The following is a 57000-nucleotide window of genomic DNA, read 5'->3' on the forward strand; positions in this document are numbered from 1 at the left end:
GCCCGGCGACGCACTCGGCCGGCCACGAGGGTCTCTCCACCGACTTCTGAGAGGGGACCCGATGGCACGCGACCGCTTCGCTCCCGACTTCGACCCCGACTGCGGGGACGCCCCCCTGTCCTCCACCCGGCACGACATCGTCATCGGCCGCTGGCAGGGTCTGCGGGACCTGCTGCGCGCCACCGGCCCCGACTGGCTCTCCCGCGGTCACCGGGTGCGGCTGCTGGCGCAGGCCTGCGCGGGGAGTTCGACGGTGGAGACCTGGCTGGCCGCCGAGCCGCACAGCGCCGACGCGCTGGTGCTGCGGGCGGCCACGGAGACGGCCCGGGCGTTCAACGTGGCGATCACCGCGGGCCGTGGCGTGCCGATCGACCAGACCCGGGTCGACGGCGCGGTACTGGCGTGTCTGTCCGCCGCCGAGGCGTACCTGGACGACCCGACACCGTGGACCTCGCTGATCTCGGTCGCCCGCCTCTATCCGGCCGGGGTGCGCCGACAGGAACTGGCCCGCTGGTGGGACGAGTTGCACCAGCGGGATCCGTACAGCATGGAGGGGCACCTCCAGGTGCTGCACTACTACTCCGCCCGCTGGCACGGCTCGCACGGGCTGATGTACGACTTCGCCCGTGACGCGGCAGGCGCGGCCCCGCCGGGCTGTCCGCTGCCGGTGCTGGTGCAGTACGCCCGCGTCGAGGAGTTCCGCCACGCCCTCGACGCGCGCGAGGACCGCTCCACCGCGGTGGGCCTCGGCCAGCACTGGAACAACGACGGCGCTGTCAGCGACGTCCGCCGCACCTGGGAACGCTGGGTCATGGGCCGCGAGGAGGACGCCGTCGCCCCGGGCGAGCTGCGCGACTTCAACTACCTGGCGCACGCGGCGTGTTCGGCGGGCACCGCGGACGTGGCGACGCCGCTCCTGCGGATCCTCGGCCACCGGGTGACCCGCACGCCCTGGTCGTACACCGGCGATCCGGTCCAGCAGATCGCCCGACGGCGCAAGGAGTGGGGGGTACGCGACTGAGACCGGGAGCCGGGAAGACTTGTACACAGGCGGGTTGCCGGATTTTTCCTTGATCATGGCGGACCCGTGTGAAACCGTACGCGCACACCTGACGCGCTGCGCAATGCGGCACGACTGCGACTTCACCCAGGGCGGCCAGAAGGGCACGGCCTGAGACGCCGGTGAGCCTGTCCCGCGGGACAGGCTCACCGGGCGGCATGCCGAGGCACGTGCTCCAGCAGGCCGTGCCCGGCTCACCGGGTGCTGCCTGCTACGACGAGCGCGGCCCGGTGGCGGGCGGGCCGTCCGGCCCGGTGCGGCGCTGCCCGACCGCGAGCCGCCCGTCGTGTCCACTCTCCGCCATGCCGCTCCCCCTCGCCGCCGTCCGGGACACACCCGACCACCTACCAGCGCGCGGCGGCAGGGAAACACACCGCCGGACGCCGGGCCGGGTGTCAGCGGGTGTTCGGCCCCCGGTGCGGGGGCTGGCGCGGTACCGGTCGGGCCGGGACGGGCGGTACGGGGCGTACGACGGGGCCGTCGCCGTTCACCAGCACCTCGGCGCCGTGGTGACGGATCGTCAGCGGTGAGCCGGACAGCAGGGTGTACGTGGCCTTGTCCGGGCCGATCTCCACCCGCAGGCGGCGGCCGAGGAGTTGGACGCTGAAGGCGAGACGGCTGAACCTCTCCGGCAGCCGGGGTGCGAAACGCAGGCCCTCGCTGTCACCGCGCAGCCCGCCGAAGCCGGCGACCAGGGCCATCCAGGTGCCCGCGAGGGACGCGATGTGCAGTCCGTCGCGGGTGTTGTGCTCCAGGTCGGCGAGGTCCATCAGCGCGGCCTCGGTCGTGTAGTCGTAGGCCAGCCCCAGATGGCCGGCCTGCGCGGCGATCACCGCCTGGCAGCAGGCCGAGAGGGAGGAGTCGCGGACGGTCAGCGGCTCGTAGTAGGCGAAGTTGCGGGCGATCTGCTCCTCGTCGAAGTGGTCCGCGCAGGTGTACATCGCCAGCACCAGGTCGGCCTGCTTGACGACCTGTTTGCGGTAGAGGTCGAAGTAGGGGAAGTTGAGCAGCAGGGGGTACTGGTCGGGGCGGGTGCCCGCGAAGTCCCACTGCTGGTAGCGGGTGAAGCCCGCGTGCTGTTCGTGCACGCCGAGTTCGTGGTTGTAGGGCACGTGCACCGCTTCGGCCGCGTCCCGCCAGGCCGCGCTCTCCTCCTCGTCCACGCCGAGCCGGGCGGCCTCGCCCGGGTGCCGTGCGACGGCGTCGGCGGCGGCGAGCAGGTTCGCCCGGGCCATGAGGTTGGTGTAGGTGTTGTCGTCGGCGACCGCGCTGTACTCGTCGGGGCCTGTGACGCCGTCGATGTGGAAGGTGCCGTGCGCGTCGTGGTGGCCGAGCGAGCGCCACAACCGGGCGGTCTCCACCAGCAGTTCGACGCCGGTGGCCGCTTCGAAGTCCCGGTCCCCGGTCGCCGTGACGTACCGGACCACGGCGTCGGCGATGTCGGCGTTGACGTGGAAGGCGGCGGTTCCGGCCGGCCAGTACGCCGAGCCCTCCGAGCCCTCGATCGTCCGCCAGGGGAACGCGGCGCCGCGCAGGCCGAGTTGGACGGCCCGTTCGCGGGCGGCGGGCAGGGTGTTCTGCCGCCAGCGCAGGGCCTCGGCGACGGCGCCGGGCGCGGTGTAGGTGAGCAGGGGCAGCACGAAGGTCTCGGTGTCCCAGAAGGCGTGACCGTCGTAGCCGGACCCGGTCAGCCCCTTGGCGGGGATGGCGCGTTGTTCGGCGCGGGCACCGGCCTGGAGCACGTGGAAGAGGGCGAAGCGGACGGCCTGCTGGATCTCCTCGTCGCCGTCGACCTCGACGTCCGCGCGGGACCAGAAGTCGTCGAGGTAGGCGCGCTGGTCGTCCAGGAGGCCCGACCAGCCGCTGTGTCCGGCCGCCGCGAGGGCCGCCTCCACCTGGTCGCTCATCGCGGGCCGGGAGCGGGCGCCGGACCAGCCGTAGGCGACGAGTTTCTCCACCCGCAGCCGCTCGCCGGGCTCCAGCACGGAGGTGACGGTGAGCCGGGCGACGTCGACGTTGCTCTCGCTGCTGACCGTGGTCCGCTCGGGGCCGGTCACCTCGTGGTCGGCGGCCACGGCGACCCGCAGCCCGCTGCGTTTCGTGCGGTGGACGAGCCGCAGCCGCCGGCCGACGGCCACGTCCTCCTCCGGCTCCAGCGGCGACTTCAGGGCCCGGGCCGCGCGCGGGTCGCCGTTCGGGTCGGGCAGGCTCTCGTTGGTGACCAGCTCGGACTGGATCACCACCCGGGAGCTGCTGCCGACGGCCTCCACCTCGTAGGCGACGGCGGCCACGGCCCGCTGGGTGAGCGAGACCAGCCGGGTCGAGCGCACCCGGACCGTGGAACCGGCGGGCGAGGTCCACTCGCAGGTCCGCTCCAGGACGCCCCGGCGCAGGTCGAGCACCCGCTCGTGCGCGACGAGCCGCCCGTAGCGCAGGTCGAACGGCTCGTCGTCGACCAGCAGCCGCAGGATCTTGCCGTTGGTGACGTTGATGACGGTCTGCCCGGACTCCGGGTAGCCGTAGCCGGCCTCGGCGTACGGCAGCGGGTGCAGTTCGTGGACGCCGTTGAGGTAGGCGCCGGGCAGGCCGTGCGGCTCGCCCTCGTCCAGGTTGCCGCGCCAGCCGACGTGCCCGTTGGAGAGCGCGAACACGGACTCGCTCTGCGCCAGGACGTCGAGGTCGAGCCGCGTCTCGCGCACATGCCAGGGCTCGACGGCGTAGGACCGGTCGGTGATCACTCCCGCCCTCCCCCGTCGGCGCCGCCCGCGAGGTCCTTGAGGTCTTTGACCACGATGTCCGCGCCGTGCGTGTACAGCGCGTCGGCCTGGCCGACCCGGTCGACGCCGACGACGTACCCGAAGTTCCCGGCGCGGCCCGCGTCCATCCCGGCCAGCGCGTCCTCGAAGACGGCCGCCCTCGACGGCTCGACGCCGAGATCGTGGGCGGCGGCCAGGAACGTGTCGGGGCGCGGCTTGCCCGGCAGGTTCCGCTCGGCCGCCACGACGCCGTCGATCCGCACCTCGAAGAGGTGCTCGGCGTCGATCGAGCGCAGCACGTCGCGGGTGTTGGCGCTGGAGGAGACGATCGCCGTCCGCAGGCCGTGCGCGCGCGCCGCCGCTATGTAGCCCAGGGTGCCGTCGTACGGCTGGACGCCCTGGGTGCGGATCTTCTCCAGGAGCAGTTCGTTCTTGCGGTTGCCCAGCCCGTGGACGGTCCGCGCGTCGGGCGGGTCACCGGGTTCGCCCTCGGGCAGTTCGATGCCCCGGGAGGCGAGGAAGGTGCGGACGCCGTCGGCGCGCGGGCGGCCGTCGACGTACTCGGCGTAGTCGTGGGCCTCGTCGAACGGCCGGAAGTCCTTGTCTCCGCGGGCGTACAGGAACGCGTCGAAGGTTTCCTTCCAGGCGGCCGCGTGCACCACGGCCGTCCGGGTGACGACCCCGTCGAGGTCGAAGAGACAGGCCTGGATCGTTTCGGGGAGTCCGAGCGTCGACGTCATACAGGCCCGGTTCCCCCACATCGCGCCCCTCACCGCTGTGTCGCACGACACATTCCCACTCCGGCCCCGCAGGCCATGCCCGTACGGCGGCCGGGCGCGGTCAGTCGTGCGGGAAGGAGTGGTGCTCGTGGGCGATGAGCCAGCGGCCGTGCTCCTTGCGCAGGCCGAAGGTGAGCCGCAGCCGCAGGCTCGGACACTCGGCGAGCTCCTCGGGCGTGCCGCAGCGCAGCAGGGCGTGGGCATAGGCGACGTCGTGACCTGCGGTGACGTCGAGGGTGTCGATGTCGAAGCGGGCGCCCTGGGCCTGCCAGACGAAGAAGGGCGGCCAGGTCGCCCGGTAGGCGGCCAGGCCCCGGATGCCCTCGTGGGGCGCCGGCACGTCGTACATGACCAGGTCCTCGGCGTGCTGGTCGAGGACGGTATCGAGGTCGCCCCGATGGACGGCGTCGGCCCAGCGGGTGATCAGGGTGCGGATCTGCCACTCGTCGTCGGACATGGTCGTCCTCCTCTCCTTGCGACCTTGCGGGTCACCTCCCAGGAGACTGCGACACTCTGCTGTGTGCTCACTTTCGACGATCTGCTCGTACGCGCCCGTGGCCTCCTCGCCGGGGCCGGCGGCAGACGGGCGCTGCTCGGCATCGTGGGCAGCCCCGGCTCGGGCAAGACGACACTCGCCGAGCGTCTGGTGCGGGAGCTGAACGGCGCCGGGGACCCCTGGGTCGCGCATGTCCCGATGGACGGCTTCCATCTTGCCGACGTCGAACTGGACCGCCTCGGCCGGCGGGACCGCAAGGGGGCGCCCGACACCTTCGACGCGGCCGGGTACGCGGCCCTGCTGCGGCGGTTGCGGGAGGAGACGGACGGCGAGGACCCGGTGTACGCGCCGGGCTTCGAGCGGGAGCTGGAGCAGCCGGTCGCGGGGGCCGTGCCGGTGCCGCCGACGGCCCGGCTGGTCGTCACGGAGGGCAACTACCTCCTCGTCGGCACGGGCGCGTGGCCACGGGTACGGGCCGCCCTGGACGAGGTGTGGTTCCTCGAGATCGACGAGGACGAGCGGATCCGCCGGCTGGTCGCCCGGCACGAGGAGTTCGGCAAGCCGCACGAGGAGGCGGTGGCCTGGGTGCTGGGGACGGACCAGCGCAACGCCGAACTGGTGGCGACGACGCGGGCGCGGGCGGATCTGGTGGTGCGCACACCCCGGTGAACCGCCCGGCCGCCCGGCCGCCTGTCCGTGCGCCTCAGGCGTCGGTCCGCCGCAGGGTGAGCCGCGGCTCGCCGTGCGCGTCGTCGGCCCCGATGACCGCCGTGAAGACGTCCGTACGTACGGCGAGGCCCTCCTCGCGCCGCTCGACCGTCACGCCGAACGGTTCCTCGGTGCCGTGGCGCACCGCGAACACGTGCAGGTCGTCCGGCGCGTCCGGGAGCGGTCCCGCCTCCAGTGCCGTCGAGCTGACCAGGTGGCGCCAGCCCTCGTCGGGGTTGCCGTAGCCGCGCGGGTCGGCGGCGAGCGCGAAGGCGGCCTGCTCCTGGGTGAGTTCGGCGCGCGCGTCGAAGTGCTCGGCGCCCCGCGCGCCCGGGTGCGTGAGGCGCAGACCGCCCGGCGAGGAGACGGCGCCGTGTGCCGTTCGCCGGACCCGGTCGCCGTCGTCCTCGGCGTACGGCAGGCCCGCCAGCAGGTAGGGGGTCCCGTCGAGGCGCTCCACGGCGACCGTCGTCCACAGGGTGGTGCCGTCGGTGACGTACAGGGAGCGCACGCTGCGCAGGACGTGGTCACGGCCGACGACCGGCTTGGTGACCAGCTTGGCCGTCAGTCCGTCGGCGCGGACGTCGCGGACCCGGACCCGGCCCATGGGCCGGCACAGCAGGAAGCCGTCGGTGACGGGACCGAAGCCGTGCTGGCGGTTGACCGCGGCGGGCAGGTAGTAGGTCCCGGCCGCCTCGACGACCGCCGGGGTCATCCGGTCGTCGAAGGCCACCGAGACCGTGCCGGCGCGCAGTTGGTGCCGCGCGGATCCGGTGGACGGCTCGCGGTGCCAGCGCGTGGTGTCCTGGATCTGCCAGACCAGCATCCACGCGAAGTGGCCGTCGACGCCGCCGTCCGCCTTGACCGCGTGCCGCGCCCAGCGGCTGTCGCCCCGGTAGCGGCCCAGGTCGGCGCCGATGCGGGCGCCGAAGTAGCGCAGGCCGAGAACGGACTCGAAGGCGGAGTGCTGCTCGCTGTAGCGGGGGCCGCCGTTGTCGAAGCCGCCGCCGGTGAGGCGGGCGTCGAGGTAACGGGCCAGTGCCTCGCCGTCCTCGGCGAAGACCTCCTCGCCGCTGACCCGGTGGGCCTGGGCGAGGAAGGAGAGGGAGATCGGGCCGTAGTTGTTGTCGTAGGCGCCGCCGTGCTCGGGGGGCAGCAGGGCGCCCCGGTCGCGGACCCGGTGGGCGCGGATCTCGTCGGAGTACAGCGCGAGTGCCCGGGCGCGGACCGGCTCGCCGTCCTGCGGCGGAAGGTGGCGGGCCAGCATCAGGCCGCCGACCACGCAGCCGATGGCCTGGTTGCCCGCCTCCTGGGGGTTGAAGAAGGTCGCCTCGGTCAGCCAGCTCCAGTAGCCGCGGGCCACTTCCAGCAGTTCGGCGCGCTGCTCGTGCGCCACCAGGCCGTCGGCCGTGTCGAGGACGTTCACGGCCTGGAGCAGCGCCCACACCGTGCTCGGCCAGTCGCCGACGGGGTGCGCGCCGGCCGCCAGGGTGTAGCGCGCGTACGGGAGTCCGCAGCCGCGCACCCTCAGGTTCGGGTAGCCCGGGTTGTCGCCGCGGTAGACCCGCTCGCGGAGGTGGAAGGCGAGGCTGCGGCGGACCGCCTCCGGCAGCCGCGGGTCCTCGGTGCGCTGCCAGGCCAGTGCCAGCAGGGAGGTGATGCCGAGCGAGGTGTCGCCGATGTCGTCGACGCAGTGGGGGTGCTCCAGGTTGCCCTGCGGGGTCAGGCGGCGCAGCGCCTGTTCGGTGACGTCGGCGAGGACGGCGTCGTACGCCTGCGGGGTGTCGGGCAGGTCGTGCAGCGGTCCGCACTGGTGCGTGAGGTGCACGGGAGGGGACGTGAGGTGCACGGGGATCAGCCCTTCATACCTGAGATGGCCATGGCGTGGGTCGTCGGAGTCACCTGACAGGTGCGGGCCGGCGGGCGCGCAGTGCGACGGTCAGTGTGTGCGGGCCGTGTCCACCGATGTAGACGCGGTTCCCGGTCGTCGCATCGGTACCGCCCACCACGGTGTGGTCCTGCCCCGGGTCGTACCGCAGTACATCGCTCCGGTCCGGCCCGGCCAGCGGTTCGCCCGCCTCGACGTCGGCCTCGACGCGGATCTCGTCGTCGCCGACCCGGTAGGTCATCGGCCCGGTCGTCAGGCACCAGCGTCCGTCGCCGATCGGTGCGGCGCCCGCTGTCACGCCACCCGGGCGGAAGGTCAGTTCGAGGGCCCAGGGCACCCGTGGTCCGCTGAGGTCGATCCGCAGGTCGGCACCGTCCTCCCGCAGGTCGACCTCGACGCGGGTCGTGTGGGAGACCTCGTCCCGAGGCCGGTCCGGGAAGGCCATCGCGCCCGAGAAGCGTCCCTCGTCCGCCAGAAGGTAGGCGCCGTCGTCCCGTCGCCGGTCCGGCGGCAGCGGCTGGTAGTAGGCGGCCGTGAGGGTTTCGGTGAGCAGGTACCGGTGAGTGGCGGGCCGGCGCATGTCGGCGGCGCGGAACGGGCCCAGGTCGAAGAATCCCCGCGAGAGACGGACCGCGTCGAGGACGGCGTCGCCGGCGAACAGACGCAGGAAGGTCGGATTGCACGCTAGGCCCGAGCGGATGCGCCGGTGCTCGGGCACGTCGGAGCCGCCGTACACCACCGTGTGCGCGGTGGCCGAGGCGCGTGCGGCGAGGCCCGCGGTGGTGATGTACCGGTCGCGGGGCAGGGTCTCCGCGTCCGGTGTCGGCAGGACGCGGCACAGGTCCGGGGTGAGGAGGGTCTCGGCGAGCAGGTCGGGGTCGACGCCGTCGGCGGCCGCCAGCAGCGCCGCCCGGCCGAAGTCGCCCCGGCCGGTGCGGATCGCGAGCAGCCGGTAGTGCGGCAGGTAGGGCGCCAGCGGGAACGGGTGGTTCTGGTCCTGCCGTCGCGAGTGGACGGTCTCCACCGTGCCGTCCGGCCTGATGAGGTCCAGGGTGGTGGCGAGATTGCGTTCGACGGCGTCCAGCAGGTCGGCGCGGCCGAGCACATCGGCCAGCAGGAGCAGCGACGGGTTGGACACGTGGGCCGCGTAGTTGGCGCTCCGTTCCGAGTACAGGCCCTCCGCGTCGATGTCGACGCCCTCGGCGAGCCACTCCTCGACGCGGGCGAGCAGCCGGTCGTCCGGGAACGACCGGTGCAGCCGGGCCAGCGCCGCGCACAGCTCCCAGCGGTGGTTCGGGGTGTGCACCCCACCGGTCAGGAGAGCGCCGGAGGCGGCGCCGGCGATCTCCGCGAGCGCGGCGGTGACCTCGGTCAGTTCCGGCCCCGCGCCGGCGGCGAGGACGTGCGCGTCGCACACGTCGTTGACGGTGAACGCGGAGTCCGGGGGTGACTGCACGTTGTCGCCGCCGGCGAAGAGGCCGGTGCTGCTCTGCGCGGCCCGCAGGGCGCGGAGGTGGGTCGTCGCGGCGGTGACGGCCTGCTTGCTGCCGTGGAGTGCCGAGTCGGCGGAAAGGTACGCCGCGACCAGAGTCTTGACCCGGCGGGCCAGAGCCCGGTGGGTCACCCCGGCGGGTTCCTCGCCGGGGTCGGCCGCCAGCGGGGCGGCCAGCCGGTCGGCGGCGCCGGCCGCCGCGCGGACGAACTCGTGGTCGAGCGGGGTGGGCAAGGTCAGTCCTTCAGGCCGGCGTTGATGTCGGCGTTCATGACGTACTTCTGGAACACCAGGAAGACGACGATCAGCGGGATCATGGAGATGACCGAACCGCCGAGCAGCACCGACCAGTTGATGTTCTGCGCCCCTACGAGGCTCTGGATGCCGATCTGCACGGTGAACTTCTCGGGGTCGTTCAGCATCAGCAGCGGCCAGATGTAGTCGTTCCACCGCCACTGGAACGACAGGATGGCGAGCGTCAGCATGATGGGCCGGGCGAGCGGCACCATGATCCGCAGGAAGATCGACAGCTCCTTGGCGCCGTCGATGCGGGCAGCCTCGATGAGCTCGTCGGGGACCGTCAGGAAGAACTGGCGGAACATGAAGCACCCGGTCGCGGTGAGCAGGGCCGGGAGGATGATGCCGGCGAGCGAGTTGTAGAAGCCCAGGTCGCGGACCACCAGAAACAGCGGGGCGAGCATGACCTCGGCAGGGAGCATCGTGGTGGCCAGGATGCAGAGGAAGAAGGCCTTGAGCCATCTGTTGTCGTACTTGGCCAGCGCGTACCCGGTGCAGCAGCTGACTCCCACCGTGAGGATCGTCGCGATCACACAGACCAGGGTCGTGTTGATGAAGTACTGGGCGAAGTTGGCGCTTGCCCACGCTTCCTTGTAACCCGACACGGTGGGGTTCTGCGGGAGCACCGTCAGCGGGAGGGAGAACAGGTCTCCCGCCGGTTTGAAGGAGCTGAGGACGAACCACAGCACCGGGATCCCGTAGAGGCCCGCGAGGACCCACAGCAGAGTCGTCGGGGCAATCGCGCGCCGAAGCCCGCCGGTCGCCGACCCGCGGGACCTCTTCTTGGAGACGGCCCGTACGGAGTCGGCGTCGGCCTTGCGCGGCATGTCTGTGGTTGTCATCGGTTCTCCACCCGCCGGTTGACCATCATCTGGATGATCGCGACGCCCATCAGGATGAGCATGAGCACGAACGACGCGGCGCTCGCGTAGCCGATCTGGCCTGCCTTGAACCCCGTCTGGTAGATGTACTGGACCAGCAGGTTGTTCGACGTTCCGGGTCCGCCGCTGTTGAGGGAGGCGAACACCGCGTATTCCTTCATCGCGTGGATCGTGTTGAGCAGGATGACGATGAAGGAGGTGGGCGCGATGCTCGGCAGTGTGATGCTGATGAACTGGCGCCACGGACCGGCGCCGTCGAGCGCGGCCGCCTCGTAGTACGACGTCGGTACGTTCTTGATCGCCGCGATGAACAGCAGCATCGAGAAGCCCGTCCAGGCCCAGGCGGCCGCCACCACGACCACGATCAGTGACAGGTCCGCGTTCGACTGCCACGGAACGGCGCTTCCGCCGACCTTCTCGATGAGGTAGTTGACCAGTCCGAAGTTCTCACCGAACAGCCATCGCCACAGGACACCCACGATGATGGGCGACAGCAGCCACGGGATGAAGAAGAAGAGCCGGGCGACCGACGCGCCCTTGGCGTGCTTGCTCACCACCACGTTGGCGATGACCAGCGACAGCACGAAGTTCAGCGGGACGAAGAGCACGGTGTACAGCAGCGTGCGGGTCGTCGCGTCGTAGAAGGTCGAGTCCCCGAGCAGCTTCTGGTAGTTGTCCAGTCCGACGAACTGGAACGACCCCACGCCCGTGTAGTTCGTGAAGGAGTAAACGAGCCCGATCACCGCCGGCCAGACGAAGAACAGCGCGAAGAGCACGACATTGGCCGCGATGAGGACGAGCGGCGCAAGGGTGTATTTACTACGGCTCCTGGGCGGGCTCACGGACACGTCCGAGGCTCGTTTTGTCATCTTCCTGACTCCGTGCTGGTGGATGGGATTGCGGTGGGCTCACGCCATGAGCCCGGCATCACGCGGACGTCCAGGTCCGGGCGGCGGTGGCTCGCACAGCCGCCCGGACCTGGGGCCTACTTCACGCCGCCGACCTGCTGGTTGTAGCCGGCCACGATGTTCTCCAGGGCCTTGTCGGCCGACTGCTCACCGTTGATCGCCTTGCCGATCTCCGCCTTGGTCGGGTCGTCGGTGAGGCTCTTGCCGTTCAGCGCCCAGTTCGTCTGCGCGACGTTGAAGTAGCCGGAGACGGGGGCGTAGAGCGGAATCGACTCGTTGTAGAGCTTGAACGCCGCCTGCGCCGCCTCGGACTTGAAGGGGTACGTCGGGTTCAGACCGCTCTCGACCGGCAGGAACCCGGACGCCTCGCACAGCGCCTTGTAGTGCTCGGGCTCGTACAGCCACGAGATGAACTTGTTCGCGGCGGTGGCCGCGTCGCTGTTGTTGTTGAAGCCCACGACCATGCCGCCGCTGTTGACGTCGCTGGCCTGCACCGGCTCGGCGGGGGTCGGGACGCTCGCCCAATCGAACTTCGTGACGCTCTCCGCGAAGGAGGCGACCTGCCACACACCGGACCAGTAGGCGACGACGTCACCGCTCTGGAACATGGCCGACGGGTCGGCGCCGCTGGTCCACACCGACTTCGGCATGGTCTTGTCGTCGTTCCAGCCGACGAAGGTGTTCACGGCCTTCTTGGTCGCCTCGTCCGCCGAGAACTTGCCGGAGGAGTCGGCGTGCATGTACTGCCCGCCCATCTCGTACACCATGGCGCGGAGTCTGGACGGCGACTGGTCGAACGTCAGGGAGTACTTGGCCTTGGTCTTCTCCCGGACCTCGTTCGCCGCCTTGATGAACTCGGTCCAGGTCCAGGTCTTGGAGGGCGAGGTCGGGTAGGAGACGCCGGCCTTGTCGAAGAGCGACTTGTTGATGAACATGCCGGACGCGGTGACGTCCGAGGGGATGGACAGCACCTTCCCGGACGAGTCCTTGGCGACGAAGTTGGCGTTGATCTTGTTGGTCTTGTTGTTGGCGATGGAGCTGAGGTCGAGCAGCTTGTTCGACCAGATCGGGTCGATCTTCGGCACCGCCGCCACGTCGGGCAGGGAGCTCGCCTGCGCGGCGTTGCGCAGCTTCGCGTCGTAGCCGTCGTACGGGATGTTGACGAGCTTGACGTTGACGCCGGTTTCCTTCTTGTACGCCGCCACCGACGCCTTCCAGCCCGCGTCCTGCCCCGGAACCGTGGAGATCCAGAACGTCAGCGACTTGGAGGTCCCGCCCGAGTCGGACCCCGACCCACAGGCGGAGAGAAGCAGGGCACCTGCCGCGGCCCCGGCAGCGAGGGGAACCAGGCGGCTTATGCCGCCGCGGCCGAGTCGGCGGGAGCGCCGCACACCCACAGTGGTCATCTTCGATCCCTTTTTTTCGTCGTAGGGGACGGAGCACGGCGCCGACCGAGGCGGCACGGGTGCATTTTGCAGGAATGTTTGCTTTCCGGGGGCGCGGCCTCGCCCGGCCGCGTCGCCTTGACGGATGGGGTCCCCGGCCATGAGGGCCGTCGTCGCACAAGCACGCCCTCGTGCGGCTGCCGTACTTCGAGTACGGGCGGGAGGCTCATCCGGAGTCGGCGTCCCGGCCGACTTAGAAAGCGCTTGTCCGGACATTGGCAGACCGAGTCGCGGGCCGTCAATCCTTGGCCCGCGCTGCCTCGGTCACGGTTTGGACTCCCCGGGCGACCGCGAGCCGCGCGGCACCCGCGACGGTACCGGTGTCCCCGACCGTGCTGCTGACCACCTCGGTGGGCCAGCTCAGCCGCCCCAGCTCGGCCCGCACACCGGGCAGGAGCTGCGGATCGGCGCCCGTGCTGCCCCCCAGCACGATCAGGCCCGGGTCCAGCACCGCGGTCACTGCGGCGGCCAGCCGGCCCACGTCCGCGGCATGGCGGCCGACGACGTCGCGGGCCGTGGCACGGCCCTCCCCCGCGAGGGCGAAGAGCCGCTCGGTGGTGCGCGGGCAGGGCCCGTCGGCGCCCTGCCAGGCCGCCGCGGCGCGGCGCAGCAGGGAACGCGCGCCGATGTACTCCTCCAGGGCCTCCTGGCGCGGCTCACGGCCGTCGTCCCAGGGGTAGGGCAGCCGGGCCAGCTCTCCGGCGGCGCCGTTCGAGCCGCGCAGCACCGAGCCGCCGACGACGATGCCGAGGCCGATGCCCACGCCGATCCGCAGATAGCCGAAGGTGTGCCGGCCGCGCGCGGCCCCCTCGTGCAGCTCCGCGAGCGCGGCGCAGTTCACGTTGTTCTCCAGGTGGACGGGCACTCCCGGCGGCAGCGCGACGGCCATGGCGTCGAAGACCGGTCCCGCCTTGGCGGTCGCGGGGCGCATACCGCTGCCCTGCCGGTCCCGCGCCGCGACGTCACCGACCGCGACGACGATGGTGCGCAGCGGAATGCCGCCGGGCAGCGCGGTGAGCGCCTCGCGTACGGCGTCGGCGGCGTCCGTCCGGGAGGCGGTGGCCTCGGCGAGCAGGGTGCCGTCCAGGGCGCAGCCGCGGACCCGGGTGAGGGCGGGGCCGAGGTCGACGGCGAGTACCGCGCCGGCGGCCGGGCCGAGACCGTATACGGCCGCCGTGCGGCCGGTGCCGCCGGAGGCGGTCCCGGAATGCGCGGCCAGCCGGGCGCCCTCCAGCTCGGCGACGGCGGAGGACACCGTCGGCTTGGACAGGCCCGCCAGGGTCGCGAGCTGCGGCCGGGTCGCGCTGCCCGCCTGGGCCAGCACGGCGAACACCGCACTCGCGCTCTCGGTCAGGCGGGGGGCTTCCGCCACGTCGAGTTCCACAGTTTCCCCCACACGGGTACAGGGCCGCGCGCCCCGTGCCGATCTCTCGGCGGGCTGCGGCGATGGGATGCTCCGACGTCGCGCGTTCCCGTCCCGCGGCGGCCCGGACGGGAGCCTGGACGGTCGAGTGCGCGATTACTCTTGACGCACTGTACTTCGTTAGTTAACTTCCTAACGAACTTCACGGTACTCGCCTGCCGTGCTCGTCAGAAGCCCGTCCCGGGGCTTCCCTAGTTCACCGATCCGCAACCCCTCAGACACGGTTCGCCCGCCGTCGCAGCTCGACGCAGCAACGACGAAAGAGGATCCGTGCAGGACTCTCCCCCTTCGGGCCCCCTCGTGGTCGGCGTCGACGTGGGCGGCACCAAGACGCATCTCCGTGCCCTCGCGGGCGACGTCATCGTGGCCGACCACGTCCGCTCCAGCGCCGGCTGGCGGCCGCACGACCCGGCCGCCGCCGCACGCCGTCTCACCGACCTCGTCCGCGCGACGCTGCCCGAGGGGGCGCGCCCGGCCGCACTCGCGGTGGGCGCGCACGCCTGCGAGACACCACGCCAGTGCGCGCGGATCCGCGACGCCCTGCAGCTCTCCCTCGGTGTGCCCGCCCGTGTGGTGGGCGACGCCGAACTGCTCGTTCCCGCCGCCGGACTGGACAAGGGTGTCGGCCTCGTGGCCGGCACCGGCTCGGTGGCCGTGGGCCGGCTGCCCGGCGGCGACCCCGTCCAGGTCGGCGGCTGGGGCGCGGTCCTCGGCGACGAGGGCGGCGCCGCCGGTCTGGTCCGCGAGGCGGCCCGGGCCGTATGGGCCGCCCACGACCGCGGCGAGGAACCCGGAGCCCTTGCTCTGGGCCTCCTCGCCGCTCTCGGCGTGCCCGAGGTCCCGGCGCTCGGCGCGGCCCTGGAGGGCGCCTCGGACGTCTCCGCCGAGTGGGGACGACACGCCCCCGCCGTCTTCGCGGCCGCGGCCGACGGCTCCGCGCTCGCCCGCTCCGTGATCGCCGAGGCCGGTGCGGCGCTCGCCGCGCTCGTCGCCCGTCTCGCCGCGCGCGGGGTCCAGGTCGACGACGTGGTGGTGGCGGGCGGCACGGTGCTCGGCCAGCCGGCGCTCTACGAGGCGTTCTCCGCCGCGCTCGCCGACACGGTTCCGGGGGCGCGGCCACAGCCGCTCACCGTGCCGCCGGTCGAGGGCGCGGTGGCGTTGGCGCGCTCCCTCCTGTGAGGCGCCGGCCTCTCGTTCACCCGCAGGACACGCACCGGTCGCCGGGTCATCGCGGAAGCGACACGACTCGGCCGTAGATCTTCGCTCGTACGACGTCTTCCGGCTCGCACGTCGTCACAGGACAGCCGGGTCGCACGCGATCGCACGTACCCCGCACACGTATTCCCGCAGGTATCCCGCACGTCCTTCCCGGCCGCACCGGCCGAAGAACTCGAGAGAGGCACACTCATGCCGTCACCCGTCGGGCAGTCCACCCCCTCGGCCGTGAACAGAAGGCGCTTCCTGAAGGTCTCCTTCGGTGGTTCGGCGGCCCTGGTGGCCGCCCCGACGCTGGTCTCCTGGCTGGGCGCCGCCGACGCCAAGGCCGCCACGAGCCCGCTCCCGTTCGTCGACGACTACAAGACGAACATCACGGCGAACCTCACCCCCGAGACCAACGCCGTGGTGCGGATCCTGGGCGGCTTCGCCCAGGTGTGGAAGACCGGCGCCGCCTGGAACACCGGCACGCCGCTGCGGCCCGAGATACTGCGCGCCAACATGCGCTACTGCATCGCGCTCACCCGCTCCCGCACGGAAGCCGCGGGCCGGCAGGCGTTCGTCTACGACCGCCAGCACCAGAGCTACGCGATGATCGCCGGACTCGGTCCCCTGACGGAGCTCTACCGGGCCGGCGCCAAGGCCGTCACGTCGATCACCAGCGCGCCGGACACCACTCCCGCCACGACGATCAGTGACGCCGTGCCCGCGGACGCGCCCGCCGGCTCCGCCATCGGCGCCGGCTCCTACACCTCCGACCTCGGTCAGGTCGCAAGGCTCGTCGACACCGTGCGCGGCCCGTTCGCCTCCGGCAACCCGGGCAAGTACGCCTTCCAGTACCCGCGCCCGTGGCGCATGAACGAGAACAGCGAGGTCGTCGACACCGGGAAGACCGATGCCCTCGGCTTCCCGGTGTACGACTCGAAGGTGGTCGTCGTCCCGCAGCTGCTGCGTCAGCGCGGTACCTCCGCGACCGACGACGGCGGCTTCCCCAGCGGGCACACCAACGCCTTTCACCTGGCGTCGCTGGCGTTCGCGTACGCCGTGCCCGAGCGGTTCCAGGAGCTGGTGACCCGCGCGCTCGAACTCAGCCACACCCGGATCGTCTCCGGCATGCACTCCACGGTGGACGTCCTCGGCGGCCGCATCATGGCCACCGCCCTCGCCGCCGCCGCGCTCGCCGACCCGGCCAACGCCGCCCTCAAGGCGGCCGCCCGCGCCCAGGCCCTGGCCTACTTCACCGAGAAGAGCGGCACCACGGCCGACACCCTGTCCGCCTACGCGCACTCCGACGCCTCGGACCCGTACGCCGACCGGGAGGCCAACGCACGGGCCAACGAGCCCCGCCTGACCTACGTCCTCGAGCGCCAGGGCCGCAGGACGCCGCTCACCGTGCCCAAGGGCGCCGAGGTGCTGCTGGAGACCCGCCTGCCGTACCTCACCGCCGCCCAGCGCCGTGAGGTGCTGCGCACGACCGCGCTGCCCTCCGGGTACGTCCTGCTGGACGGGTTCGAGCAGTGGGGCCGGCTCAACCTGTTCGCCGCGGCGGACGGGTACGGCGCCTTCGACTCCGACGTCACGGTCACGCTGGACGCGTCGAAGGGCGGTTTCGACGCGGCCGACGCCTGGCGCCACGACATCGGGGGCGAGGGCGGTCTCACCAAGCGCGGCTCGGGCACGCTCACCCTGACCGGGCACAACCGCTACCACGGCGGCACCGTACTGGCGGAGGGCGTGCTCGTCGCCGGGCACGCGAACGCGCTCGGCCGGGGCGACGTACGGCTGACCGGCGGCACGCTGCGCGCGGGCGCCCCGGTGCGGGTGCGGGGCGCGTGGGCCCAGGAGTCCGGCGCGGTGCTGGACCTGACGCTGCGCGGGCACCACGGGCCCGTCCTGACGGTGTCCGGGCGGGTCCGGCTGGACCGGGGCGCCGTGCTGTCGCTGCGCCTCGACGCCGACCGGCCGCCGGCCGCGGGGACGGCGGTCCCGGTGATCGACGCCGCGGCGCTGCGCGGTCAGTTCGACCGTGTCGAGCTGAACTCCGACCGCCTGCGCGCCGTACCCGTGTACACGGCAGACGGTCTGTCGGTACGACTCCTGAAGCGGTAACACCCTTCGCGGCGGGAGCCGGTGCGCAGCGAGCCCCCGAGGCGCCTGCGCACCGGCTCCGGCCGGCTCCCGGCCGGTGTCACCGCAGGGCGGACGATGGCAACCGAACCGCACCCGGTCCTGGAGACCACCCCCGACGCGAAGGCGGCGCGGCCCTCGCCGCCCGCCCGCCGCCGGCTGCTCGTCCCGGTCCTGGTGGTCGTCCTGCTGGCCCAGATGGCCGTCGCGATGGTCACCGGCGCGGTGCGGCAGACCCCGACCATCGACGAGCCGGTGTACGTCGCCGCGGCGGCCGGTTACCTCCACGAGCACCGGGTGCGCCTCAACCCGGAGCACCCGCCCCTCGGCAAGCTCGTCGTCGCCGTCGGCGTGGCCTTCGCCCGCCCGCACGTCGACGCCTCGTTCACCGGTACCCAGGAGGCGGCGGGCCGGCACCTCCTGTACGAGTCCGGCAACGACCCCTGGCAGCTGATGCTGTGGGCCCGGCTGCCGGTGATCGCGCTGACCCTGCTGTTCGGTCTGGTGGTGTTCGCCTTCACCCGTGACCTCGCCGGACCCGTCCCCGCACTGGCGGCGCTCGCCCTGTACGCCCTCTCCCCCGACGTCGTCGCGCACGGCTCGCTGGCGACGCTCGACGTCCCGGCGGCGGGCTTCCTGCTGGTCTCGGTGTGGCTGCTGTGGCGGGCCCGCCGCGGCGGGGCGCGCCGGTACCTCCCGCTCGCCGGGGCCGCTCTCGGCGCGGCGCTCGCCACGAAGATGAGCACGCTGCCCGCGGTCCCCGTGCTGGCCGCGCTGGCGGCGCTGTCGGTGTGCGCCCGGCGGCCCCGCGACGTCCGCCGGGCGCTGCTGGGTGCGGCAGCGGTGACGGTGACCGCCGTGGCCGTCGTCTGGGCCTCGTATCTCGTGGTCGATCCGCGGCTGCGCTGGGATGCCGGGGCCACCCATGTGCCCGTCGTGCACGGCCTGCGCGGGCACCTCGTCCGGCTGCTGCCCTTCCCCGGGGCGTACCGGGACGGCATGCGGATCCAGTTCGGTCTGGAGAACCGGTCCTGGGCGGGCTTCCTGTTCGGGCACGTGTACTCCGGCGCCCGCTGGTACTACCTGCCGGTCGCCCTGGTCGTGAAGACCCCGCTCGGGACGCTCGCCCTGTGGGCGGCCGGGGCGGTCGCGATGGTCGTGGTGCGACGGCTGCGGCCCGCGGCGCCGTACGTGCTGGTCCCGGCCGCCGTGCTGCTGGTCTCGGCCATGACCGGGGCACGGGACCTGGGGACCCGGTACGCCGTCTTCCTGCCGATGTTCCTCGCGGTGGCCGCGGGGTGCGTCCTGACGGTGCGCCGGCGGTGGGCCCCCGTGGTGGTGGTGGCGCTGGTGGCGTTCGTCGCCGTCAGCTCGGTACGGACGTATCCCTACTACCTGCCGTACTCCAACGAGGCGTTCGGCGGACCGGCCAAGACGCATCTGCGGCTGCACGACTCCAACGTGGACTGGGGCCAGGACCTGGGACGGCTGGCGGACCGGCTGCACAGCAGCTACCGGGGCGAACGGGTGTGGCTCGTGTACAAGGGCAGCGGAGTGCCCGCCTACTACGGCATCGACGCCTCCGACCCCAGGCGGGTGCCGCCCGCGGAGGTGCACGGGCTGCTGATCGTGTCGGACTCCGCGGTCGCCGAGGCCAGGGACGGGCTGGCCGTGCTGCTGCGGTCCAGCCGGCCGGTCGACGAGGTCGGCGACTCGATCACGCTGTACCGGCGGTAATCCGCGATCACCGGGTGCGCGAGGGGCGTCTTCGCCCACCCTGGCAGGCCCGGCCCCTGAAGTATGTTGAGCCCGTGGAAGACAAAGGAGGCGCACCGGTGCCATCGCCGCAACAGGCACGCGCACAGGCATCCGCGATCACCTCGGGCAGAACCGGTCCGGAGACGGAGGCGTCCCCGACCTCCCGGCTCCGGGCGCTCTTCGACGGACCCCATCTGTCCCCTGGTCAACGGCGCATCGCCCAGTACCTGATCGAGCACATCACCGAGGCGGCGTTCCTGTCGATCACCGACCTCGCGGACCGCGTCGGGGTGAGCCAGCCCTCGGTGACCCGGTTCGCCGCGGCGGTCGGCTTCAGCGGCTATCCCGCGCTGCGGGAGAGGCTCCAGTCGATCGCGCTGGGCGCCCTGGCCGGCGGTCCGGCGGCGGCCGAGGTGAACCGCAGCAACGAACTCCAGGCGGCGGTCGAGGCGGAGATCGAGAACCTGGAGAACCTGCGGCGCGACTTCGCCGACCCGGACCGGGTCATCGACGTGGGCCGCAAGCTGTCGCAGTCGACGCCGCTGACCATCCTCGGGCTGCGGATCTCCGTCTCGCTCGCCGAGTACTTCGCCTACGCCGCCCGTCGGGTCCACCCGGACGTACGGCTGGTGACCCGGGGCGGCAGCGTCGCCTACGACGCGCTCCTGCAGTCCCGGGAGGCGGGCGGGACCTGGGTGCTGGCGTTCTCGATGCCACGGCACGCGCAGGAGACGCTGACCGCCGTACGGGTCGCGCGCAGCGCCGGTCTCAAGGTCGCGCTGATCACCGACCTGGCGCTGGGGCCGGTGGCCGACGAGGCCGACGCGACCTTCGCCACCGGCACCGGTTCCCGCCTGGTCTTCGACTCCTACGCCGCCCCCGGCGTGATGGCCGCGGCGCTGCTCCAGGCGATGACCGACGCGGGCCCCGAGCGCACCCAGGCGCGGCTCGAGGAGTACGAGCAGATCGCCGAGCAGCACCAGTTCTTCCTGCGTGAGTGACCGGCTTTTCCCAGGCCACCCCCTCCCCCGGCAACAAACAGAGGGATCATTGCGGGCATTTCGCGCATGAATGTTTTCATACGTCTTGCAAAGCAGTAGGCATATATAAATACTGCTCACGGCTGCATCCGCCCGCCCAGGGCTCATGTACGGGCACCCGAAGCCGCCGTCCCCTACCCGCGTCGGCGCCCAGGGTGTTCGGGGCGTCGCTCGCGCGAGCGCCCGTGGTGGCCCCGGTCTTCCCCTGGGCCGGGGCCACCCCGAACCGTCGGACCACCGTCACGACGCCAACACCGGAAGCGATGATCATGACCCTGACGACGACGCGCATCAGCTCGGACTGGCCGTGCCAGGTCAAGACTCCCGGCAGCTACGACTGGGAGCGCTCGGCGGCCAAGTGGCTGCGCGAGCTGGTGCCCGCGCGCTACGCGAGCTACCCGGCGCTGCTGCGCCACCCGGTACTGCTCGCCCGCCATGCGCAGATCCAGGTCCAGAACGAGGTCCGGGTGGCCCGCACCGCTCTGCAGACCGCCCGCGCCGACCTGCCCCGGCTCGGACTGCCCGAGTCGGTCATCGAGCACACGATCAAGATGTACGCGGCCGAGGTCATGCAGTTGCAGCACATCGCGCGCAGCGTCCGAGCGGTCACCCAGGCCCTGGTCGAGCAGAGTTCCGGACGCTGAACGGGAAGATCCGTTCGCCTCCCCCGACGGGCATAGCGCCTGACGGGAGCGTGGCCGCAAGACCCCGATCGAAGTCACCACGGTGTGCCATGCTCAAGGCGTGACGAGCGAACCCGCCCTGCCCGCTCAGTTCGGTGACGTGCCCGACATGGCAGCGCTCGCCCGGGTCGTGGCGCGCCAGCGCGCGGAGCTGGACCGGCTGCAGGATCTGGCGGCCACCGCGGCCGTGCTGGAGCGCGCCAAGGGCGCGGTGATGGCACAGCTCGGCTGCTCGCCGGACACCGCGCAGGAGGAGCTTCAGCAGCGGGCCAAAGCCGGAGAGCGGACGCTGCTCGAGGAGTGCTGGATCAGCCTCGGCGCGCTCTCCTCGCAGCCCCGCGGGGCCGCTGAGCCGACTCCGGCCGAACCCCCCGCCCGGCGGACCACACCCCGGCCGGCGCCCGACGAGATCGACGCCGCCGCCCTCGGCCGCCTCAGCCGGGCCCTCGTCCGTGTCGGCACCCCGCACGGTCTCGCCCGCTGCCTGCTGGAGCGGCTCGCCCCGGACGTGGGCGCCGGCGCCGTGATGATCTTCGCGCGGCGGCCGGGCGGCGGCCTGGAGCTCACCGGGCACGCCGGCATCGAGAGGACGCTGGCCGAACAGTGGAGCCGGGTGCCGCCGGTCAGCGGGATCGCCGCGCTGGACGCCCTCGCCGCCGGGCAGCCGCGCTGGCTGGAGGACCTCCGCGAGGACGGCAAGCGGTACCAGCTGATCGGGGACCCGCCCGAGCGCTGGCCGTCCCGGGCCTGGCTGCCGGTGGTGACCGGCGAGTCGGCCGACGTCGTGCTCGGGATCCTGCGCCACCGCGAGGGCGCCTTCCCGCCCCCGGTGCGGGAACACCTGCTGGCCGTCGCCCAGTTGTGCGCGGGCCCGCTGCGCACGTTCGGCACCCGGCCGGACCCCGCCGCAGGCGGGGTCGCGGAGGCCGTGCAGACGGTGCTCGACCGGCTGCCCGTCGCCGCGGTGCTCCTCGCCCCGCTGCGCTCCGCGGCGGGGGACGTGGCGGACTTCCGCATCGACGCCGCGACCAGCGTGACGTCCGACGCCGTGGGCCGCAGCGGGCGCGAGCTGGTCGGCCTGCGCTTCCTGGAGTGCTGGCCGGAGGTGGCCCGCGATGCGTTGTGGGAGGGGTGCCTCCAAGTGCTGGCCGACGAACGGCCGTACGAGAGCGAGCCGTTCGCCCGGCAGCAGATCGTGTCCGGGGTGAGCGAGCTGGCCACCTACTCGGCGCGGGTGATGCGGTCGGGCGACGGGCTGGTCGTCAGCTGGGTCCGGCACGATCCGTCCGACCGGCAGGAGCAGCGGCTGGCGGACGTGCAGCGACTGGGCAACCTCGGCTGGGTCAACTGGAACCTGGACACGGGCGAGGGGAACTGGTCCTCCCAGGTCTTCAGCATCTTCGAGCGGGACACGGCCCAGGGTGTCGTCCCGCTTTCCGGGCTGCCGCGCCTCGCCTCCCCCGAGGACCTGCCGACGCTCGCCCGCGCCGTCGGAGAGCTGATGCGGCACGGGCGGCCGTGCGACGTGCCGTTCCGGATCGTCACCCGGGCCGGCATCCGGCATCTGCGGGTCGTCGCCGAGGCCGTCCCGGACGCCGACGGCACGCCCGTCGAGGTGCACGGCTTCGTGCAGGACCTCACCGCGCAGCGCAACGCCGAACTCGCCCTCGTCGCGAGCGAGCGGGCCATGCTCGCCCAGCACGGAGTGCTGGAGGCCGAGCGCCTGGTGGCCGCCCGGTTGCAGAACGCGCTGCTGCCCCTGCCGAAGCAGCCCGTCCGGCTGGCCGGGCTGCGCGTGGACATCGCCTACCTGCCCGCGCAGTCGGGCCTCAGCGTCGGCGGCGACTGGTTCAGCGCCATCGAACTGCCCGACGGCGACGCCCTGTTCGTGGTGGGTGACGTGGCCGGGCACGGCATGGGCGCGGTGGCCTCGATGGCTCTGCTGCGCTTCACCGCCAAGGGCATGGTCATCACGGGTTCGTCGCTGACCGGGGCTCTCAGCCGCCTCAACGCCCTGTTGCTGCACTCCCGCGACCCGCACGGCTCGGCGACCATGGTGCTGGCCCGCTACAGCCCGCGCGAACGGCGGCTTGAGTGGGCGCAGGCCGGTCACCCGCCGCCGTTGCTGGTGCGGGCCGGTGCGGCGAGCTACCTCGAGCGTCCCGTCGGGATGCTGCTCGGCGCGACAGACACGCCTCGCTACGAGGCGGCGGAGGTCCGGCTGGAGCCCGGCGACCAGGTCCTGCTCTACACCGACGGCCTGGTGGAGCGGCCCTCGGAGAGCATCGACCGCGGCCTGGAACGGCTGGCCAGGGCCGCGGTGCCCCGGACCGGGGCCGGCCCCGCCTCCCTGGAACAGTTGCTCGGCGCGACGCTGGAACCCGAGGGACGCGACGATGTGTGCGTCCTCGACATCCAGGTGCCGCCGGACGCCGAGCGGTAGGACGGCTCAGTCGTCGCGGTGCCGCCAGTACCACAGCGCCCCGACCACGACGGCGAGCAGGAACACGACGGGCAGTACCAGGCCCGGGATGCGGGACACGCTCATGCGGACGGCTTTCGGCTCGACGGGTCGAGGTGCCGAACGCGCGCCGACCCGCCGTCCATGGTGACACGCGACACACTGCCGACCGCGGCCTGTTTCTGAGCCGTCTACCCGTCACCCGGTCATCCGCCGGCCGAGGCGGTTCGGGACTCCAGATCGCGGCGGGTGTCGTCGCCGTAGACGCCGCTCTCGTCGCCGCGGATGCCGTACCAGAGCTGGAAGCGGGCCACGGCCTCGGTGAGAACGGTGTCGTAACGGCCGTCGGTGGGGCCGTTGTCGTACACGTTCGGGATGCGCAGCAGACGCTGCTGGAGGTCGGTCACCTCTGAGCCGCTGTCCCCCTCCCGCAGGGTGCCGGCACCGTCGGGGTCGGCGGACGCGCTCGCGGTCGGGGTGGGGCCGGCCGCCGTGGGCGGGGGTGTCTGCGCGGCGGCCTCGCCGCCCCGGCCCGGCAGCAGCAGCGCGCCGGCGAAGCCGACGAGGGCGGCCGCGCACACGCCGACCGCGATGGCGCCGCGTCGCAGGCCCGCGCCGGACCCGGCGCGGGCGCGGGCGCGGGACCGCGCACCGTCCGCCGGCGGGGTGGCGCCGGTTCCGCCCCGCGCCCGCGCAGCGTCCCTGCGGCTGCCGGGGCCGGTGCCTGCGGGCAGCGGGCGGGGGCCGCCGCGCTCGCTCGCCCAGTCCCGGCCGCCGCGTGGCGCCGGCGTGGTCGGCATGGCCGGCGCGGTGACCGTGGTCGCCGTGCGGGGGCCCAGTGGCGGGAGCTCCTCCGTCTGCGCCTCGTCCGCGGACGGCTCGGGCCGCAGGGGTATCGACTCGTAGGCGTCAGGGTCCTGGGTCAGTTCGGCCATCTCGCGGAACAGCTCCGCGAGGGCGTCGGTGTTGCGCGGTCGCAGGACCCGGATGGGTTCCAGGACCGGGCGTTCGTGCGGCTTTCCGGGTTCCTCCGGTGTCGGCACGCTCGTCTCCCTCCCGTGGGTCCCCCAGGAGAGATACGGGCGGGCGGGTGGACGGGTTCAGCCGGCGAGGAAGTGGCGCAGGGAACGGGTCGTCGCGGCGACGAAGGCGTCCTGTCCGGCCTCGTCCAGGGCGTCGAGGGACAGGTAAGGGTTGAGGTCCTCCAGCTCGACCAGCAGCAGTTCGCCGTCGGGGGCGCGGCAGGCGTCGACGCGCTGGATGCCGTGCGTGAGGCCGTTCCAGTCGATGAAGCGTTGGGCGAACTCCAGATCCCGCACGGTGGGCCGGTAGGGCTCGAGCTGCCAGCGGCGGTCGGGATGCGGTGCGTACAAGGCGTACTGGAAGTCGTGGTCGACATAGGTGAAGGACACCTCGTAGGCGAAGTCGACGCACGGCTGGACCAGGACCGAGCCGTCGGCCAGGGCGGGGAGCGCGTCGGGCGGCAGGATCCGCAGGCCTATGGAGTCGGCGCCGAGCTTGGGCTTGACGACGTACCGGTCGGCCTCGGGCAGCCGGTGCAGGTCCTCGGGGCGGTCGACGGTGGGGATGACGGGGTAGCCCTCGGCGCTCAGGTCGAGGAGGTACTGCTTGCCCGCCATGTCGGCGCGGCCGGTGAGCGGGTTGTAGACGCGTACGCCGTCCTGGAGCGCGCGCTCCCGGAAGGCTTCGTACTCCTTTTGGTAACCGAGGACCGGGCCGCTGTTGCGGACGACGACGCCGTCGAAGGAGTGCATCAGGGCGGCCGCGTCCAGCGGGTGGCACAGGGCCAGGTCGAAGTCCGCGCGCAGCCGGGAGGTGAGGAGGACGTCCTCGTCGCAGTAGCGGCGCCCGCGCGCCTGATAGGCCAGGTCGGTCACATAGAGGAGACGGGGGCGAGCGGCGGACATGCGGTCTCCTGATGACGGTCGAACGGTGTGGAAAGGCTACGTCAGACGGCGTACGGGCGGCCCGGGGCGGGACGGCCGCGGCCGTCGGGACCCCAGAGGGGCGGTGGGACTCCCGAGGGCCGGTGGGCGGGCGGGCCGTACGATGACAGGACCGTCGTTTTTCTCCCGAAGGGCTCGTCGACTCCCGTGACCACCGCAACACTGCTCGACGGCAAGGCCGCCGCGGCCGACATCAAGAACGAACTCGCACTCCGCGTCCAGGCGTTGAAGGACCGCGGCATCCATCCGGGGCTGGGCACGATCCTCGTCGGCGACGACGCGGGCAGCCGTTCCTACGTCGGCGGCAAGCACCGCGACTGCGCACAGGTCGGCATCGCCTCGATCCGCGTGGAACTGCCCGCCGACGCCTCCCAGGCCGACGTCGAGGCCGCCGTGCTGCGGCTCAACGCCGATCCGACGTGCACCGGCTTCATCGTGCAGCTCCCGCTCCCGGCCCATATCGACACCCATGCCGTGCTGGAGCTGATCGACCCGGTCAAGGACGCCGACGGGCTCCACCCGACGAACCTCGGCCGGCTGGTGCTGGGCATCCCGGCCCCGCTGCCCTGCACTCCGCGCGGCATCATCGACCTGCTGCGGCGCAACCGGGTGGAGATCACGGGCCAGCAGTTCTGCGTCATCGGCTGCGGTGTCACCGTGGGCAGGCCGCTCGGCCTGATGCTGACCCGCAGCACCGAGCACGCCACGGTGACCCTGTGCCACGAGGCCACCCAGGACACGGCCGCGCACGCCCGGGAGGCGGACGTGGTGGTGGCCGCGGCCGGCGTCGCCCACCTGGTCAGGCCCGACTGGATCAAGCCGGGCGCGACGGTGCTGTCCGTCGGCCTGACCCGCACGGTCGAGGGCATCCTCGGCGACGTCCACCCCGACGTGAGCGATGTCGCCGGGTCCTTCTCGCCGCCGGTCGGCGGGGTCGGCCCGATGACGCGGGCGATGCTGCTGACCAACGTGGTCGAGGCGGCCGAGCGGATGTGACACCGGCACCCGGTGCCAGGCACTCGGTTCCCCGACAGAGGGAACTGAGTGCCATCGGCGCCGATCAGGTGTTACGTTCGCGTCCATGAGCGCCACTCACAAGGCGGAGGCCAAACCGCCCATGCGGGACGCCCTGGTCGCGGCGGCCTTCCGGCTGTTCCTGGAGCGGGGCTACGAGCAGACCACCGTCGACGACATCGTGGCTCTGGCGGGCGTCGGCCGGCGGTCCTTCTTCCGCTACTTCCCCTCCAAGGAGGACGTGGTCTTCCCCGACCACGAGCGGTGCCTCGCCGACATGACGGCCTTCCTCGCCGCGAGCGGCAAGGAACACGAGCCGGTGCGACGCGTCTGTGACGCCGCCCGGCTCGTCCTGCTGATGTACGCCGAGAACCCCTCGTTCTCCGTGCAGCGCTACCGGCTCACCAAACAGGTGCCCGGGCTGCGGGCGTACGAGCTGTCGGTGGTCTGGCGCTACGAGCGCGCCCTCGCCGAGTACCTCCGGGGCCGCTTCACCGGCCGGCCCGACGGCACCCTGCACGCCGACGTGATCGCGGCCGCGGTGGTCGCCGCCCACAACAACGCGCTGCGCTCCTGGCTGCGTTCGGACGGACACAGCGACGCGAGCGCGACCGTGGAGCACGCGCTGGGGTATGTGCAGTCGGCGTTCGGCACGCCCCCGACGGCCCCGGCGCCCACGACACGCCCCGCGTTCTCGGCGCTCGCGTCGCTCCCGGTGCCGCCCGCCGACGAGTCGCCGCAGGACGTCGTCGTGGTGGTGTCCCGACGCGGGGCACCGCTGTGGCGCGTGGTGCAGGAGATCGAGACGACCCTCGGACGGGACTGACCCCCCTCCTCAGGGCCCCCGCCGAACCCACGCCGAACCCCCGCAAGATTGTGGGTACGCAGTGCCTTTACGAGTGGCACTGAGTGCCATACGCTGTGGGCGTGCACGGTGGCACGGCTGACCGGGCACGTGCGTGCACGGGCGAGCCGCGCACGTGGATTCCGGCCGAGTGCAGGGAGTTGACCCGCGTGTACCACTACTCAGGAAACGCCGTTCAGCAGGCCGCCGGCTCCGCGGCGGGCGTCCTCGACCGCGCGAACGCCGACGGCGACACGATCCACTTCCAGCGCTGCACCTGGTGCGGCACCGCCATGTACCACCGGCTTCTGTGCCCGGTGTGTCAGGGCAGCGACCTGCGCACCGAACGCAGCGAGGGCTCCGGCACGGTCCGCCACGCCACGGTGGTGAACCGCAACACCCCCGGCGCCCGCAATGTGTCGCTGGTCGAGATGGCCGAGGGGTTCGTCGTGCGCGGCCGGGTCATGGGCCCGCTCATCGGCATCCACAGCGGGGACCGCGTCCGGCTGTCCACGGTCAAGGACCCGGTACGCGGCGAGCCTGTCTTCCAGCTCCTCGACGAGCCCTACCGGGCCTGGCACTAGAGCCTGCGTGTCATCGGGCCGAGGCCGGACAGCGGGGACCCGCTGTCCGGTTCTTTGCGCTCCGCCGCTCTGATTCCCGGACACAGGCAACCCACAGAGGCGCTTTCGCTTCCTTCGGGGCGCGAGGGGCTCCCGATACGGACGGGGCCCCCGCGCTCCGAGTGTTGAGGAGTGGACCTTGATCCGTGCCCGGCGAATAGGTGTCACCGCCGTGGCCGCGCTCGCGGCCCTGGCGGGAACACCGGGACTGGCACAAGCCCGACAACCGTCCGAGACAAGGCCGTTGACCACGGCCGCCGACAGCGGGCTGCCGCGGGGCTGGCAGGTCGGCGGCGAGGGCGCCGCACGCGAGCTGGTGTGGCGGTCGCCCACCCCCGTGCCCTTCGGCGACGCCCGCGTGGAGTTCCACTCGGGCGACCGACTGCTCGGCGTACCGAAGGCGGGGAAGGACGGCCGCACCTTCCGGCTCTCCCTCGACGACGTCGGCACCGCCCCCTTGAAGGACCTGAGCGTACTGGCCGGCGGACGCCGTCTGGACGCGGCCGCCGACAACTCCGCCCCGGGCGGGCGACGTTCCCTCACCACCGAGCAGCCCCCGGCCCAGTCCCCTGCTCCGGCTCCGGCTCCGGCCAACTCCGTCGACCCCGGCAAGCCTGGCGCGTACCGCACGGTCAGCGGCGAGTACGACCTCGCCCCGGTGAAGCTGCCGGGCTTCGCCCGACCGGTGGAGATGCAGGCGGTCGTGGTGGCGCCGAAGGGGGCCACCGGCAAACGGCCGCTCGCGCTGTTCCTGCACGGCCGGCACACCACCTGCTACCAGCCGGGCAGCGACGACTTCGACATCTCCTGGCCCTGCCCGGCCGGTATGAAGTCGATCCCGAGCTACCAGGGCTATCTCCAGGACCAGAAGCTCCTCGCCTCGCAGGGCTACGTCACGGTGTCGATCTCCGCGAACGGCATCAACGGCCAGGACGGGGAGGCCGAGGACGGCGGTGCGCAGGCGCGCTCCTCGCTGGTGCGCCGGCACCTCGCCACGTGGGCCGACTGGGCCGCCCACCCGGGCCACGCCCCGGCGTCGGTGCCCGGCGCGACGAAGGCCGACCTCTCCCGTGTCCTGCTCGTCGGGCACTCGCGCGGCGGCGAGGGCGTCAACCGCGCCGCCCTGGACAGCCTGTACCCGCCGCCCGCCGCGCAGGACGGCTACCGGGGCCCGGTCCGCTGGAAGATCCGCGGCACCGTTCTCGTCGGACCGACGATCTTCGGCCAGAATCCGGTCGCCGACGTCCCGTCCGCGACCATCCTGCCCGGCTGTGACGGCGACGTCGCCGATCTCGAGGGCGAGACGTACCTCGACGGGACGCGCGGCATCAGCAACGGCACGGCCCTGCACAGCGCGGTCTACATGGTCGGCGCCAACCACAACTTCTTCAACACCGAGTGGACGCCGGGCAAGGCCGTGGCGCCCTCCTTCGACGACTTCTGGGAGGACCCGGACGCACAGCAGCCCGACCCGGTCTGCTCCACCGGCGCCCCCACCCGGCTGACCGCCGACCAGCAGCACCGGGCCGGCGCGACCTACGTCGCCGCCGCGGCCCGGCTGTTCGTCGCCGGTGACGACCGGGTGCGCCCGCTGCTCGACGGCACCGGAAAGCGGACGCCCTCCGCCGACCCCGCCCGCGTCCTGACCCACGCGGTCGGCGCCCGCCGCACGGGCGGCTTCGTGCCCGACGGCGGCGTCGAGGTGACCGGCGGCCGGGTGTGCTGGGCCGACCCCGACCCGGCCAGGGCATGTCTGGACGCCGACGCCACGGGAAGGTCCCCGCACTTCGGCTGGTGGGATCTGGAGAAGGACTCCGGCAGGAGCGCGGTCGCGCTGAAGTGGTCCGCGCCGGGCACGCCGACGACGATCGGCTCCCTCGCTCCCGTCTCCCTCTCCGGTGCCGGGAGCCTGGCGCTGCGCGTCTTCGTGCCGCCGAACACCACCGGCACCGAGCTGGACGTGTCCGTCACCGATGCGGCCGGCCGTCGCGCCACGCTCGGCCGGGTCACGGTCGACGGCCTGCCGGGCTCCGACCGCACCGCCTCGTACTGGGCCCGCGAGCTGCGTGTCCCGCTGACCGCCGCCACCCGCGCCGGTCTCGACCTCAGGCACGTCAAGTCCCTTGATCTGACTCCGCGTTCGGGGTCGGGTCAGGCCTGGTTCATGGACGCCTGGGGCTGGGCACCCGGCACGCCGGCGGTGCGGGCGGCGGCACTGCCGCGCGTCGACATCGGCCGGATCACGGCCAAGGAAGGCGACTATGGCACCCGCACCTATCACGTCCCGGTCCAGGTGTCCGGGCACGGCAGCGGCCGGGTCCGCTTCTATGTCGTCGACCCGGAGACCCTCGAGTCCACGGAGAAGGTGGTCACGGTCCGGCCCGGCAGCACCCCGATCGACGTGCCGATCGAGGTGAAGGGCGACACCCGCTTCGCCTACGACGTGACACAGGACCTCCTCGTGAAGGCCGTGCGCGGCGCGGTCGTCGGCTCCTACCGGGGCGGGGTCACGGTGCAGAACGACGACCCGGCGCCGGAGGTGACCCTGACTCCGGTCGCCGACCGCGTGACCGAGGGCGAGTCGCTGAGCTGGCGGATCACCCTCTCCGAGACCGCCGACGTGAATTTCTGGCAGCCGGTCCGGGTGCTGCCGGTCACCGAGGGCGCCGAGCTGTCCACCAAGGACGTGGACCCGCAGTGGCTGCTGGACTTCTCCGGTGACGTGCCCGACCCGGAGCGTCCGCTGTCGGACGCGAACCTGTGGGTCTGGCTGAACATCCCGGCCGGGACCACCGGCGTCGACTTCACCGTGCCCACGGTGAAGGACCAGGTGGCCGAGCCGGCCGAGTCGATGCGCCTCGCGCTGACCGACGACAACGCCGTGCCGCTGCCGGACCGGCCGGTGCCGACCGGGACGGTCGTGGACGCGCCGTAGTACGCGCGCACTGCCCGAAGGGGGGCCAGGACCGCGCGGTCCTGGCCCCCTTCTCCGTTCCGGGCTCACAGCGTGACGCGGATCCCGACCGTGCCGTCCAGACCCCGGCGCAGCCGGCTGCCGAGCAGGGTGAGGCGGCCCACTGCGCCGTACTTGCGCGCGAGCAGGGTGCGGTAGCGGGCGGTGGTCTGCGCGTCGCAGATCTCGGCGGTGGCCGGGATCTGCTCACCGGTGGGGTTGCCGCGGACGTCACAGGGGCCCACCATGACGTCGCCGCGGGCCCGGATCCGCTTCACCTTCCAGGCGTCCGCGGCCGACCAGGCCCCGAGCGCGTCCCCGTCCCGCACCACCCACACCGGAGTGGCGACCCCGGTTCCGTTCTTGCGATAGCTGGTGATCAGCAGGTACTTGCCGGCTGCCAGCCGGTCGAGCGCGTTGTCAGCCATGCCCGCAGTCTAGGCATCCGTACGCCTCACCACCTCGGCAGCCTCAGCTCGTAGTCCGGCTGGATCCGCCGCATGTACCCGGTGTCGTCGCGCCGCCGCACACCCGAGTCGAGGTAGCGGCGGTGCAGCCGGCCGAGGGCGTCGGTGTCCAGCTCCACGCCGAGGCCCGGCCCGGTCGGGACCTTCACCTCGCCGTCCGCCAGCTCCAGCACCCCGGGGACGATCACGTCGTCGGCGCTGTTCCACGGGTAGTGCGTGTCGCAGGAGTGGTCGAGGTGGGGGATGGCCGAGGCCACGTGGGTCATCGCGGCGAGGCTGATGCCCAGGTGCGAGTTGGAGTGCATGGACAGCGCGATCCCGAACGCCTCGCAGACGGCGGCCAGTTCACGGGTGCGGCGCAGTCCGCCCCAGTAGTGGTGGTCGGTGAGGAGCACCTGGATCGCGTTCTGCCGGACGGCCGGCCCCAGGTGTTCCCAGGCGATGACGCACATGTTGGTGGCGAGCGGCAGCGGCGAGTCCCGCGCGACCGCCGCCATGCCCTCGATGGTGCCGGTCGGGTCCTCCAGGTACTCCAGTACGCCGTCGAGTTGCCGGGCGACGTAGCGCGAGGTCTCCACCGTCCAGGCCGCGTTGGGGTCCAGACGCAGCGGCCGGCCGGGGAACGCCTCCGCCAGCGCCCTGATCGCGGCGATCTCCTCGTCCGGCGGGAAGACCCCGCCCTTGAGCTTGAAGGAGCTGAAGCCGTACCGCTGCTGCATCAGCCGGGCCTGCTCGACGATCCCGGCCGGGTCGAGTGCCTCGGGCCAGTCGTCGCCGATGGCGGGGCGGCCGTCGAGCGCCGGGTGTCCGTCCCACTTGTAGAAGAGGTACGCGGCGAAGGGCACGGAGTCGCGCACCCGGCCGCCGAGCAGGTCGGAGACGGGACGGCCGAGCAGCTTGCCCTGGGCGTCCAGGCAGGCGACCTCGACGGCCGAGGTGGTCCAGCCGCGCTCGTGCGAGCTGGGCACGCCGGGCAGCAGGGCGGCGTCGATGGCGGCGGCGACGGCGGTCGTGTCGAAGACGTCCATGCCGACGACGGTCCTGGCGGCGACCATCAGCCGTTCGAGGCGCGTCTCACCGCCGGGCGACTCGCCGAGGCCCACCGTGCCGTCCTCCAGGACGAGCCGGAGGATCACCCGCAGCGCGAGCGGTTCGTGGACGCCGTTGGAGTTCAGCAGCGGCGGGTCGGAGAAGGCGATGGGGGTGACGATCAGTTCGCGGACGCGGGTGGCAGGGGTGGTCATACGGCGACGGCCTCCAGTCCCCGGTCGATGAGCCTGGCGAGCCGGGCGACATGCTCCGGCGTGGGGTCGAGCAGCGGTGCCCGTACACCGCCCACGTCCAGGCCGCGAATCGTCACCCCGGCCTTGACCAGGGAGACGGCGTATCCCGGGACCTCGTCGCGGAGTTCCACGAGCGGGCCGTAGAACGCGTCGAGGAGATGGGCGACGAGAGCGTCGTCCCCCTCCGACAGGGCCCGGTGGAAGGCGAGCGCGATCTCGGGGGCGAAGGCGAAGACGGCCGAGGAGTAGAGGCCGACGCCGATCCCCCGGTAGGCGGGCGCGGTCATCTCGGCGGTGGGCAGGCCGTTGAAGAACTGGAAGTCCTCGGTGCCGGGAACGGCCCGCACCGCGCGGACGATACGGTGCATGCGCTCGATGTCGCCGATGCCGTCCTTCAGGCCGACGACCTTGGGCAGGGCGGCGATCTCGGCGGCGGCGGAGCCGGTGAGGCGGGCGGTGCCGCGCTGGTAGAAGACCAGGGGGAGATCGGTGGCGGCGGTGACCTCCTCGACATAGCGGACCAGGCCCTGTGGGGGTGGGGTGACCAGGTACGGCGGCAGCAGCAGGATGCCGTCGGCGCCGGCCCGGGCCACGCGTACGGCGTGGTCGCGGGCGACGGGGACCGGCCCGCCGGCGGCGGCCAGGACGGGAACGCGTCCGGCGGTCGTCTCGACGGCGACCCGGGTGGCACGTTCGAGCTCGTCCGGGTCGAGGGCGTGGAACTCACCCGTCCCGCAGGCGACGAACACGCCGCCCGCGCCGGCCGAGACACCGGCCTCGATGTGCCGGCCGAGCCGTTCCTCGTCCAGCGAGCCGTCCGCGGCGAACGGCGTGACCGGGAAGAACAGCACTCCTTGGAACTTCATGTCTCCCTCGTAACTACGTGGATGTGTGCGTGGGGGGGCGGCCGGGGCCGTCAGCCCTTGGTGGCGCCGGCCGCGATGCCGGAGACCAGCGAGCGCCGGAGGAGCAGATGGGCGACCAGGCCGGGGAAGAGGGCGAGCTGCTGGTCGAAGTTGATGGCCTGCGGCACCGCAGTCGGCCGTTGCGAACACAGTTCCGCGACGGCGAGCTCGGCGGCCGGGCGGCGGCTTCGTCGGCGATCGCCCATGAGCACACTCCGTTCATATCCATGAACTTGCTTCACGAATCTAAATCGAGCGCCCAAGCTACGAACGGTTTCAGCCGTATGTCAAGACATGGCCGGGAGATCGCGAGACCGTGACACGAGGACTGGGGGGCGCCTCGCACGGCACGCCGCCGCCCCACCGGAGGAGCTCCGGTGGGGCGGCGGTCCGGCGGGAAGACCTGCGGCTCAGCGAAGGGCGGCCGCCATCCGCCGTACACCTTCGGCGAGGATCTCCGGCGAGGTGGCGATGTTCAGCCGGACGTGCCCGGCCCCGCCCGTGCCGAAGTCGAGCCCGCGGCTGAGGGCGACCCGCCCCCGCTCCAGGAAGACCGCGGCCGGATCGTCCCCGAGGCCCAGTGCCCGGCAGTCGAGCCAGGCGAGATAGGTGGCGTCACCCGGCCGGTACCCGACGCCGGGCAGGTGCTCGGCCAGCAGGGCGGTGAGCAGGCGCCGGTTGTCGCCGAGGCCGGCCAGCAGGGCGTCCAGCCACCCCGTGCCCTCGAGCAGGGCGGCGGTGTGCGCCAGCACACCGACGTGACTCGGCCCGTGGGACACCTCCTCGGGCAGCAGGGCCAGGTCGGCCGCCGCCTCGGGGCCCGCGACGGCCAGGGCCGCCTTGAGCCCGGCCAGGTTCCACCCCTTGGACGCCGACATCAGCGACAGACCGTTCTCCGCGCCGGGGACGGCGAGCCAGGGCACGAAGTCGACCCCCGGGGCGGTGAGCGGCGCGTGGATCTCGTCGACGACCACCCGGACGTCGTACCGCCGGGCGAGCGCGGCCACGGCGGCCAGTTCCCGCGCGGTGTGCACGGTGCCGGTCGGATTGTGCGGGCTGCACAGCAGGTGCGCGGCGCGGCCACCGCCGGCGACTGCGCGCCGGTACGCGTCCTCCAGCACGGCGAGGTCGAGCCGGCCGTCCGCGCCGAGGGGCGCCTCGGCGATCCGCCGGTCCATGTGCGCCACGAACTGGAAGAACGGCGGGTACACGGGCGGGTTGACGACCACCGGATCGCCGGGGCCCGTCACCAGTTTCAGCATCTCGACGACGCCCAGCATCACATCGGGCACGATCGCCGTCCGCTCCACCGCGAGCCCGTCCCAGGCCCACCGCTTCGCGGCGAACAGGGCCAGCGCCTCGGCGTAGGCCGTGCCCGCCGGATAGCCGGTGTCACCGAGCGCCAGGGCCTGCGTCACCGCGCCGACGACCGGTTCGGCGAGGGGCACGTCCATCTCCGCGACCCACAGGGGAAGGACGTCGGCCGGATGGGTACGCCACTTCATGCTCGTACGACATCGGAGCCGGTCGAGCGTGAGGGCCTGTAAAGGGTTCGCTTCACGGGGCGTCTCGTGCGGGATGCTGGTCATGGGGCACAAGATAGGGGGCTGTGGTGTGACCTGGGATCACGTGAACGGGACAGCTGTGGCGGACGCCGGCGGCATCCCGGAGATCGCCTGCGACGAGTCGGGTTCGGACGGCGAGAACCTCACCGGCGGGAACACGGACGTGTTCGCCCACGCGAGTGTGCTGCTGTCGGCCGATTCCGCCGCCGGACATGTACAGGAGATCCGGAACCGGATCCGTTCGCCCGCCGAGGAGTACAAGGCGAACCATCTGCTCCGGGAGAAACACCGGGCGGTTCTGGAATGGCTGCTCTCGACATCGGGCCCGCTGTACGGGCACGCCCATGTGCACCTCGTCGAGAAGTCCTTCTTCGTCGTGGACCGGGCCGCCGACCTGCTGCTCGGCGACTCCGGGGCGGCCGTCCCGCTGTTCCGGCACGGGCGGCGGACTTTCACCGAAGCGGAATGGAGGCAATTCCTGGAGGCGGCCAACCAATTGCTGTGGGTGCGCCACGAAGGTGAACCGGATGCGCCCGTCGAGCATTTCTTCCGCACACTCGAAGAACTGCGGCAGAGATATCCGGGGACAGCGGCGGCAGAGACGCTCTCGCGGCTCGCGCGGGAAAGGCCCCGGGCGCTCTCCTACCGGGCCGGTATCCAGGACGGCCCGTTCGTGCTGACCCCGGTCCTCAATCCCCTGCTCCCCTCGATCCTGCACACGGCCGCCCATTGGAGCGCCGGCGGGCGCCCGGTCCGGCTCGCGCACGACCGGCAGAACATGCTCACCCCGGAGCGGATCGCCTGGATCGAGGGCGCGGCCCGGGCCCGGGAGATCCGCCTGGCCGGATTCCGGCTCGTCGTCTCGCGGCTCGACGCGCGGGTGCAGCTGGCCGATTTCCTGGCCGGCATCGCCCGCCGGATCGCCTCCGACGAACTCAACGGCCGCGGCGACCCGGCGCTCACCGCACTGCTGCGCCCCTACACCGGCGCGGCGGCCGTGTGGGGCGACGAGCGGAGCTGGGCCCGGCTCGGGCCCGCGACGGAATCCGGCGGACGGTCCGCACCGCTCAACTCGCCCGTCTAGATTGCTGGTTGGTAATTCCCGTCACCCCGCTTCGTTTTTCCCTCCTCCGGACAGGAGCCGACCCATGACCCAGAACGCGCCGACCTTCGACGCGGCCACCCGGTCGCCGCACCTGCGGATCGACACCACCCGGCCGCACACCGCCCGCATCTGGAACTACTGGCTCGGCGGCAGGGACAACTACGAGGTCGACCGGGCCACCGGCGACCGCATCCGGGAGTTACATCCGGGCATCGGCGCATACGCCCGCGCCGACCGGCTCTTCCTGGGACGGGCCGTGAAGCACCTGGTGACCGAGGCCGGTATCCGGCAGTTCCTCGACATCGGGACCGGGCTGCCCACCGCGGACAACACGCACGAGGTCGCGCAGCGTCTCGCCCCGGACTGCCGGACCGTCTACGTCGACAACGACCCGCTGGTCCTGGCGCACGCCCGCGCCCTGCTCACCAGCACGCCGGAGGGCCGCACCGACTATCTCGACGAGGACCTGCGCAACGTCGACACGCTCCTCGAACACGCCGCGAACACGCTGGACTTCGATGCGCCCGTCGCGCTGATGCTGCTCGGCGTGGTCATCTTCGTCGGCGACGACGAGGACCCGTACGGCCTGGTGCGACGCCTGGTCGACCGGCTGCCCGCGGGCAGCCACCTGGTGCTGTCGCACACCGTCACCAGCCCGGCGATGCCCGACGTGGACGAGGCCGTCACGTTCTGGAACGAGCACGGCACGCCGAAGCTGACCCAGCGCACGCCGAAAGACGTGGCCCGCTTCTTCGACGGCCTGGAGCTGCTGGAACCGGGCGTGGTGTCCTGCTCGCGCTGGCGCCCGGAGGGCTTCGGGGACGGGGCCGCACCGGAGGAGGTCGCGATGTTCAGCGGAGTGGCACGCAAACACTGAGTTGATCATCTCCGCGCTGAACGCTGCGGAGCGCTCGCACGTATGGAGGTGAGGGCACTCAACGACCGGAGCGCCCCGCGGTGTTGAGGCCGTTCGTTCGGGGTTTCGGGAGCCATGACATGAGGCATGTACGACGACGGACCGTCCGGCGAGTGACACGGCTGGCGGCCGTCGGCGGACTCCTCCTGGGAGGGACCATGGTCACGCAGGCGGCCATGGCCGGCGAGCCGGGCACGGCCGCGGCGCCGCGCAGTGCGGCGGAGTCCGTCGTCACGAATCCGGGGGCGGCCCTCGTCAAGAAGCTCGGCACCTCGCGCACGGCGGGCACCTGGCTCGGTTCCGACGGGCGCCCGGTCGTCGCCGTCACCGACGAGGAGACGGCCGACACGGTCCGGGCCGCGGGCGCCGAGGCCAAGGTCGTCCCGCACAGCATGAACGAGCTCAAGTCGGCCACCGCCACCCTGCGTTCGGCGCCCAAGGTGCCCGGCACCGCCTGGGTGATGGACTACCGGACGAACCAGGTCGTCGTGCAGGCCGACAACACCGTGTCGGCCAACGACTGGTCACAGCTGACGGAGACGGCCACCGGCATCGGCAGCTTCGTCCGCATGGAGCGCACCACCGGCGAGTTCACCACCCGGATCAACGGCGCCCTGCCGATCCTGTCGACCGGCGGACGCTGTTCGGCCGGCTTCAACGTGACCAACGGATCGAACGACTTCATCCTCACCGCCGGGCACTGCGGACCCACCGGGTCCACCTGGTTCGCGGACAACCAGGCCAAGCAGCAGGTGGGCCAGACGGTCAACTCCAACTTCCCCGGCAGCGACTTCTCCCTGGTGCAGTACGCGAGCGGCAAGGCCGGCGCGGGCGCCGACGTGGTGGCCATCGGCAACGGTGACGGGGTGCGGATCACGGGCACCGGTGACGCGGCCGTCGGCCAGCGGGTGTTCCGCAGCGGCAGCACCAGCGGGTTGCGCGACGGCGAGGTCACCGGCCTCGACGCGACGGTGAACTATCCGGAGGGTACGGTCAGCGGGCTCATCGAGACGAACGTGTGCGCGGAACCGGGCGACAGCGGTGGCCCGATGTTCTCCGACGGCATCGCCCTCGGCGTCACCTCGGGCGGCAGCGGCGACTGCACCACCGGGGGGACGACGTTCTTCCAGCCGGTGACCAAGGCGCTGGCGCAGCTCGGGGTGCAGCTGATCGTGGCCGCCCCCTCCGACAACGCCGGCGCGTCCACGTCGTCCGCCGATCCCGCGCCGTCCGCCTCCTCCACCCAGGCGGGGCTCTCCCCGGGTTCCGTCTCGCCGGGCACGACCACTCCCGTGACGGGTACCGGAGTCAGTGAGACCCTCGCCTCCAAGCTCACCGATCCGAGGAACATCGGCCCCGGTCTGCTGGTCATTGCGGGCAGCATGGTCGCCCTCGTCGCGACCCGGTACATCCGCGCCGAGCAGGACCGCAAGGCCTACCAGCGGTACTACTCGGCGACATGGGGGTGATGGTCGGGTGCGACGCCCGGTGCGGGGCGCCGCTCTCGGGCGGCCCCGCGGCCGGGTGGTCAGGCCGCTTCGACGGAGGACGGAGCGGCGGCCCACTCCAGGACGAGCCGCTGGTACTCCGCACGCTGCTCGACGCTCAGTGTCCCGCCCGACCGGAGCCACAGGGCCCGGATCTCCGCGTTGACCTCTGCGGCCGATCGCTCGGAGAGGGATTCAACAGTGGTGGACATGGCGTGAAGCTTACGGCTTCGGAAGTGAAGGCCGCGTGAGTCATCACGAATGAACCGGACATAACGGACGTGTCACTGATCACGTCCATCTGTCAACCTCCCGGGCACAGTTCATCCCTCCGCCGCCCCCAGGACCAGCACCTGGATGGCCAGCACGGCGGCGCCGCGCGCCCAGTCGTGGAAGTCCGAGACCTTGGTCTCCAGGGCCACCGGGACGGCCAGCGGATGCCGGTGGGCCCGGATGGTCGCCTCCACCGTCGCCCCGCCGACGTCCATCAGGCCGACCCCCTCACCGGCGAGCAGGACCTTCTGCGGCATGGCGAAGTTGGCGATCTGCGCGATCAGCGTGCCCAGCGCGCGGGCCGCCTCGTCGACGACGCGGGCGGGCATGGGTTCCCCGGCCGCGGCGAGGTCGAGGATCTCCTCGTACGTCCACTCCCGGCCGGTGGCGGCCTGCACCTGGTAGCGGATGCTGGGGATGGTCAGCAGTGAGACGGCGCTGCCGCGCTCCCCCTCGGGGGTGAGCGGACCGTTCGGGTCGATGATCCAGTGCCGTCCGAAGCCGCCGTCCTCCTCGGCACAGGGCACCCGCCGGCCGGAAAGGACCAGGCCGTAGCCGATGCCCGCGCCGATGGTGAGGACCACGAACCGGTCGAGCCCGCGTCCCGCGCCGAACCAGGTCTCTGCCTCCACGAGGGCGGCGACGTCGTTCTCGAGGACCACGGGCAGCCCGGTGCGCTCCTCGACCAGCGCGGCCAGCGGGATGTCCCGCCACCCCAGGAAGGGCGATTCCCCGACCGTCGAGCGGTCCTCGACCCGCCCGCCCACCCCGATGCCGATCCCGGCGAGACCGGGATGGGCACGGGCCAGCTCGTCGGTCATCTCACCCAGCAGGGCGACGACCTCCTGGGGGTCGTGCGTGCCGAGCGGGCGGTCGTGACGGGCGACGATGTCGCTGCGCAGGGTGGTGACGACGCCGTACACCATGTCACCGGTGATCTTGAAGCCGATGAACGACCGGGACTGGGCGACCACGTCGAGCGGCCGCGAGGGGCGCCCCTGCCGCGTCTCCACCACGATGCCACCGTCGGGCGCCTCGACCAGCAGTCCCGACTCGATCAGCGGTTTGGTCAGCCGGGTGAGACTGCCGGCGGAGAGATTGAGCCGTCGTGCGAGGTCGGTGCGCGAGAGCGGGCCGTGGACGAGCACCTCGATCGCGACCGAGCGCTCCCCCGGGCTCAGCGGCAGCCAGCTGGCGGTACCTGTGGTCATGAGGGTCAGACTCCCACACGATCGCCGGCTTCTTTTCGCCTTGAAAGTATCCAGGTCACGATATGAGCCAGGCGGCCGTCGGAAACAAATACTTCCCCACCCCTTGACGGCTGGATTCTTTTGCCACAAAAGTAAGCGCCCAGGACGAGCCGTCAAGGGCCTGAACATCGGTGCCGCCGTCACGCCCGCCGGCCCGTCCGGCAAGCGCGCCCGATGATGAACGGCCTCGCCGACTCGATCACCAGGAACGCCCGCAACAACGCAGGCGCGAAGAAGTGGGTCGCGTACCTGGCGTCGGACGAGTGCCGGCGGACGGTGGGGAGCTACGGGATCGCCTTCCCGGCGACGCCCGACGGCACGACGGCCGCGGTGGCGGCGTACGAGAGAAGGGCATCGACGTCGGGAGCGTTCACCGAACCGGTCGCGACAAGAAGGACTTCGCCGCCTTCCCCTATCCGATCACCGACTACGCGGCCGACGTGTACGCGCTCATGCACCCCGCCATGCAGGACATCTTCGGCAACGGCAGGTCCGTGACCGGTCTCGACCGGACCAACAGCCGGATCAACCTCATCCTCGACCAGTGAAGGGCACGCCCCACATGACGTTCTCCCTCGGCATCGTCGGTGCCGGACAGTTCTCGGGACAGTTCGCCCAGCTGTTCCTGGCCCACCCCGGCGTCGGCGACGTGTACGTCACCGATCTGCTGCCCGAGCGCGCCGAGCGGCTCGCCGCCGACGTGGGCCTGACCGGGACCTTCCCCTCGTACGAGGCGATGCTGGCGTCCGAGGCGGTCGACGCGGTCGCCGTCTTCACCCAGCGCTGGACCCATGGCCCGCTGGTTCTCCAGGGCCTGGAGGCCGGCAAGCACGTCTACTCCGCCGTTCCCATGGCGATCACCACCGAGGAGATCGCGGCGATCATCGACGCCGTGCGGGCGACCGGGCTGACGTACATGATGGGCGAGACCAGCCAGTACAACCCGGCGACCGTGCACGCCCGCAACCAGATCGCCGAGGGCGCCTTCGGACGGATCTTCTACGCCGAGGGCGACTACGTCCACGACATGGACCTCGGCTTCTACGAGGCCTACCGGTACAGCGGCGGCGAGGACTGGAAGGCGACCGCCAGCTATCCCCCGCTGCTGTATCCGACGCACTCGGTGGGCGGCGTCCTGGGCGCCTGGGGGACGCATGCGCTGAGCGTGTCGGCGATCGGTGTCGTCGACGAGCGGGGGGACGGTGTCTTCGACAAGGAGGTCAGCCGATTCGGCAACGACTTCTCCAACGCCACCGCGTTGTTCGAGGTGGCGGGCGGCGGTTCGTTCCGCACGAACGAGTTCCGGCGGGTGGGATACCCCTCCCACATCCGCGAGTCCCGTTTCCGCTTCTTCGGTACCGAGGCGAGCATGGAGCAGCTCGCGACGGTGGCGCTGTGGCAGGACAAGAACGGGGTGAAGGACATCAGCGAGCTGCTCGAACCCAAGCCCACCCTGTCCCCCGACGACCCGTCACTCCAGCACATCGCGCCCGATCTGCGGGCCGCCTTCACCTCGGGTTCGGCACCCGTCCACGACCGTGCGCGGCTGCCGCGGGAGTTCGACGAGCTGCACAACGGACACGAGGGCAGCCACCACTTCCTGGTGGACGACTTCGTGACGGCGGTCGGCACCCGTACGCTGCCGTCCGTGAACGCCTGGGTCGCGGCCCGGTACACCCTGCCGGGCATCGTCGCGCACGAGTCCGCGCGGCAGGGCGGGGCCAGGCTGGAGATCCCGGACTTCGGGGACGCGCCCGGGGCGTGACGCCCGGAACGGCCGGGCGCCCCGCGCCACCTCGGTGACCTGGGTGGACTCAGGTGCCCGGCTTGCGGCCGTACACGAAGACGTCGTCGCCGTTCTTCAGCAGCGACCAGTACTTCTTGGCGGTCGTGGTGGTCATGTTGACGCAGCCGTGCGAACCCGGCGGGTTCCACATGCTGAGACCGACCGAGTGGAAGGCCTGGCCGCCGTCGAAGAACTGGCTGTAGGGCATCGGCACGTTGTAGATGCTCGACACGTGGTCGATGTGCCGCCAGTAGATCTTCTTCAGACCGGTGCGGGTCTCGTACCCGTTGCGGCCGGTGCGGACCGGGACGGGCCCGTAGACGAGCTTACTGCCGTCCTGGATCCAGCTGATCTGGAGGGTGAGGTTGACACAGGCGATGCGGCCCTTGTTGGTCGGGCACTTGCCGGCCTTGTTGGGCTTGTTGCCGACCGCTTTCTGCTTGTTCATGAGGTCCATCACGCCCCAGGTGACGGGCCCGGCGTAGCCGATGTTCGGGGTGATGCCGTGCTTGTTCTGGAAGGCCTGGATGGCCTTGCAGTCGGTGGTCGACTGCTTGCCGTCGACGGGCCGGCCGAGGAACTTCTCCACCTGCTTCTGGTACGGCCCGGCCTGCGTCGTACAGCTCGCGGCCTGCGCCGGCGCGGTGCCCAGCACCAGCGTCAGCGGCGCGACCAGGCCGGTGAGCCCGAGCACGACGGCCCCTCGTCTGCGTATGTCCCCCATGGCTGCCCTCTCCCTGGCACAGTTGTTGCGATCTCTTCCTCTTAGACAGCCGTAGCCGGGCGTCGGTTGTAGGCCGACCCCGGCTGTGACAGAACAGTCACCTTCTCGGCCGTCCTGTATGTTCCGTCTGTTCCGACTGTCCGGTTTATGCCGGGTGGTTGCGCCCGGCCACCCGGTCCAGTTTCCCTCAATTGGATCGGGCGCCGCCCGGCGCCCCCGCCCTACGCTCCCCGTATGCACCGCACTCTCGCCGACGATCTCTCCCGGCTTCCCGAACTCCTCCAGTCCGCCCGCGACTTCGCCGTCCGCGAGGTGACCGGCCTGGCGGAGCGGCCGGTGGTCCGCCTCGACCGGGCGCCCGACCGGGCGGCCCTTCCGGGCGAGGGGGCCGGGGCCGAGGGCGCCCTCGCCCGGTTCGCCGAGCACTGGGCGCCCGGCTTCTCCGGCTCGGCCGGGCCGCGCTACCTCGGCTTCGTCACGGGCGGAGCGACGCCCGCGTCGGTCGCCGGGGACTGGCTGACCGGCGCATACGACCAGAACGTCTCGGGGGCGGGCGGCTCGTGGGCGGCGGCGCTGGAGCGGGAGACGGTGGCCTGGCTGCGTGAGCTGTTCGGACTGGGCGAGGCGCACAGCGGGGCGTTCGTGACGGGAGCGACGGTCTCCACCACCGTCGGTCTCGCCGTCGCCCGTGAGTGGCTGGGCGAGCGGCTGGGGGTGGACGTGTCCCGGGAGGGCGCGGCCGCGCTGGGGCCCGTGGAGGTGCTCTCGGGCAGCCCGCACTCCAGTGTCGCCAAGGCGCTCTCGGTGCTGGGCATCGGCCGGGACCGGCTGCGTCAGGTGCCCGTGCTCGAGGACCGGGAGGCCGTCGACGTCGACGCGCTCGAGACGGCGCTGGCCGCGCTGGACGGGCGGCCGGCGGTCGTCGTGGCCAACGCGGGCACCGTCAACACCGTCGACTTCGACGATCTGCGGGCGATCGCGGCCCTCAAGGAGCGGTACGACTTCTGGCTGCACGTGGACGCGGCGTTCGGCGGTTTCGCCGCCCTCTCCCCCGCGTACGCGCACCTCGTCGACGGGCTCGACGCGGCCGACTCGGTCTGCGTGGACCTGCACAAGTGGCTCAACGTGCCCTATGACGCGGCCGTGCAGTTCACCCGCCGCCGCGACCTCCAGGTACGGGTCTTCCACAACGCCTCGCCGTACCTCGGGCTGCCCACCGGCGAGCCCGACTTCGTCCACCTCACACCGGAGAACTCCCGGCGACTGCGGGCGCTGCCGGCCTGGTTCTCGCTGGTGGCCTACGGGCGGGCCGGGCACCGCGAGATCGTCGAGCGGAGCGTGGACCTCGCGGCCCGGCTCGGTGCGGGTGTCGCCGCGCTGGACGGGCTGCGGCTGCTGGCCCCGGTGCGGCTGAACGTCGTCTGCTTCACCCTCGCCGACGATCCGACGCAGGCGCGAATCGACGCGCTCGCGCAGGCCGTGGCCGCCTCCGGGGAGGCGTTCCTGACGCCGACGGTGTACGGCGGAGTGCCGGCGCTGCGGGCGGCGTTCAGCAACTGGCGCACCTCGCGGGCGGACGGGGAGCGGGTGCTGCAGGCGCTCACCGCGGCACTTTCCGGCTGACCGGCACCGTCTCCCGCTGTTGCGGGAGTTCACGGCGGGAGCGGACCGGGGAGAGGAAGACGGGCAGGAAGTTCACCGCCAGCAGCGCGCCGCCCGCCCAGAGGGCGACCCGCACTCCGGCCAGCTCGCCGATGAGGCCGGAGACGGCTGCGCCCACGGCCAGCGCCCCGGTCAGGATGAAGCGGAAGGTGGCGTTCATCCGGCCCAGGAGGGCGTCCGGGGTCATCCGCTGGCGCAGGCTCACGCCGAGGACGTTGTCCACGCCGGTCTTGAGCAGGGTCAGTACCCAGGCCGCCCCCGCGATCCACAGCCAGGGCCCCCGGCCGATCAGGGGTACGAGCAGGGCCGCGGGCGCCAGGACCAGCCCGGTGAGGCCGAGCGCCCGGCCGTGTCCGAGACGCCTGGCCAGCGGCCGGGCACACCACGCGCCGAGCAGCAGCCCGAGTCCGCCCGCCCCCCAGAACAGACCCAACGCGCCTGCCGAGAGGTGGAGTTCACGGACGAACAGGATCGGCAGCATGGTGGTGACGATCTGCGAGCCGAGGTTGCTGAGGGCGGCGGTGAGTGCGAGCGCGCGCAGCTCCCGGTCGCCGAGGACGTGCCGTACGCCCTCCGCGATCTGGGCGCCCAGTCGGCTCGCGGGCGCCGGGCGGGGCGGGTCGTCGCCCGGCCGCAGCGCGCAGAGCTGGAGCGCCGAGGCGAGGTAGGCGCCGGCCGCGCAGAGCACGGCCACGGGTGCGGTGAGCAGTTGGACGAGTCCGCCGCCGGCGCCGCGCCCCGCGATGTTGCCCACGGCCTGGAGGCTCACGACGGCCGTATTGGCCCGCACCAGGGCGGCGCGGCCGACCAGCCGGGGCAGCACGCTCTGTGAGCCGACGTCGAAGAACACGGTCGCGCACCCGTTGAGCAGGACCACCGCGTACAGATGGGCGAGGGTGAGCGCGTCGGACCACCAGGCGAGGGGCACGGAGGAGAACAGCGCGGCCCGACCCAGATCCGCGCCGATCAGGATGCGGCCGTGCCGCATCCGGTCCACCCAGACCCCGGCCGGCAGCCCGATGAGGAGGAAGGCGACCGTGCTCAGCGCGGCCAGGGCACCCACCTGTCCGGGACTCGCGTCGAGCGCGGTCACCGCGACGAGTGGTACGGCGACATAGCTCACGTTCGTGCCGAGCTGGCTCAGCGCGGAGGCCGAGAACAGGACGCGGAAGTCGCGGACGCGCCAGGGTGAGGCGGCCGGTTCGGTGGAGGTCTGCACGGTTGCACGCTGCCCGACGCCCGGGGGCAGGACAAGTGAAAAGATCTGCACGGGCCGTTAAGCGCCTCTACCGCGTCAACAGGACGGAGATCGTGCGGAGATGTCCGCCTTCCTTCAGCAACTCCCCGCTCTCATAGGTGTCGTGGTCGGCGCCCTCGGCTCGTATCTGGCGATCGTGCGCAGCGACGGGGCCCGGTTCCGGCGCGAGACCGCGGCCCGGTGGGAGGAGCGGCGGCTGAGCGTGTACGGCGAGTACGCGCGGGCGCTGAAGAAGTCGGTGAACCTGACCTACCGCGTCGCCTCCCATCTCGGCAACGACCCGCACCCGCACCCCTTGTCCCCCGCCCAGGCCGAGCCGCTGCTCGCGGAGGCGACCGACGGACGCGACCCGGCCGGAGAGGCGCTGATCATGCTGGGCAGCCGGGAGGTGGTGGAGCGGGCGCGGGTGTGGGTGACCACGGTGATGGACATGGAACGGTTCATGCGCGAGGGGACGCACGACCCGCAGGCCTGGCAGGCGCTGCTGGAGCGGCAGCGGGCCGGTCGCGAGGGGTACTACGTGGCCGTACGCGAGGATCTCGCCCTGCCGCCGGGGCACCCGGCGCGCTGGGCGACCGCTCCGCTCTCCGACGCCTGAGCACTCAGCGGTAGCCCGTGGTGTCCGCCGCCTTCCCCGGGTCCTGCACCTCGACCATGTAGCGCCAGGCGTCCGGGCGGCTGCCGTCGAGGTCGGTGAAGCCGTACACCGGGGCGAGGCCCCCGCTGGACAGGGACCGTCCGTTGAAGCGGGCCACGTCGGGGTCGGCGGCCAGGGCGGCGACCGCCCGGCCGACGTAGCGGGGTGTCTCCGAGATGGCGAAGTGGGGGAAGCGGTCCAGGGCGTCCCGCCAGTTTTCCTCGCGGACGCCGAAGTGTTCGAGCATCAGCTCCGACCGCAGCCAGCCGGGGGTGAGCGCGACGGCGGTGGCGCCGCGCGGCCCGAGTTCGTGGCCGAGGGCGAAGGCCATACGCAGGACGGATGTCTTGGCCAGGTCGTAGAAGAAGTTCACGCGGTAGGTGTCACGGTTGTACTCGGTGGTGCCGTCGGTCATCTCGACGACCAGCCCGCCGGGCCGGCGCAGCAGCAGCGGCAGGGCGTGGTGGCTGGTGATCGCGTGGGTCTCGACGGCGAGCCGGAGCAGCCGGAGCCCGTTGTCGAGGTCGTGCTCCCAGACCGGGGTGTCCCATGCGAAGAGGTGCTCGGCGCCCCAGATGTCGTTGACGAGGACGTCGAGGCGGCCCTGCTCGTCCGCGACGCGCTCGACGAGGGCGCGGACCCGGTCCGGGTCGAGGTGGTCGGTGGGCACGGCGATGCCGTGGCCGCCCGCCTCGGTGACCAGGTCGGCGGTGTCCTCGATCGTCTCGGGGCGGCCGGACTCGGAGCGCCGGGCGCGGGTGGTGCGTCCCGTCACGTAGACGGTGGCGCCGGCCGCCCCCAGTTCCACGGCGATGCCGCGTCCCGCACCCCGTGTCGCCCCGGCGACCAGGGCGACCTTTCCTTCCAGCGGACCGGACATGTCCGACCTCCTGCGCGTGTTCCGGCGGTGTCGTCATCGAGGATCGATGGCGTGGACGAGGATCGCGCGCAAGCCGGACATCTCCTGTCACCTTTTGCCCGCCGGGTCACCCGGTCGGACGCGGGCAGCGGTCGCCCTCAGTGCCCCCGGGCGATCCACTCCTCCAGGTGCGGCGCCTCCGCGCCGATGGTCGTCGCGTCGCCGTGACCGGTCAGCACCTTCGTCTCGGGCGGCAGGGCGAGCAGCCGGTCCTTGATGGAGGTGATGATCGTCGGGAAGTGGGAGTAGGAGCGGCCGGTGGCGCCCGGTCCGCCCTGGAACAGGGTGTCGCCGGTGAAGAGCACCCCGAGGCCGGGGTCGTGGAGACAGACCGCGCCGGGCGCGTGCCCGGGCGTGTGCAGGACGGTGAGGTCGGTGCCGGCGGCCTCGATGACCTGGCCGTCGGCCAGGTGGGCGTCGGGGTCGCGGTCGGGGTGGGTGAGCTTCCACAGCGGCAGGTCGTCGGGGTGCAGCCAGATCGTGGCGCCGGTCGCGTCGGCGAGGGCGGGTGCGGCGTCGATGTGGTCGTTGTGGGCGTGGGTGCACACGATGGCCGTCAGCCGGCGGTCGCCCACGGCGGCCAGGATGGCGTCGGCGTCGTGCGCGGCGTCGATGACGATCGCCTCGTGGTCGTCGCCGACGATCCACACGTTGTTGTCGACGTCCCAGGTGCCGCCGTCGAGGCTGAACTGGCCGGAGGTGACGAGGCGTTCGATGCGCGCGGCCATCACAGCACCACCACCGAGCGCAGGACGTCGCCGTGGTGCATGCGCTCGAACGCCTGCTCCACCTCGTCGAGTCGGATGGTCTCGGTCACGAACGCCCCCAGATCCAGGCGGCCCTGCAGATGCAGGTCGATCAGCATCGGGAAGTCGCGCGAGGGCAGACAGTCGCCGTACCAGGACGACTTCAGCGCGCCACCGCGCCCGAAGACGTCGAGCAGGGGCAGCTCGAGCTTCATCTCCGGCGTCGGCACTCCGACCAGGACGACGGTGCCGGCCAGGTCGCGGGCGTAGAAGGCCTGCTTGTAGGTCTCCGGGCGGCCCACGGCCTCGATCACCACGTCCGCGCCGAAGCCGCCGGTCAGCTCGCGGATCGCCTCGACGGGGTCGGCCTCCTTGGAGTTGACCGTGTGCGTGGCGCCCATCTTCCGGGCGGTCTCGAGTTTGCGGTCGTCGATGTCGACGGCGATGATCTTCGCGGCGCCGGCCAGGTTCGACCCGGCGATCGCCGCGTCGCCGACACCGCCGCAGCCGATCACCGCGACCGTGTCGCCGCGGCCCACGTTGCCGGTGTTGATCGCCGCCCCGATACCGGCCATCACCCCACAGCCGAGCAGCCCCGCCACCGCGGCCGACACCGACGCGTCGACCTTCGTGCACTGCCCGGCCGCCACCAGGGTCTTCTCGGCGAACGCCCCGATGCCCAGCGCCGGGGACAGCTCCGTGCCGTCGGTCAGGGTCATCCGCTGCTTCGCGTTGTGGGTGTCGAAGCAGTACCAGGGGCGGCCCCGCAGACACGCCCGACACTGCCCGCACACCGCACGCCAGTTCAGGATCACGAAATCGCCGGGCGCGACGTCGGTGACGCCCTCACCGACCGACTCCACCACTCCCGCCGCCTCATGACCGAGCAGGAAGGGGAACTCGTCGTTGATCCCGCCCTGCTTGTAGTGCAGGTCGGTGTGGCAGACCCCGCAGGCCTGCACCTGCACCACGGCCTCACCGGGACCGGGGTCGGGGATCACGATCGTCTCCACCCGTACCGGCTCGTTCTTCCCCGGCGCGATCACTGCGCGCACTTCCTGCGGCATGGTGCTGCCCCTTTCGTCGGCGGTCGTACGTCCCGCTGCCGACCCTACGCGTGACTGATCGGTAAGGGCGCGGGCGGCAGGGCCGGCGCCCGGTCCGAACACGCCCTTCCCGGCCACGGCGGGCGACGGCCGACGTAGCCTGAGGCCCGCGACCCGACCTCCCGAGGAGCCCCGTGACCATCGCAGAGACCGCCGGCGGCCGGCCCCCGTGGCGACTGTTGCTCGACTACGTACGGCCACACCGCTGGTCCCTGCTGGCGGGTGCGGCGCTGTCGCTCGTCACCGGCGCCACCGGGCTGCTCCTGCCGCTGGTGGCACGGAAGTTGATCGACGACCTGGGCCACGACCGTTCCATATCCGGTGCGTTGCTCGCACTGACGGCGCTGGTCGTCGCCAACTCGGCGGTGGGCGCGCTGGGTTCGTTCGTTCTGCGGCGCACCGCCGAGTCGGTGGTGCTCGGCGCGCGGCGGGCGCTGTCCTCGTATCTGCTGCGGCTGCGGATCACGGCCGTCGACCGGAGCGAGCCCGGCGACCTCATGGCCCGTATCACCTCCGACACGACGCTGCTGCGCGAGGTCACCACCGACTCGCTGGTGGGCCTCGGCACCGGCGGGCTCACGCTGGCGGCCACGGTCGTGATGATGGGCGTGGTGGACCCGGTGCTGCTGGGGGTCACACTGGCCGTGATCCTCTGCGCGGGGACGGTCCTGGGCCTGATCGTGCCGCGGATCAACCGGGCCAGCCGCCGGGCGCAGGACGCGGTCGGCGTGATGGGCGCCTCGCTGGAGCGGGTGCTCGGCGCGCTGCGCACGGTGAAGGCCTCGGGCGCCGAGCACCGTGAGGAGGCGACGCTGCACGCGGCGGCCGAGGAGTCCTGGCGGCAGAGCGTGCGCGCCGCCAAGTGGTCGGCGGCCGCGGGCAACACGGCCGGTCTGGCGATGCAGACGGCCTTCATCACCGTCCTCGCGGTGGGCGGGGCGCGGGTCGCGACGGGCGCCATCGAGATCGGCACGCTGGTGGCGTTCCTGCTGTACGTCTTCTATCTGATGTCGCCGATCCAGCAGGTCGTCGGTGCGATCACCCAGTACCAGACGGGTTCGGCGGCCCTGAGCCGCATCCAGGAGGCCCTGTGGCTGCCCGCCGAGCCGGCGTCCCGGCCCGAGCCGCTGCCCGCGCCCGCCGCCGAACCGGCCTCGCTGGACTTCGCCGACGTCCGGTTCCGGTACGCCGACGACCTGCCGTACGTCCACCACGGGGTGACGTTCACCGTGCCGGCCCGGGGCATGACGGCGTTCGTCGGCCCTTCGGGCGCGGGCAAGACCACGGTGTTCTCGCTCATCGAGCGGTTCTACGACCCCGAGTCCGGCACGATCGCCCTCGACGGGCGCGACCTCGCGGACTGGGAGCTGTCCCGGCTGCGCTCCTCCATCGGCTACGTCGAGCAGGACGCCCCCGTGCTGTCCGGCTCGCTGCGCGACAACCTGCTGCTGGGGAACCCGTCGGCGGACGACGACACCGTGCGGGGCGTGCTGAGGACGACCCGTCTGGAGGGCCTGGTCGCTCGGCTGCCGCTGGGGCTCGACACCCTGGTCGGACATCGCGGGACGAAGCTGTCCGGCGGCGAGCGGCAACGGGTGGCCATCGCCCGCGCGCTGCTGCGCCGCCCGCGGCTCCTGCTGCTGGACGAGGCGACCTCCCAGCTGGACGCGGTGAACGAGGCGGCGCTGCGCGACACCGTCGCCGACGTCGCCCGGACGACCACCGTCCTCGTCGTCGCGCACCGGTTGTCGACGGTCACGACGGCCGACCGGATCGTCGTCATGGACGCGGGCCGGGTCCGCGCGGTGGGGACGCACCGTGAGCTCGTGGCGGGCGACCCGCTCTACGCGGAGCTGGCGGCCACGCAGTTCCTGGCGACGGTCGAGTGACCGGGGCGGAACGCGCGTGGGGGCCGCCCGGTCGTCCGGACGGCCCCCACGGGGCGAGGTGAGTCGCTCAGCCGATCGCGGGCAGCAGCCCGGTCACGGGAGCGACGAGGTCGGTGATCTGGTGCAGCTCGTTCAGCTGCCCGAGCTGGCCGACCTTGTTGAGCTCGCCCAGCTGCCTGGAGAGCGGCGGGAGGTCGGCCCGGTACTCCGCGGGAATCTGGCTCGTGGTGACCGAGTCCAGCACGGTCATCGGGTTGAGCCGGCCGGTGGCCGGAGCTTCGGCCGCGCTCGCCACGGGCGCCGCGAGGCCCGTGACCCCGGCGGCGAGAGCGGCGATAGCGGCGATGCGTCGAGTGGAGATCATGTCTACAGCAACGCCCCCGGCGCCCTCACGGACACGGGCGGGCGGCGGCGCTCACCCGACAGGCGGACGGAACCGCCTGCGCTTGCCGAGCCCGGCCTGCCGGAGGAGCCTCGAAGGTGAGGGTCGGGCGGCCGACCTCCCCTCGGCCGCGGCCCTCGCAGGAGGTCACCATGGGCACCGCGGCAGGATCCGCCTTCGACACCGAGACACTGCGCAGAGGCATAGAAGGACAGACCCCGACGACACTGCTGTCGCTCTACGCCGACGACGCGGAACTGAACGTCATCGACCACAACTCCCAGCCGAGCCGGCCCACGGTGCTGCACGGACGGGACGAGATCGGCCGGATGCTCGACGACGTCTACAGCCGGGACATGACCCACAAGCTGGAGGAGTGCATCGTCCAGGGCGACCGCGCCGCCTTCAGCGAGTCCTGCCGGTACACGGACGGCGTGCGCGTTCTCGCCGAGTCGATGATCACGTTGCGGGACGGCAAGATCGTCGAGCAGACCATGATCCAGGCATGGGACGAGTAGGGAGGAAGACCACCGGGGTCCAGGTCACTTCTCGGCTGACCTGGACCTTCTCGGTGCGGGCGGTGCGGGGGCGGTCGCGTCCGGCCCGGTCCGCGCTGCCGGTACCGGTTTCCACGGCGGGCCGGCGAGTGTCCGTGGCTCTGCTGCGGACAGCGCTGCGGGCAGTGCGGTCTCGTCCGCGTTCTCCGACGCCGCCCGCCTCTCGCACACGGTGCGCCCGGCGTCGGTGAGCCGCACCCGCACGCACCGAACCCCCTTCCCCCGTACGCCGGTTGCCGTACGCCGGTTGCCGGTTGCCGGTTGGCACCACCGGACGGTCGGCGGTCAGGCCCGTGTCGACGCGCTCGCCGCGTCGGCAGGGGTGGCCTCGGCGGCGATACGTCCGAGGCGCCGGATCACCGCGCTCAGCCTCGCCAGCGCCACCGCCGTACCGGCGCAGACGGGGACGGCGGGCCAGTACGCGAGGACGTGCCCGAAGGCCGCGTGGACGAGGAGGGCGAGCAGCGCCGCCAGGCCGACGGCCGACCCGAGCGCGCAGGGCCCGAAGCGGTCGTCGCGGCCCGCCCGGGCCCGGCCCGCCCGGGCCGCCCGGGCCGCCAGGAGGGCGGCGGCGGACACCGCGAGGGAGATCAGATAGGCCGTCGTCAACGGGGCCAGCACCATCAGCGTCACGTCCAGCGTCCCGAAGTGCCAGCCGGGCCACACGTCCTGGCCGTCGATCTCCACGACCCGGCCGTGCCACAGGCCGGCCACGACCCGCTTGCCCTCCCAGAGGTCGCGCCCGACCCGGTCCTCGACCTTGTCGACCCTCTTCCGCCCTTGGCCCAGGTCGAGTCGGACCGTGTACTCGGTGTGGCTGAAGTACGCGCCGCTGCCGCCGGCCTGTCCGCCGCCCGCGTATCCGGACACCGTGTGCGAGGTCAGCTCCGTCACGCTCGCGACGGCGGTGTGCAGGGATCCGTCCGACCGGGCGAGCGCCACGGCCGTCTCCTGGTAGGTGCGTCCGGCGAGCAGCAGGATCAGGACGGCCATGACGAGGCGGAACACCACCCGTCGGACGCGTCCGCCCCTGCTCCTGACCGGCTCGGCCTCTCTGGTGTCCGACATGGTCCCCCCTGGTCCCGCGCGTCGACTGGTCCGGCACGTCGACAGACACGGGAAACGCCCGGCCGGTTCCCCGTCACCGGCCCTCGGGCGTCTCTGCCCGGAAGTGCGGGGGCCCGGCCCGTGGGTCGGGCCCCCGCCCAAAGGGTCAGGTCAGCGTCCACTTCTGGTTGTCGGCGGTGCCGCAGGTCCAGAGCACGATCGGAGTGCGGTTGGCCGTGCCCGCACCGTTGGCGTCGAGGCACAGCCCCGCGTTGACGTTGGTGATCGTGCCGTCGCTGTTGACGTTCCACTTCTGGTTGTTCTGGCCGTTGCAGTCCCAGATCACGACCTTGGTGCCGTTGGTGGTGCCCAGGTTGTAGGCGTCCAGGCACTTGTTCCCGTACACCACGAGTTCCTTGCGGGAGGTGTATGTCCAGGCCTGGTTGGAGCCGCCGTTGCAGTCCCACAACTCGGCCTGGGTGCCGTTGGCGACGGTGCTGTTGTACAGGTCGAGGCAGCGGCCGGACTGCTTGCCGACGACGAGGGCGCCGTTCGCGCCGGCGAGGGGCTTGACCGTGATGTCGGCGAGGGTCGGGGCGCCCGTGAAGGCGAGCGTGTTGGACGAGCCCTTCGACAGAGCCACCTGGAGGGTGATCGTGCCCTGCGCGGAGCCCGTCGGCGGGAAGGAGACCGTCGTCGCGGTCTGGCCGTTGACCTTGAGCGTCGCGGTACGGGCGGTGGAGGCGGTGTTGGTGTAGGCGACGTCGACGACCTTCAGGCCGGTGTTCCCGGCGGCCACGCCGGAGAAGCTCGACGTGCCGGTGTACGTGCTGCCCGAGGCCTCGGTGCCGCCGGTGACGGTGAGCATGACCGAGCCGCCCGCCGGGACGCTCGCCGTGTAGCTCGTGGAGTACGTGCCGACGTCGGCGCGGGCCCACAGGTCACGGACGGTGGCGGAGGCGTTGGTCAGACCCAGGTCGGACCAGCGGACGGTGATGTTCTGGGCGGAGGATGTGCGGTTGAGCAGGACGACGGCACGCTTGCCGCTGCCGGCGAGGACCTTGCCGTACACCTGCGCTCCGGTGGCGTCCTCGGCGACCTTGACGCCCTGGAGGCCGCGCGCGTCCTGGTCCACGGCGATGACCTCGGGGTTCTTGAGGATGTTCGCCGTCTCCGTCGTCATCGTGGTCAGGTCGTTGCCGGCGAGGAGCGGGGCGCCGGAGACCGCCCACAGGTTCATGTGGGTGCGGTTCTGGGCGGCGGTGAAGCCGGTCATGCCGACCATCAGCATGTCCGGGTCGTTGTAGTAGCCGGTGTGCTGGGCGGTGGGGTGCAGGCCCTGGTCGAAGTTGGACAGCAGGTTCGTCATCGACGGGTTGTTGCCGTAGTAGATGATGTCGGTGCTGGTCCGGAACATCGGGGCGAGGCCGGGGGCCCAGTTCCAGGTGTTCTGGTAGCCCCAGTTGCAGATGGAGAGGGTGAGCGGGCGGCCGGTGGCGGCCGTCGCCTTCGTGACGGCGCCGCTGATCGCGGTGTACGCCGTCGCCGCGTCGAGGCCCTCGGCGTCACCGCCGCACCAGTCGACCTTCACGAAGTCGAAGCCCCACTGCGAGAACTGGAGCATGTCCTGGTCGTAGTGGCCCTCACTGCCGCTGCCCGGGGCGGCGGGCCGGCCGGTCGGGTAGTAGTAGCCGCAGCCGTCCTTGCCGGCGTCCGTGTAGATCCCGGCCTTGAGGCCCTTGCTGTGGATGTAGTCGGCGATGGCGCTCATGCCGCCGGGCCACTCGGACTCGTCGACGGTGATGTTGCCCCCGCTGTCGCGGGTGCCCTGCCACCAGCCCTCGTCGATGTTGATGTACCGGTATCCGGCCGCCGGCAGGCCCGCGGCGACGAACGCGTCGACCTGCTGCTTGATGACGCTGTAGTCGATCTTCGCGGCGAAGCTGTTCCAGGAGGCCCAGCCCATCGGGGCGGTGGGCACGGCGATCTGCCGCGAGGTCGCGGCCTGGGCCGCGCCGGGCTGGGCGAACAGCAGGGCGGCGGTCACCGTCAGCAGCAGGGCGAGTACCCGTGCGGCGGCGGATCTCCAGTGCCGGACCCGGCGCGCGGGGGGTGGGGGAAACATACGGCGGCTCCAAGCTTCGAAATATCGAACAAGGGTCGGCGAACCGAACGCGTTGCGCGCCGAAAGTAGAGCTGCCGGAGAATGAAGTCAACGGCTGCGACAGAAGTGATGTGACCGCTCTCAAAAGATGAAGTGGCCGCTTTCGCAGGGTTGTTCACCCTGGACCGGCCACCCGCCCCCATACTGTCCGTCGTGCGAGTGGCGATCATGACAGCGGGATCCCGGGGTGACGTGGCCCCCTTCACGGGACTGGGCCACGGGCTGGTGCGGGCGGGGTACCAGGTCACCCTGGTCACCCATGCGCGGTTCGCGCCGCTGGTGGCGGGCTCGGGGGTGGGCTTCCACGCCCTGCCGGTGGATCCGCGGGCGGAGCTGGAGTCCGAGCGGGGCCGGGGACTGCACCGCAGCACCACCGGCCCGGGCAAACTGCTGCGGATGGCCCGGATGGCGCGGTCACTGGTGGGGCGGATGACCGACGACCTCCTGACCGCCGCCCATGCCAGCGACGTCCTGCTGCTGTCCGCCTCGGTGGCGCCGCTGGGGCACACCATCGCCGCGGGCCTGTCCCTGCCGAGCCTCGGTCTCTACCTCCAACCCGTCGCCCCCACCAGGGAGTTCGCGCCGCCGATGCTGGGCGGCGGCTCATGGGGCGCGGTCGGCAACCGGCTCGCCGGGCACGGCGTCGGGGTGGCCGTCGACCAGGTCTTCGCGCCGGCCGTGCCGGCCGTACGGGCCCGGCTGGGGCTGCCCGCCGTACGCCGTCCCGGCACCGGCCTGCGGGCCCGGGCCCGGCGCGGCTGGCCGGTCCTGCACGGTTTCAGCCCGCTGGTGGTGCCCCGGCCCCGCGACTGGCGGGCGGAGCTGGACGTCACCGGGTACTGGTGGCCGTACGAACAGGAGACCCGGCTCCCGGCCGCACTGCGGGAGTTCCTCGACGCGGGACCGCCGCCGGTCTTCGTCGGGCTGGGCAGCGCGACCGTGCCCGACCCGCGGCGGCTGAGCGCCGAGATCGTCCGGGCGCTGCGGCGGGCCGGCCTGCGGGGGGTGATCCAGCGCGGCTGGGCGGGCCTCGCGGCCGACGGCGACGACATGCTGACCGTCGACGAGGTCCCGCACTCGCTGCTGTTCCCGGAGACGGCCGCGGTGGTCCACCACTGCGGGGCGGGGACGACGGCGGCGGGCGTACGGGCCGGGGTCCCCGCCGTGCCGGTCCCGATCCAGTTCGACGAGACCTTCTGGGCCGACCGCCTGGTCGGCCTCGGCGTGGCGCCGGGGTCGGTGCCGCTGCGCCGGCTGACCGCGCAGACCCTGACCACCGCGCTCCTGCGGGCCACCCGGGAGCCCGGCTTCCGCGAGCGGGCCCGGGAGCTGGGCGCCCGGGTGCGCGGGGAGGACGGGGTGGGGCGGGTGGTGGAGGCCGTGGGGCGACTGTCGCCCGGCCGGCCCGGCAGGAGCGGCCGGGACAGGTCCTGATCCGCCTCGGGCGCCCACCCCTGCGGGGGCCCGGACAGGCCCTAAACGGCCTCGGGCGCCCACCCCGGCGGCCGCAGGATCCCCAGCAGTTGCCGCACCAGTTCGTCGACCACCTCGTCCAGGGTCGCGTCCACCCACCCGGCACTCCAGTCGTGGAGGAGGCCGTTGACACCGCCGATGAAGGCCGTCGCCGCGAGGCGGTAGTCGCGGGGGGCCGCCTCGCCGCGGGCGGCGGCCGCCGACGCCTCGGCGCAGATGAGATCGACCCAGCGGGCGCGGCGTGCCAGTCGCTGTTCCTCCATCCGGGGGCTGACCCCGACGATCTCCACGAAGGTGATCCGGATGCGGCGCGGGTCGGAGGTCACGTCGGCCGCGTAGGCGCGGAAGATCGCGGTGACCCGCTCGACGAGCGGCATGTCCTGGGCGGCGGCGAAGGCGGCCAGGACCGCCTCCTCGGCCCAGTCGTTGACCTGGAGGTGCAGCGCCGCCAGGACGTCCTCGAGGGCGCGGAACTCCTCGTAGAACTGTCGGGTCGACAGGCCGGCCGCCTCGCTCAGCGCCGCGACCGTGGTGCCGCGGTAGCCGGGGACGTCCCCGAACAACCGCAGCGCCGCCTCCAG

Annotated in this window: 49 protein-coding genes and 1 pseudogene (2 of these 50 only partly in view); 23 read left to right on the forward strand and 27 right to left on the reverse strand. The window is 72.4% G+C overall.

Annotated elements, in window-relative coordinates; genetic code table 11:
• Nucleotides 1-50: the 3' end of an APC family permease gene (locus tag ACFWBD_RS00245; protein WP_385660424.1), read on the forward strand. 1423 nt of this gene lie to the left of the window's left edge; 50 of the gene's 1473 nt are visible here — the last part of the coding sequence; its start codon lies beyond the left edge, outside the window; it ends in the stop codon at nt 48-50.
• An 11-nt stretch (nt 51-61) separates the two neighbouring features.
• Nucleotides 62-1021: a hypothetical protein gene (locus tag ACFWBD_RS00250; RefSeq protein ID WP_385660427.1), complete on the forward strand. Its 960-nt coding sequence runs from the start codon at nt 62-64 to the stop codon at nt 1019-1021.
• Nucleotides 1022-1455: 434 nt separating this feature from the next.
• Here ACFWBD_RS00250 and ACFWBD_RS00255 read toward each other — a convergent pair whose 3' ends face one another.
• The 3 genes from ACFWBD_RS00255 to ACFWBD_RS00265 form a co-directional block, all read right to left on the reverse strand.
• Nucleotides 1456-3798, reverse strand: a complete 2343-nt coding sequence (locus ACFWBD_RS00255; protein WP_385660429.1) for a glycoside hydrolase family 65 protein — start codon at nt 3796-3798, stop codon at nt 1456-1458.
• A complete protein-coding gene (locus tag ACFWBD_RS00260) occupies nt 3795-4556 on the reverse strand; it encodes a beta-phosphoglucomutase family hydrolase (RefSeq protein WP_385660432.1) in 762 nt (253 codons plus the stop codon). The genes ACFWBD_RS00255 and ACFWBD_RS00260 overlap by 4 nt, the downstream gene beginning before the upstream one ends.
• Nucleotides 4557-4656: 100 nt before the next feature.
• Entirely contained in the window at nt 4657-5052 is a 396-nt protein-coding gene (locus ACFWBD_RS00265; protein WP_385660435.1) for a nuclear transport factor 2 family protein, read from the reverse strand.
• A 63-nt stretch (nt 5053-5115) separates the two neighbouring features.
• Here ACFWBD_RS00265 and ACFWBD_RS00270 point away from each other — a divergent pair, with 63 nt between their 5' ends.
• Nucleotides 5116-5760, forward strand: coding sequence for a nucleoside/nucleotide kinase family protein (locus ACFWBD_RS00270; protein ID WP_385660438.1), 645 nt, complete (start codon nt 5116-5118; stop codon nt 5758-5760).
• A gap of 34 nt (nt 5761-5794) precedes the next feature.
• Here ACFWBD_RS00270 and ACFWBD_RS00275 read toward each other — a convergent pair whose 3' ends face one another.
• The 6 genes from ACFWBD_RS00275 to ACFWBD_RS00300 all read right to left on the reverse strand — a co-directional run bounded on the left by ACFWBD_RS00275 (nt 5795) and on the right by ACFWBD_RS00300 (nt 14082).
• Nucleotides 5795-7627, reverse strand: coding sequence for a hypothetical protein (locus tag ACFWBD_RS00275; protein WP_385661466.1), 1833 nt, complete (start codon nt 7625-7627; stop codon nt 5795-5797).
• Between the two features lie 70 nt (nt 7628-7697).
• Entirely contained in the window at nt 7698-9413 is a 1716-nt protein-coding gene (locus ACFWBD_RS00280) for a hypothetical protein (RefSeq protein WP_385660441.1), read from the reverse strand.
• A gap of 2 nt (nt 9414-9415) precedes the next feature.
• Nucleotides 9416-10318 (reverse strand): carbohydrate ABC transporter permease, encoded by a 903-nt coding sequence (locus ACFWBD_RS00285; RefSeq protein ID WP_384122161.1) that lies wholly within the window; start codon nt 10316-10318, stop codon nt 9416-9418.
• Nucleotides 10315-11226 (reverse strand): carbohydrate ABC transporter permease, encoded by a 912-nt coding sequence (locus ACFWBD_RS00290; RefSeq protein WP_384122164.1) that lies wholly within the window; start codon nt 11224-11226, stop codon nt 10315-10317. Before ACFWBD_RS00290 ends, ACFWBD_RS00285 begins: the two co-directional genes overlap by 4 nt.
• A gap of 116 nt (nt 11227-11342) precedes the next feature.
• Nucleotides 11343-12671 (reverse strand): extracellular solute-binding protein, encoded by a 1329-nt coding sequence (locus ACFWBD_RS00295; RefSeq protein WP_385660444.1) that lies wholly within the window; start codon nt 12669-12671, stop codon nt 11343-11345.
• A 277-nt stretch (nt 12672-12948) separates the two neighbouring features.
• Nucleotides 12949-14082: an ROK family transcriptional regulator gene (locus tag ACFWBD_RS00300; RefSeq protein WP_385660447.1), complete on the reverse strand. Its 1134-nt coding sequence runs from the start codon at nt 14080-14082 to the stop codon at nt 12949-12951.
• Nucleotides 14083-14403: 321 nt separating this feature from the next.
• On the opposite strand from ACFWBD_RS00300, the gene ACFWBD_RS00305 reads away from it, so the two are divergent.
• The 6 genes from ACFWBD_RS00305 to ACFWBD_RS00330 all read left to right on the forward strand — a co-directional run bounded on the left by ACFWBD_RS00305 (nt 14404) and on the right by ACFWBD_RS00330 (nt 23399).
• Nucleotides 14404-15312 (forward strand): BadF/BadG/BcrA/BcrD ATPase family protein, encoded by a 909-nt coding sequence (locus ACFWBD_RS00305; RefSeq protein ID WP_385660449.1) that lies wholly within the window; start codon nt 14404-14406, stop codon nt 15310-15312.
• Nucleotides 15313-15540: 228 nt separating this feature from the next.
• Nucleotides 15541-17457, forward strand: coding sequence for a phosphatase PAP2 family protein (locus ACFWBD_RS00310; RefSeq protein WP_385660452.1), 1917 nt, complete (start codon nt 15541-15543; stop codon nt 17455-17457).
• Nucleotides 17458-17553: 96 nt separating this feature from the next.
• Complete coding sequence (locus ACFWBD_RS00315) at nt 17554-19212, forward strand: glycosyltransferase family 39 protein (protein ID WP_385660455.1); 1659 nt, start codon at nt 17554-17556, stop codon at nt 19210-19212.
• Between the two features lie 98 nt (nt 19213-19310).
• Nucleotides 19311-20234, forward strand: coding sequence for a MurR/RpiR family transcriptional regulator (locus ACFWBD_RS00320; protein WP_385660458.1), 924 nt, complete (start codon nt 19311-19313; stop codon nt 20232-20234).
• Between the two features lie 302 nt (nt 20235-20536).
• The gene (locus ACFWBD_RS00325; protein WP_355702841.1) at nt 20537-20917 is read left to right on the forward strand and encodes a hypothetical protein; all 381 of its coding nucleotides are present in this window, start codon (nt 20537-20539) and stop codon (nt 20915-20917) included.
• Between the two features lie 148 nt (nt 20918-21065).
• Nucleotides 21066-23399, forward strand: coding sequence for a SpoIIE family protein phosphatase (locus ACFWBD_RS00330; RefSeq protein ID WP_385661469.1), 2334 nt, complete (start codon nt 21066-21068; stop codon nt 23397-23399).
• Between the two features lie 224 nt (nt 23400-23623).
• Here ACFWBD_RS00330 and ACFWBD_RS00335 read toward each other — a convergent pair whose 3' ends face one another.
• Nucleotides 23624-24460, reverse strand: a complete 837-nt coding sequence (locus ACFWBD_RS00335; RefSeq protein WP_385660460.1) for a peptidoglycan-binding protein — start codon at nt 24458-24460, stop codon at nt 23624-23626.
• 57 nt (nt 24461-24517) lie between these two features.
• Complete coding sequence (locus ACFWBD_RS00340) at nt 24518-25345, reverse strand: hypothetical protein (RefSeq protein ID WP_385660463.1); 828 nt, start codon at nt 25343-25345, stop codon at nt 24518-24520.
• A 186-nt stretch (nt 25346-25531) separates the two neighbouring features.
• Here ACFWBD_RS00340 and ACFWBD_RS00345 point away from each other — a divergent pair, with 186 nt between their 5' ends.
• The 4 genes from ACFWBD_RS00345 to ACFWBD_RS00360 all read left to right on the forward strand — a co-directional run bounded on the left by ACFWBD_RS00345 (nt 25532) and on the right by ACFWBD_RS00360 (nt 30800).
• Nucleotides 25532-26380 carry a bifunctional methylenetetrahydrofolate dehydrogenase/methenyltetrahydrofolate cyclohydrolase gene (locus ACFWBD_RS00345; protein WP_385660466.1) on the forward strand — a complete coding sequence of 283 codons (849 nt, stop codon included), beginning with the start codon at nt 25532-25534 and terminating at the stop codon, nt 26378-26380.
• Nucleotides 26381-26501: 121 nt separating this feature from the next.
• Nucleotides 26502-27224 carry a TetR family transcriptional regulator gene (locus ACFWBD_RS00350; RefSeq protein ID WP_385661472.1) on the forward strand — a complete coding sequence of 241 codons (723 nt, stop codon included), beginning with the start codon at nt 26502-26504 and terminating at the stop codon, nt 27222-27224.
• Nucleotides 27225-27412: 188 nt separating this feature from the next.
• Complete coding sequence (locus tag ACFWBD_RS00355) at nt 27413-27826, forward strand: Zn-ribbon domain-containing OB-fold protein (RefSeq protein ID WP_385660469.1); 414 nt, start codon at nt 27413-27415, stop codon at nt 27824-27826.
• A gap of 178 nt (nt 27827-28004) precedes the next feature.
• On the forward strand, nt 28005-30800 hold the full coding sequence (locus ACFWBD_RS00360) for a hypothetical protein (RefSeq protein WP_385660471.1): 2796 nt from the start codon (nt 28005-28007) through the stop codon (nt 30798-30800).
• A gap of 65 nt (nt 30801-30865) precedes the next feature.
• Here the strand turns inward: ACFWBD_RS00360 and ACFWBD_RS00365 are convergent, their stop codons facing one another.
• From ACFWBD_RS00365 to ACFWBD_RS00385, 5 genes are all read right to left on the reverse strand, one after another.
• Nucleotides 30866-31246 (reverse strand): PPOX class F420-dependent oxidoreductase, encoded by a 381-nt coding sequence (locus ACFWBD_RS00365; protein ID WP_385660474.1) that lies wholly within the window; start codon nt 31244-31246, stop codon nt 30866-30868.
• Nucleotides 31247-31272: 26 nt separating this feature from the next.
• Complete coding sequence (locus tag ACFWBD_RS00370; RefSeq protein ID WP_385660476.1) at nt 31273-32529, reverse strand: glucarate dehydratase family protein; 1257 nt, start codon at nt 32527-32529, stop codon at nt 31273-31275.
• Nucleotides 32526-33434, reverse strand: coding sequence for a 5-dehydro-4-deoxyglucarate dehydratase (locus ACFWBD_RS00375; protein WP_385660480.1), 909 nt, complete (start codon nt 33432-33434; stop codon nt 32526-32528). Before ACFWBD_RS00375 ends, ACFWBD_RS00370 begins: the two co-directional genes overlap by 4 nt.
• Before the next feature lie 50 nt (nt 33435-33484).
• Nucleotides 33485-33679, reverse strand: a complete 195-nt coding sequence (locus ACFWBD_RS00380; protein ID WP_385660483.1) for a hypothetical protein — start codon at nt 33677-33679, stop codon at nt 33485-33487.
• 204 nt (nt 33680-33883) lie between these two features.
• Nucleotides 33884-35062, reverse strand: a complete 1179-nt coding sequence (locus ACFWBD_RS00385; protein WP_385660486.1) for a MalY/PatB family protein — start codon at nt 35060-35062, stop codon at nt 33884-33886.
• Between ACFWBD_RS00385 and ACFWBD_RS00390 the strand changes: the two genes are divergently transcribed.
• From ACFWBD_RS00390 to ACFWBD_RS00400, 3 genes are all read left to right on the forward strand, one after another.
• Entirely contained in the window at nt 35061-36122 is a 1062-nt protein-coding gene (locus tag ACFWBD_RS00390) for a hypothetical protein (protein WP_385660488.1), read from the forward strand. The two genes, ACFWBD_RS00385 and ACFWBD_RS00390, sit on opposite strands and share 2 nt — an antisense overlap.
• A gap of 64 nt (nt 36123-36186) precedes the next feature.
• The gene (locus ACFWBD_RS00395) at nt 36187-37020 is read left to right on the forward strand and encodes an SAM-dependent methyltransferase (protein WP_385660491.1); all 834 of its coding nucleotides are present in this window, start codon (nt 36187-36189) and stop codon (nt 37018-37020) included.
• Between the two features lie 119 nt (nt 37021-37139).
• The gene (locus ACFWBD_RS00400) at nt 37140-38528 is read left to right on the forward strand and encodes a S1 family peptidase (protein WP_385660494.1); all 1389 of its coding nucleotides are present in this window, start codon (nt 37140-37142) and stop codon (nt 38526-38528) included.
• A gap of 59 nt (nt 38529-38587) precedes the next feature.
• Here ACFWBD_RS00400 and ACFWBD_RS00405 read toward each other — a convergent pair whose 3' ends face one another.
• Nucleotides 38588-38758, reverse strand: coding sequence for a hypothetical protein (locus tag ACFWBD_RS00405; protein ID WP_385660496.1), 171 nt, complete (start codon nt 38756-38758; stop codon nt 38588-38590).
• A gap of 111 nt (nt 38759-38869) precedes the next feature.
• Nucleotides 38870-40030 carry an ROK family protein gene (locus tag ACFWBD_RS00410; RefSeq protein WP_385660499.1) on the reverse strand — a complete coding sequence of 387 codons (1161 nt, stop codon included), beginning with the start codon at nt 40028-40030 and terminating at the stop codon, nt 38870-38872.
• 154 nt (nt 40031-40184) lie between these two features.
• Between ACFWBD_RS00410 and ACFWBD_RS00415 the strand changes: the two are divergent.
• Both ACFWBD_RS00415 and ACFWBD_RS00420 read left to right on the forward strand, forming a co-directional pair.
• Nucleotides 40185-40617, forward strand: a pseudogene (locus tag ACFWBD_RS00415) (sugar ABC transporter substrate-binding protein); the annotation flags it as partial.
• Nucleotides 40618-40631: 14 nt separating this feature from the next.
• Nucleotides 40632-41834 carry a Gfo/Idh/MocA family protein gene (locus ACFWBD_RS00420; protein WP_385661475.1) on the forward strand — a complete coding sequence of 401 codons (1203 nt, stop codon included), beginning with the start codon at nt 40632-40634 and terminating at the stop codon, nt 41832-41834.
• Between the two features lie 49 nt (nt 41835-41883).
• Here ACFWBD_RS00420 and ACFWBD_RS00425 read toward each other — a convergent pair whose 3' ends face one another.
• Complete coding sequence (locus ACFWBD_RS00425) at nt 41884-42579, reverse strand: L,D-transpeptidase family protein (protein ID WP_385660502.1); 696 nt, start codon at nt 42577-42579, stop codon at nt 41884-41886.
• 234 nt (nt 42580-42813) lie between these two features.
• Here ACFWBD_RS00425 and ACFWBD_RS00430 point away from each other — a divergent pair, with 234 nt between their 5' ends.
• Nucleotides 42814-44202, forward strand: a complete 1389-nt coding sequence (locus ACFWBD_RS00430) for a pyridoxal phosphate-dependent decarboxylase family protein (RefSeq protein WP_385660505.1) — start codon at nt 42814-42816, stop codon at nt 44200-44202.
• Here ACFWBD_RS00430 and ACFWBD_RS00435 read toward each other — a convergent pair.
• Nucleotides 44180-45460 (reverse strand): MFS transporter, encoded by a 1281-nt coding sequence (locus ACFWBD_RS00435; protein WP_385660508.1) that lies wholly within the window; start codon nt 45458-45460, stop codon nt 44180-44182. The two genes, ACFWBD_RS00430 and ACFWBD_RS00435, sit on opposite strands and share 23 nt — an antisense overlap.
• 100 nt (nt 45461-45560) lie before the next feature.
• Here ACFWBD_RS00435 and ACFWBD_RS00440 point away from each other — a divergent pair, with 100 nt between their 5' ends.
• Nucleotides 45561-46097, forward strand: coding sequence for a hypothetical protein (locus ACFWBD_RS00440; protein WP_385660511.1), 537 nt, complete (start codon nt 45561-45563; stop codon nt 46095-46097).
• A 4-nt stretch (nt 46098-46101) separates the two neighbouring features.
• On the opposite strand, the gene ACFWBD_RS00445 is transcribed toward ACFWBD_RS00440, so the two are convergent.
• The 3 genes from ACFWBD_RS00445 to ACFWBD_RS00455 all read right to left on the reverse strand — a co-directional run bounded on the left by ACFWBD_RS00445 (nt 46102) and on the right by ACFWBD_RS00455 (nt 48868).
• Nucleotides 46102-47016: an SDR family oxidoreductase gene (locus ACFWBD_RS00445; protein ID WP_385660513.1), complete on the reverse strand. Its 915-nt coding sequence runs from the start codon at nt 47014-47016 to the stop codon at nt 46102-46104.
• A gap of 137 nt (nt 47017-47153) precedes the next feature.
• Nucleotides 47154-47783, reverse strand: coding sequence for an MBL fold metallo-hydrolase (locus ACFWBD_RS00450; RefSeq protein WP_385660516.1), 630 nt, complete (start codon nt 47781-47783; stop codon nt 47154-47156).
• Nucleotides 47783-48868, reverse strand: a complete 1086-nt coding sequence (locus ACFWBD_RS00455) for an S-(hydroxymethyl)mycothiol dehydrogenase (protein WP_385660520.1) — start codon at nt 48866-48868, stop codon at nt 47783-47785. Before ACFWBD_RS00455 ends, ACFWBD_RS00450 begins: the two co-directional genes overlap by 1 nt.
• Before the next feature lie 173 nt (nt 48869-49041).
• On the opposite strand from ACFWBD_RS00455, the gene ACFWBD_RS00460 reads away from it, so the two are divergent.
• Entirely contained in the window at nt 49042-50796 is a 1755-nt protein-coding gene (locus ACFWBD_RS00460; protein ID WP_385660523.1) for an ABC transporter ATP-binding protein, read from the forward strand.
• A gap of 67 nt (nt 50797-50863) precedes the next feature.
• Here ACFWBD_RS00460 and ACFWBD_RS00465 read toward each other — a convergent pair whose 3' ends face one another.
• Nucleotides 50864-51160 carry a hypothetical protein gene (locus ACFWBD_RS00465; protein WP_385660526.1) on the reverse strand — a complete coding sequence of 99 codons (297 nt, stop codon included), beginning with the start codon at nt 51158-51160 and terminating at the stop codon, nt 50864-50866.
• Nucleotides 51161-51330: 170 nt separating this feature from the next.
• On the opposite strand from ACFWBD_RS00465, the gene ACFWBD_RS00470 reads away from it, so the two are divergent.
• Entirely contained in the window at nt 51331-51696 is a 366-nt protein-coding gene (locus ACFWBD_RS00470; protein WP_385660528.1) for a nuclear transport factor 2 family protein, read from the forward strand.
• A gap of 324 nt (nt 51697-52020) precedes the next feature.
• Here the strand turns inward: ACFWBD_RS00470 and ACFWBD_RS00475 are convergent, their stop codons facing one another.
• Together ACFWBD_RS00475 and ACFWBD_RS00480 are read right to left on the reverse strand one after the other, a co-directional pair.
• Complete coding sequence (locus ACFWBD_RS00475; RefSeq protein WP_385660531.1) at nt 52021-52803, reverse strand: hypothetical protein; 783 nt, start codon at nt 52801-52803, stop codon at nt 52021-52023.
• 145 nt (nt 52804-52948) lie between these two features.
• Nucleotides 52949-54907 (reverse strand): RICIN domain-containing protein, encoded by a 1959-nt coding sequence (locus tag ACFWBD_RS00480; RefSeq protein ID WP_385660534.1) that lies wholly within the window; start codon nt 54905-54907, stop codon nt 52949-52951.
• Nucleotides 54908-55114: 207 nt separating this feature from the next.
• Between ACFWBD_RS00480 and ACFWBD_RS00485 the strand changes: the two genes are divergently transcribed.
• Nucleotides 55115-56380, forward strand: a complete 1266-nt coding sequence (locus tag ACFWBD_RS00485; RefSeq protein ID WP_385660537.1) for a glycosyltransferase — start codon at nt 55115-55117, stop codon at nt 56378-56380.
• Between the two features lie 41 nt (nt 56381-56421).
• On the opposite strand, the gene ACFWBD_RS00490 is transcribed toward ACFWBD_RS00485, so the two are convergent.
• Nucleotides 56422-57000, reverse strand: partial view of a TetR/AcrR family transcriptional regulator gene (locus ACFWBD_RS00490; RefSeq protein ID WP_385660539.1) — the 3' portion only. 84 nt of this gene lie beyond the right edge of the window; only the last 579 of its 663 coding nucleotides appear in the window; the start codon falls outside the window, past its right edge; its stop codon occupies nt 56422-56424.

The organism is Streptomyces sp. NPDC060002 (assembly GCF_042737245.1).
GTDB lineage: Bacteria > Actinomycetota > Actinomycetes > Streptomycetales > Streptomycetaceae > Streptomyces.

Coding starts and splice junctions, on each gene's coding strand:
- ACFWBD_RS00250 (WP_385660427.1), top strand. CDS start 62: ATGGCACGCGACCGCTTCGCTCCCGACTTCGACCCCGACTGCGGGGAC.
- ACFWBD_RS00260 (WP_385660432.1), bottom strand. CDS start 4,556: ATGACGTCGACGCTCGGACTCCCCGAAACGATCCAGGCCTGTCTCTTC.
- ACFWBD_RS00265 (WP_385660435.1), bottom strand. CDS start 5,052: ATGTCCGACGACGAGTGGCAGATCCGCACCCTGATCACCCGCTGGGCC.
- ACFWBD_RS00285 (WP_384122161.1), bottom strand. CDS start 10,318: ATGACAACCACAGACATGCCGCGCAAGGCCGACGCCGACTCCGTACGG.
- ACFWBD_RS00290 (WP_384122164.1), bottom strand. CDS start 11,226: ATGACAAAACGAGCCTCGGACGTGTCCGTGAGCCCGCCCAGGAGCCGT.
- ACFWBD_RS00295 (WP_385660444.1), bottom strand. CDS start 12,671: ATGACCACTGTGGGTGTGCGGCGCTCCCGCCGACTCGGCCGCGGCGGC.
- ACFWBD_RS00310 (WP_385660452.1), top strand. CDS start 15,541: ATGCCGTCACCCGTCGGGCAGTCCACCCCCTCGGCCGTGAACAGAAGG.
- ACFWBD_RS00315 (WP_385660455.1), top strand. CDS start 17,554: ATGGCAACCGAACCGCACCCGGTCCTGGAGACCACCCCCGACGCGAAG.
- ACFWBD_RS00325 (WP_355702841.1), top strand. CDS start 20,537: ATGATCATGACCCTGACGACGACGCGCATCAGCTCGGACTGGCCGTGC.
- ACFWBD_RS00330 (WP_385661469.1), top strand. CDS start 21,066: ATGGCAGCGCTCGCCCGGGTCGTGGCGCGCCAGCGCGCGGAGCTGGAC.
- ACFWBD_RS00340 (WP_385660463.1), bottom strand. CDS start 25,345: ATGTCCGCCGCTCGCCCCCGTCTCCTCTATGTGACCGACCTGGCCTAT.
- ACFWBD_RS00350 (WP_385661472.1), top strand. CDS start 26,502: ATGCGGGACGCCCTGGTCGCGGCGGCCTTCCGGCTGTTCCTGGAGCGG.
- ACFWBD_RS00365 (WP_385660474.1), bottom strand. CDS start 31,246: ATGGCTGACAACGCGCTCGACCGGCTGGCAGCCGGCAAGTACCTGCTG.
- ACFWBD_RS00370 (WP_385660476.1), bottom strand. CDS start 32,529: ATGACCACCCCTGCCACCCGCGTCCGCGAACTGATCGTCACCCCCATC.
- ACFWBD_RS00375 (WP_385660480.1), bottom strand. CDS start 33,434: ATGAAGTTCCAAGGAGTGCTGTTCTTCCCGGTCACGCCGTTCGCCGCG.
- ACFWBD_RS00380 (WP_385660483.1), bottom strand. CDS start 33,679: ATGGGCGATCGCCGACGAAGCCGCCGCCCGGCCGCCGAGCTCGCCGTC.
- ACFWBD_RS00390 (WP_385660488.1), top strand. CDS start 35,061: ATGGGGCACAAGATAGGGGGCTGTGGTGTGACCTGGGATCACGTGAAC.
- ACFWBD_RS00385 (WP_385660486.1), bottom strand. CDS start 35,062: ATGACCAGCATCCCGCACGAGACGCCCCGTGAAGCGAACCCTTTACAG.
- ACFWBD_RS00395 (WP_385660491.1), top strand. CDS start 36,187: ATGACCCAGAACGCGCCGACCTTCGACGCGGCCACCCGGTCGCCGCAC.
- ACFWBD_RS00400 (WP_385660494.1), top strand. CDS start 37,140: ATGAGGCATGTACGACGACGGACCGTCCGGCGAGTGACACGGCTGGCG.
- ACFWBD_RS00405 (WP_385660496.1), bottom strand. CDS start 38,758: ATGTCCACCACTGTTGAATCCCTCTCCGAGCGATCGGCCGCAGAGGTC.
- ACFWBD_RS00410 (WP_385660499.1), bottom strand. CDS start 40,030: ATGACCACAGGTACCGCCAGCTGGCTGCCGCTGAGCCCGGGGGAGCGC.
- ACFWBD_RS00420 (WP_385661475.1), top strand. CDS start 40,632: ATGACGTTCTCCCTCGGCATCGTCGGTGCCGGACAGTTCTCGGGACAG.
- ACFWBD_RS00425 (WP_385660502.1), bottom strand. CDS start 42,579: ATGGGGGACATACGCAGACGAGGGGCCGTCGTGCTCGGGCTCACCGGC.
- ACFWBD_RS00430 (WP_385660505.1), top strand. CDS start 42,814: ATGCACCGCACTCTCGCCGACGATCTCTCCCGGCTTCCCGAACTCCTC.
- ACFWBD_RS00440 (WP_385660511.1), top strand. CDS start 45,561: ATGTCCGCCTTCCTTCAGCAACTCCCCGCTCTCATAGGTGTCGTGGTC.
- ACFWBD_RS00445 (WP_385660513.1), bottom strand. CDS start 47,016: ATGTCCGGTCCGCTGGAAGGAAAGGTCGCCCTGGTCGCCGGGGCGACA.
- ACFWBD_RS00450 (WP_385660516.1), bottom strand. CDS start 47,783: ATGGCCGCGCGCATCGAACGCCTCGTCACCTCCGGCCAGTTCAGCCTC.
- ACFWBD_RS00455 (WP_385660520.1), bottom strand. CDS start 48,868: ATGCCGCAGGAAGTGCGCGCAGTGATCGCGCCGGGGAAGAACGAGCCG.
- ACFWBD_RS00465 (WP_385660526.1), bottom strand. CDS start 51,160: ATGATCTCCACTCGACGCATCGCCGCTATCGCCGCTCTCGCCGCCGGG.
- ACFWBD_RS00470 (WP_385660528.1), top strand. CDS start 51,331: ATGGGCACCGCGGCAGGATCCGCCTTCGACACCGAGACACTGCGCAGA.
- ACFWBD_RS00475 (WP_385660531.1), bottom strand. CDS start 52,803: ATGTCGGACACCAGAGAGGCCGAGCCGGTCAGGAGCAGGGGCGGACGC.
- ACFWBD_RS00480 (WP_385660534.1), bottom strand. CDS start 54,907: ATGTTTCCCCCACCCCCCGCGCGCCGGGTCCGGCACTGGAGATCCGCC.
- ACFWBD_RS00485 (WP_385660537.1), top strand. CDS start 55,115: ATGACAGCGGGATCCCGGGGTGACGTGGCCCCCTTCACGGGACTGGGC.